Raw genomic sequence first — 43,135 nt, 5'->3', positions numbered from 1 at the left:
CGCAGGAAAAATAACTCAAGGTAAGGCGCTCGATTGAGCAATAGCTGGCTATTGGGATTGAGAGCAACACAGCCTTGAGCTATTTTAACTAGTACAAGTGAGCAATAACTTAATGGGATTGGTATAACATAACAACACCGTCAATGTGAGCCAATGATATGCTAAAACACTCAATGCTATTATTTTTAAACCAGTCACCGATTGATTACGGGTTTAAAGTAAAAGAAAATAAGCCCAGCTCACCAACAACAGTAACCAAGGTAAAGCCGATAGTGCTCTAGCGCTATTGGCTGAGCTTTCTGGTTCAATGCTTTCGGCAGCTCTTGTCTCTATTGATTCATTCGCTTTCGCGGCGACTGTTTTTTTACGTTGCTTGTCGCGCTCGCGGCCTTTCACTTTTTGCTGCTTCTTATATTCACTGATGCCTTTTTCAATACCTTGAGCAATCAATTTGGTTTGCTCTTTGGTTTGCGCTTTTTTTTGTGTGCCTTTAGCAACACGTAACGCTTCATTTTGTACTTCGTTGGAAACTTTTGTCGTCACTTGAGCTGTCAAAGTTAAACTCCCTTAATTATTTTTAATCATTATATAATGATTGTATAATGCCATTATTAACACAATACTTTAACCAGAAAGCGTATTAGTTTATGGCTGCTGCGGTAAACTATCGGCAACTGATTTAATTAATACCCATAATATAGAGATAAGCATGAGCGATTCACTTAGCACCGCAAAAAACCAAATTACACAAATGTTATCAATGCAAGATGCGATGAATTCACGGGTTAGCGAAACCTGGCGAGATAACAATTATGAATGGTATCGTGCCATTTGGGTTGAATGTGCAGAAATGCTAGATCACCATGGCTGGAAGTGGTGGAAACACCAAGAAATTGACGTTGCACAAGTACAATTAGAGCTGGTTGATATTTTTCATTTTGGCTTAAGTTTACGCTTAATGACTGGCGATTCCATTGAAGATATTAGCCAAACCTTAGCCACTGAATTAAGCCAAAATAGTGGTGAGCAGGATTTTAAAGTTGCTCTAGAAACGCTGGCATCAAAAGCCGTTAGCCACAAAGCCTTTGATGCCTTAGCGTTAGCTGACTGCATGCGCTTAATGTCGATGGATTTAAACGAGCTCTTTCGTCAATATGTGGGTAAAAACACCTTGAATTTTTTCCGTCAAGACCACGGTTACAAAGAAGGTAGCTACATCAAAATTTGGCATGGTGGTGAAGATAACGAAGTGTTAGCAAATTTAGTTAAGACTCTCGACACCAGCGCTGATGACTTCCAACAACAACTTTATGTCGCATTGGAAGCTAAGTACCCAAAATAGCACAAGCAAATAAATAAAAATAAAACACTATAAATCAGTATCTTGAATGGACTTACAGCTGTAATAAATTTTATTAATTCACTGTTGAGTAGATAACACCATCTCTGGCTCATTTTTTGCTTTATCTACTTAACTAAGATAAACGTCAAAAAATTGAACTGCCGGAGATGTATATGGAACTCATTCTATTTACCATGATCAGCCTAATTGTTATTGTTGGTGTGCTTGCTAGCCGCTTAAACGATAATAGCTTTCCCTTTCCTTTCGATCGTAAAACTGCCCTGTTCACTCCCGCAGAAAAAAACTTTCAAAATCTTGTCGAGCAAGCAATGGGCTCAAGGTATCGCATTATTAATCGCGTTAAACTTGCCGATATTGTTAGCATTCGCAATGGTGTCTCAAATCGAGCCGGCCAAACCGCGACAAACAATGCTAATAGCAAGTATTTAGATTTTGTTATTTGTGAACGCGATAGCATGAAATTACTCGGTGTAATTGATCTAGTTGACACCCAAGGTAGGGGTTACAAGATTAAAAAAGACTGGTTTGTTAGCGGCGCACTTGAGGCAGCAGCCATTCCACATATTCGTATAAAAGTTAAAGCCAATTACACTATCGATGAAATTCGTGCCTGTATTAATAGCCGGATATTAGGTAATAATGCACCGACACTAACACCAAAGGTGAAAGGTCGGATTATTCCTGCGCCTTTAGTGAAGGCTCGTCCAAAATCAGCTGGTGCCTTCACCTCTTCAGCCGCACAAGCCATGTTAGCAAAAGATACCCCAGCTATGACTAGACAGATTTCTTCAGCTCAAGTAGCGGCATTACCTCACTAAGTTTATTTATTTTCATTGGTATTGCTTGCTAAGTAAGCTGTAAAGCAGACTTTATTGTCTGCTTTTTTGTTGATATATATGCCTAACACTTCAAGAGATAGTTTCAGCACTTAGCTAGGAAATGAGCTAAGAAATGAGCTAAGAAATGAGCTAAGAAATGAGCTAAGAAATTAGCTCAAGGCACAATACTTGATCAGGGCTGTGCTCTTATCAAATATTGTTCAAAGATTTTATGCGCAAGTCGCGCTATAATCCGCCCATAAACCTTGGCGAAATGTGTTCGCTAAAATTTTTACAGGATCAAAGTTAATGAAAGCAGGCATTATCGGCGCAATGGAGCCAGAAGTAGCAATTTTAAAAGCAAAGTTAGTCAATTGCCAAGCATCTACACATGCTGGATACACCTTTTATCAAGGGCAATTAAATGGCTCTGACGTGGTTATTGTGCAATCAGGCATTGGCAAGGTAGCTGCCGCTTTAGCAACCGCAATACTTATTGATAAATTTCAGCCCGATTATATAGTTAATACCGGCTCTGCCGGCGGCTTTGACCAAGCACTTAAAGTCGGCGATATTGTCATTAGCTCAGCAGTGCGTTACCACGATGTTGACGTGACCGCTTTTGGCTATGAAATAGGCCAATTACCGGCTAACCCGCCAGCGTATATTCCTCACCCTGAACTTGTGGCCGCGGCAAAAGTGGGTATAAGCTCACTGGATAATGTGCAAACCTTGATTGGCTTAATCACCACAGGTGATACCTTTATGACTAAAGATGACGACATTGCCAAGGCTAGAGCAAATTTCCCCACTATGGCTGCGGTGGAGATGGAAGGAGCCGCTATTGCACATACCTGTCATCAGTTTAATATTCCTTTTGTGATTATTCGCTCAATGTCAGACATTGCAGGCAAAGAGTCGCCAACCTCATTTGAAGCTTACCTAGAAACCGCATCAGTTAACTCTTCTAAGTTAGTGATTAGCATGTTGGCAGCACTACAAGGTAAAACACTACACTAATGACAAACCTGAGTAATATCCTAACCAGCCCAGAGCTTTATTCTGCTGTTCTCACGCTGTTATTGATAATAGCGTTAAAAGCACTAATTAGTCAGTTTGTTACTCAGCAACCGTTAGCTTTTTTCAATTTTTACTGTCAGCGCCTAGCTGATAAAGTCAATCAACAAAGTGGTCGTCCACGCCAACAACATATTTCAGGCTTAATCGCTATTCTGCTGACTTTAGTACCATTGCTCACGATTTTATGGCTATTTGAAGTCTTCATTGAAATACCTTGGCTTTGGCAAGCGCTATTACTTTACTTTGCACTGGACAGCTTTGGGTTGACTAAAACTTGCAAAGGGGTGGCACGGGAGTTAGTTGCCAATAACCATTACCAAGCGAAACAAAAAATAGCGCCGTATTTATTACGCGATACTAGGCAGTTATCAGCATTGGGGATTAGTAAAGCCTGTATTGAAATGCAGGTGTTGCGCAGCTCACAATTGCTGGTTTGCGTCGGTTTTTATTATCTGCTTTTTGGTCCATTGGCGGCATTAACTTTTCGTTTATTACTGGAAATGCATTACGCTTGGAATATAAAACTTGCTCGTTTTGTACACTTTGGCGCCGCGGTAAATTATATTGTTAAATTACTGCAATGGTTACCGTCACGCTTATTTTCCTTACTGCTTTTACTTGGCACGGTTGGCCAAAACACCTTACTGTATTGGCGTTTAATCCGCAGCAAATTTTTCCAAACTAACAACGCTATATTATTGCATGTACTGGCCTTAGGTTTAGAAATAAAGTTGAGTGGTGTCGCTAGCTATAATGGTGATAAAGTCCGCAAAGCCAGCTTTAATGATCATGCTAGGCAACCACAAGCCACTGATATTATTCACGCCAGCAAACGGATAACTTATGCACTATACCTGTTTATTTTATTGCTGATGCTGATGGCAATAGTTTCTTATTCTGTTGCCGGTCACGGTAAGTAAGTCTTTAAATTTCAAACCTAATATGATGTTATACTAATTACATTAAGTTATTGCTCACTTGTACTAGTTAAAATAGCTCAAGGCTGTGTTGCTCTTACTCCCAATAGCCAGCTATTGCTCAATCAAGCGCCTTACCTTGAATTATTTTTCCTGCGCACAACAAGATCACAAACTTAATGGAACTGGTATTATTCAAGCTCAGGTTATAAAATAATAATCGGGTAACACGTTATTCACTGTGTTAAATAACGATTAAAAGCCTTTGCTACCACTGCAATTTTGCTAAACTAGCAAGTCTAAAACGCAAGTAACCTTAAAGCAGACCACCTTAAAACAATTAACCTTAAAACACGTCAGCGTAAACACAAGGCTAGTTTTTACTACATCATAAGGATTTATTATGAAATTTCTTACCACAACATTAGCGATTTTATTGAGCGCATTCTCGCTTTTTACTTTCGCAGAGCAAACAAGCACTATTTCACAGCAAGCATTGTTAACCTTAATGGCAACGCCTGCGAATAAAACAGTGATCTTGGATGTGCGTACGGCTGAAGAATTTTCCAAAGGCCATATTGAAGGCGCAATCAATATTAGTCATACAAAAATTAACGCAAATCTTAATAAAATTATCGCCTTCAAAGACCAAACCGTAGTGGTGCATTGTAAATCAGGACGTCGGGCGCTAAGTGCTGAAAATGACTTACGCGCTGCCGGCTTTAGCAGTCTTCTCCACCTTGAAGGTGACATGAATGCTTGGCAAGCTGCAGATTTACCTCTAATAAAATAAGCAAATAAGTACTAAACCAAATGTCAGAATTACTCTATCGGCTTGATCTGTTTGGCGTTATCGTTTTTGCCTTCTCAGGGGCATTAATGGCCGGACGCTATAAACTTGACCCCTTCGGTGTGGTGGTGTTGTCTGCGGTTACCGCTATTGGCGGCGGCACCATTCGCGATGTAATTTTACAAACACCCGTATTTTGGGTCAAAAATCCGATTTATCTTTATGTGATTTTGGCTACTGCGGTACTGACCATTCTTATTATTCGTTGCCCAAAACGTATTCCGAAACGACTTTTATTGGTTTCAGACGCATTTGGTTTAGCCTTATTTGCCGTATTGGGTACTGAAAAAGCACTTAGCCTAGGTGCAGCGGTTCCTGTCGCCGTTGTTATGGGCACAATGACAGGCGTTGCTGGCGGTATGATACGCGACGTGCTGTGTAATGTAATTCCAATGATTTTAAGAAAAGAAATTTATGCCACTGCCGCTATTTTAGGGGGCACATTATATACCTTATTGCTACATTTTGGCTTACCCGAGCATATCGCTATTATTGGCTCAATATTGGGTGCATTGTCGTTACGTTTAGCCGCTATTTATTGGCGCGTAACCTTGCCTGCCTTTCATATAGATGATCAAGAAGAGAACAAAAAATAGCGCTGACAATTAACAATGAACTAGGTTAAAAGCTAACGTAGTTCACCTAAAAAACTACTCACTCTGCATTACATCTTGGCTAAATCTTGGTTAGGTCTTGGTTAGCTCTAAGTTGGAGCTAACTCTGGAAAAGATTACTAATAGATTACTAATAGGTTACTAATAGGTTACTAATAAATTATAGCGAATGAACCTTGTCACCTAACGACCTTAAGCATTGCCTCCACTTGTTAGCCGCTTAGGGTCTAGTAATGCAATAAGCTCTGTTTCACTAATATCGGTTAGCTCTAGCGCTACATCCAACACCGTTCTTTGTCCCTGATAAGCTTTTTTAGCAATCTCAGCGCTTTTGTCATAACCAATCAAATGAGTTAATGCGGTGGCCAATATCGGGTTTCTTGCTAAGTTTTGATTAATTATTGTCTGGTTAACTTGCATGCCTTTAATCGCTTTATCAGCCAGTGCGGTGCTGCTTGAACTCAATAACTGAATACTTTGTAGCAAAGTGTGGCCGATTAAAGGCAACATAGTGTTGAGTTGAAAATTGCCCGATTGTCCTGCCAAGGTAATAGTTGTGTCATTACCAATCACCTGAGTACAGGCCATCAGTACCGCTTCGGGGATCACCGGATTAACTTTGCCCGGCATAATGCTACTACCTTTTTGTAGTTCAGGTAACTGTAATTCATTTAAACCATTTAATGGCCCACTACTCAGCCAACGAATATCATTACTGACTTTACTTAAACTAACCGCTGAGGTTTTGAGTATACCACTGACCTGCACTGCCGTATCTTGGGCACTTATAGCTCGAAAATAATTATCCGCAGCAGTAAATGTTAGGCCCGTTCTTTCGCTTAATACCCGAGTGACGATCGCAGCAAACTCTGGATGTGTGTTAACACCTGTGCCGATAGCCGTGCCACCAATAGCCAGTTTATATAAGCTAGGTAAACTGTTTTTCAGCTGCTCGTGTGCATAACTTATTTGGCTACTCCAGCCACTTATTTCCTGAGCGAAACTCAGTGGCATAGCATCCATTAAATGGGTTCTACCGGTTTTAATTGTGCTGCGATGTTCACTTGCTTTTGCATCCAAAGTATCAATTAAGTGCTGGAGTGAGGGTAACAATTCCTCAGAGATCAGCTTTGCTGCACTTAAATGGATACAGGACGGGATCACGTCATTCGAGCTTTGCCCCATATTCACGTCATCGTTTGGATGCAGGTTAATACTCTGCTGACTATTTCGCTTAACTAACGAGGCAATAACTTCATTAACGTTCATGTTGGTACTGGTGCCAGAGCCAGTTTGAAACACGTCAACTGGAAACTGATTAACGTGAAAGCCATCAGCAACTTCTTGGGCTGCCAATTGAATAGCAACAGATTTATCAGCATCAAGTAAGCCTAATTCTTGATTAGCTTGTGCACAGGCGCTTTTTAATGTCGCTATTGCCCAGAGAAATGCTCGCGGCATTTTGAGTTCGCTAATGGTAAAATTGGTCAATGCTTTGGCTGTTTCGCTGCCATATAATATATCGGTTATCTCGCTACTCTTAGACATTTCATTGTCGTCTGTTTTTTGCATTGCGTTATCCTTAGTTGCTACTCACTGAAGTTTACAGCCGCTAGATGTTAAATTAATCTCTAGCCGCGAGACATATTTATACCAATCTGATTAATTATCTGATCATTTCATTTGGCTAAGACAAGCCACTACGGCGTTATTTATTTACTCATTATCGCGGCATGGATGCCGCTTATTAGACAATGCAGACGCCTATTGTCCTGAACAACGAGTGATTAAAATAAATGCCTTATATTGGGTTGTTTTTCTTGCCTATAAAGTAGACCACCTAATTAATGAAATTAGTATTAGTCCTCACACAATTTTTGCTAACACACAGCATACATAGCTAATAAGTGCATTAGCTATGTATGCTGCTTTACACTTTTCATATCAGCGCTAATCAGCTGCTGCGCGAGATTAAAGTGCATAGCTGTTTCTATGCTTTATAAACAAACATCTTATCGATAATCATAGCCATAAATCTGTGAGAATATATTTAATCTGGCTACTTATTGAACATAAGTTTCTTTTGAACCTCTGCTAGATACTCAGCATCATTTAATTTGTCTGGGTTATATTCTGGGCAGGCATTTATCTGCTCAAAACTAAGGTTACAGGTAACCGTTTTTTCTGCCCAGTTCAAGACATCTAATTGCTTTGGAGAGATCAGTACTTTTTTACCGCCGGGCAACCAATCACGGGTATCAACGACGAGATAACGCAGGGACCAATTATAAGTGTCACAAATAAAGTCTTTGATATAACCTTTTTTGCCATCTAAAGCATCTATGCCGTAATGTGTGATCTCATTGGTTGAACGCAGATGATTAGTAGTTTTAGCATCATCACTTTCACTACTATCTTTTGGCAATGTATTTTGATTAACCAAAGCCATTGGATACGCGTATTCACCCCAAGCACCCGGTCCAACCCAATAGTAACCATAGGCATAATAATCAAAATAGCTCTCTTCAAACTCACGAGAAACAGTCTGGAGTACATCAATTTGAGGGCTGTTTTTGACCTTATCTTTTGATATAGACACGTTAAGTTGCTGCTCTTCAACATTGTATTCAAGCAGTGAGATAGGGCTTATCAAGGTTTTCTCACTTAAAGGCACCCAAGGTTGAATATCAACCACCATAAATCTTATCGTCCAATGTCTATCATCAAAATAAACATCTGTTACCTGGCCAATTTCACCATCTACTGCATGAATAGTACTTCCGTTTAATTCTTCCAATTTAACTAACATCACTTTCTCCATCTTTGTTCATTGGGTTTAGCGATTAATTTTCATCAAAGTATTAGAATTATCGCTCTTATATGTCAATCATGATTTAAAAAATCTCAGTACAAAATGCAGACATAATACATAAGGTAGCTATACATCAACAGCCGTAAAAGGCCGTAAAATTAGTTAGATAACGAACTATAACTATAGTTCAAAAAAGTTAATAACTAGCTCATTAAAACATAATTATTTATAAATACAATGACAAAGCATATTTTTACGTGTTATTTGTCGCTATGAATATAATTAGAATACTAACTAAAATGAAGTTTGGCTTTTATAGTGTTAATTTCATCAGGCAAAGCTAATAAGGAGACAGAAATGTTGAGAGGCAATAGTGAGTCAGCTTAAAGTGATAAATTTACACTAAGATTTACACTAAGTTTGCTGTACATTGTGGGCACTTAGACGCTTTAATATTGATAACCGAATAACAAAATTGGCAATTTTTTGTTACTTTACCTACCTGCTTCAACTCTGCGTCTTTTATACGATTGATCGCCTTAACTAAGATAAAGGCAAACCAAGACACTATGCTAAAACTGAAGACACTATTAATAAACAAACCGTAACTGAGGGTTACGGCGCCGTCTTTATTCGCAAGCGCTAAGGTAAGGTATGGGCCACCCTGTGCGCCGTTTTTTAGCACAAGGAACAAATCGGCCATATCAACACCGCTGGTAAGTAAACCGATAGCAGGTGCAATAACATTAGTCACCAAGCTGCTCGCAATCGTAGCAAAAGCGCCGCCTACAACAATACCAATCGCCATATCTAAAACATTGCCTTTCAAAGCAAATGCTTTATATTCTGCAAATATTTTCTTCATATTGTCTCAGTTTTAATAATTAACTGTAATCATATTAATAGCTAACTGTTAAATATTTACTTAATCGGTTTTTTCTTCGGTATAGCAAAGTTTGCGTAAATGGTCGTTGCTGTGCCCACAATAAGAGACAACATAGCAGCACCGAACATTGCATCATTTTTAGCTTCAAAGGCCAAAAGGTATAAGCCTAACGCGACAAAGAATAGACCAAGGGAAATAAAAACTTTTGGGTGTAACGTTATCAGCCGAGATGATAATGCATATTTTGCTACTTTCGTTTTAGTATGAGCAGCCGTTTTTCGTTTATGTTTATTTTTATTTGTCGGCATCACCAACTCCTTAGGTAATATCCCACCAAGGGGAAAATTTTTAACAATATAAATCAATAAGGTCACATGAAGGAATTATTCGCTGTGCTGTTATTAATATCATCACACAATACTAATCTGATTTGTGCTGAAAAAATAGTGCCTTTAACAAGCTAAATATAGTGGGATAAATATCAGTGGCTAAATGGAAACGAAGTAGAAGCAGAATTCGACTTTTTATCCTTTTAAAGAATTTATAAGCGTAAATTACATCAGTCGATAATAGCTGATAAATTGTTACCTATAAGGTGAGGTGTTGATTGCGAGCTTAAAATCCATCAGAATTTTAAATAATCACTTATTATTTGTATCTAATACCAGTTCCATTAAGTTTGTGATCTTGTTGTGCGCAGGAAAAATAACTCAAGGTAAGGCGCTCGATTGAGCAGTAGCTGGCTATTGGGATTGAGAGCAACACAGCCTTGAGCTATTTTAACTAGTACAAGTGAGCAATAACTTAATGGGATTGGTATTATACCAATTTGATTAATTAAGTGGTCTACTTTTTCATGAGGAAAAATGAAGAAATACAAGACATAAAATTTAGTCAGTAGTTATTCACCTTATAAATTTTATAACGCTGTAGTTTTTTATTTTAACCATTAAAAATGAGTCGATAATTAATCAATTTGGTATAAGGGACCCTATAAAAAAATCTAAGCAATCAATACACTAATAGTGTTTAACTTGATGACTCATGCTCTTATACCTGGGGCCACATGACATTATTGACTATACAAAGAAGAGTGTGGGGCTTGAAAACAGTTAAATAGGTGTCGGCTATGCGACACCTATTCTTATGGGTCTTACGGGTTATGCTTTTTTAATCGCTCGTAACATCCAAGCTGTTTTTTCATGTATACGCATACGATCAGAAACTAGCGAGGCTGTTGATTCATCATCAGCACCTTGCGCTATTTTTAATACTTTGCGGCAAGTTTTGATCACTTGTTCGTGACCTTTAGTTAGCAATTCAACCATCTCGGCTGAACTTGGCACGCCATCGACTTCTTTAACAGAACTAAGTTTTGCAAACTCTTTATAGGTACCAGGTGCTGGCACATCAAGTGTTCTAATACGTTCAGCAATATCATCAACAGCAGTTGCCAACTCGGTGTAATGCTCTTCAAACATTAAATGTAATTCACGAAATTGTAACCCTGTTACATTCCAGTGAAAATTATGTGTTTGTAAATATAGCGTGTAAGAGTCTGCTAAAAGCTGCTTTAAACCATCTGAAATTTCTGTTCTATTTTCTTTATTTATACCAATATCTATATCTGTCATTTTATTTCCTCATGTTTAACATTGTGAAAATCATGCTTACACCAACTAAGCGGCGTAAGATAGCTGGCTATAATTGCTAAAAACGGCCGCTAGCCAACTGTTTAGCGTCCGCTTGAGTAAATTACATCGTGTAGTTCATACGGCTTGGTCTAGCTTATTCACGAAATCTTCAACAGCTTTTTTAGCCTCTGATAAAGCAAAACCATTTTTGCAGTCCAAATGGGCAAAACCACGGTATTGTATACCTAAATATTCAAATGTATCTGTAAAAGAATTAATAAAAGAACGGTCTATCGCTTCGCTGCTTGAAGTCGACACGACACAACATAACCTACTTTACGGCTTAATTCACGCGCTTGCTCTTTTAACACTTGTACAGACAAAAAATTAGATATTCTATCAATGAATATTTTCATTTAAGCACTTATAGCAAACCAATATACCGGTGAGGCAAAAACTATATTCCGATATTTCAATAGCATATCCATAAGGGGTAAAAAGTCGTCACTACTATTTTATGCTCATAATCAAAGGGTGAAATATTCTTTAAAGCTAAATCTACAACCTCAATACCTAATTGACCAGCAATTAGATCAATTAATTTTCCTGTGTTGCCATCCCGTCTCGCGCTAGCAATTACTGCAATAGTTTTATTCATGCTCCAACCTGCTTAACAATATAGACAGAATAACGACTCACCAGGCTAACTTATACCAATCCCATTAAGTTATTGCTCACTTGTACTAGTTAAAATAGCTCAAGGCTGTGTTGCTCTCAATCCCAATAGCCAGCTATTGCTCAATCGAGCGCCTTACCTTGAGTTATTTTTCCTGCGCACAACAAGATCACAAACTTAATGGAACTGGTATTACAGCAGAGTAGATTAGTTAAAAGCTAGTGCTGTAATTAGTCGATTAAACAATTAAAATACGCTGTTAGCGGCAATAAAGATAACATAATTTTTATTGCTTTATATACCGCATCAAGCATTCGCCTTAAACGCCAACATCGATGGCAACATCAATGGCAACATCAATGGCAACAAGTTAGCTTAAGGCTAAACACTTATCTTCAGTCCAACAATTATGGTGGGCAAAAACTTTGCTAGCGAGTAAGTTTTCAGGGTAAATAAACCAGAGACGAGTACAATATTAAGACAATGATAATAAGCGATGACCATTAAATTAATGCATTTTCCTGGCGTTAGTCAACAAGAAAGCTGACTACTTTAACTGGTTTGCTAATAGCAGTCGGGGCTTGATATTTATCAATTAACTGTCGATGTCTGAGTTAATTTCAGTTGCTTTTTCAACTTCGCAAAAAGCAATAAAACCATTACAATACGATAATTTAAAATCGTAATACAGGCTATTTAATTGAAACTCAGTAAAAGATTACAGCATATTGAGCAAATGGTAACAGCGGATTATAGCCACATTTGGGATTGCTGCTGTGATCACGGCTTTTTGGGGGCAAGCTTGTTGTCTCGACAAGCAGCCAAGAATATACATTTTGTTGATATAGTACCTGAGCTCATAACAACAATAGAAAGTAAGCTCCAACAGTTTTACCCACATTCGTTGTCAGATTGGAAAACACATTGTCTTGATGTCGCCAAGTTACCTTTACAACAATATCAGGGTAAACACCTCGTCATCATTGCTGGCATTGGCGGTGACTTAATGATCAAATTCATCAATGACCTTTACCAAAAACATCACAAAATGAACATTGATTTTCTGCTCTGCCCAGTTAATCAACAATTTGCACTACGTGAAAAATTAATCGCACTGAAGTTCGGTTTAAAAAACGAAATATTAGTTGAGGATAATCGCCGCTACTATGAAATAATTTTGGTTTCATCGACAAGCGATGCTAATAGAACAATTAGCCCTGTAGGACATGATATTTGGCAATCAGTTACCGCTGAACAAGCAAGTGTCGTTAAACAGTATTTAGACAAAACGCTCAAACACTACAACCGAGTTCAACAAGGCAGCGCCAAGCACCTTGATTACATCATTAGTGCTTATAATAGCAAAGTCTAACGCTCTGCTATTTCGGTGTTTTACAAACTTCAGTAAAGCGAAAAATAACAGTGATTTTTTGTTAAAATCAGTAGTAATACCAATCCCATTAAGTTATTGCTCACTTGTACTAGTTAAAATAGCTCAAGGCTGTGTTGCTCTCACTCCCAATAGCCAGCTATTGCTCAATCGAGCGCCTTACCTTGAGTTATTTTTCCTGTGCACAACAAGATCACAAACTTAATGGAACTGGTATAAAATCAAACCTGTTGAATAGTTCAGGTATCTGCTTTATTCTTCTGATACTCTCATTTTAATTAATAGTATAAAAATTGTTCAACGTTGATCGTACGCATTTTTGAAAAACTTAGTGTGGGGGGCTTTAATGGCGAGTAAATTTACTAACAAAGAAAACAATGCAGGTAGGGCGTCAAATAAAGAAAATTTTCTGACCTTTTTTCGAGGCACTTACTCCGCTTGGCTTATATTTCTATTAAGCCTCTTTATTACGCTTATTGCTTGGTCGATCACTAACAAATCTCATCAACGCCATACTGAAGATTTATTCACATTTGAGGTCGCCCAAACCCTTCAAGCTATCAAACAGCGTATGCAAGGGTATGAGCAAGTTTTGCGTGGTGGTGTAGGATTATTTCAATCAAGTATTCATGTTAATCGTCATGAATTTCATAATTATGTAACTAATTTACGAGTTGATAAACATTGGCCTGGCATTCAAGGTATTGGTTATGCCGTTATGTTGAAGCCAGAAGAAAAACACGCCTTCGTCAATGCACTGAGGCTAAAAGGTTTTAATGAGTTTAAGGTTTTTCCAGCAGGAGTGCGTGAACAATACAGTAGCATTCTCTACCTTGAGCCATTTACAGCTAGAAATCAGCGCGCCTTTGGATACGATATGTACTCAGAAGAGTCTCGTCGTATCGCCATGGACATTGCTCGCGACAATGGCAATATCGCATTTTCCGCTAAGGTTAAACTGGTTCAGGAAAGTGGTAATGATTTGCAGAATGGCTTTCTCATCTATCTCCCTTTATATCGAAATGGAGCAGCGATTGAAAGCATAGCTCAGCGTCAAAAAGAACTCATTGGCTATGTATACAGTCCATTTCGCATGGACAATCTGATTAAAGGCATTCTGTTAAGTGATAAAAATCGCCAACTAAGTTTTTCAATATATGACGGAAATTCACAAGCGGTAGAGGATCTACTTTACAGCAAAAAAAATAATCTAGATTCTTTATCTGATGCTGATATAAAAGCATTTACACCTCGTTTCTCTGTCGTTAAAATCATTGAATTTCCAGGCCAAAATTGGACCATACACTTTCAAAGCACCTACCTTTTTGAAAACATAGTTAAAAATAACTTAGCTAAATTAATTGGTTTTACTGGCACGACTTTATCACTGCTTTTACTGTTTATACTGCTCAATATTGCCAGTAGCAGTAAAAAAGCGTGCGCAGCAAACGCGGAAGCACAAATATTAATCGATCGATTAAAAGCAGGCGCTTCAGCTGGCATTGTCGGTATTTGGGATTGGGATGTTAAAAGTAACATTTTGAATTGGGACTCTGTCATGTACGGATTATATGATATGGATGAGTCAAATGTTGAAGATTTACAAAAAGTATGGTTTTCCAGAATACACATAGACGACCGAAGCTATGTTGACGGTGAAATACAGGCGGCCCTTAGAAATGAGCGAGAATATTGCCTCGAATTTCGTGTTTTGTGGCCAGACAACTCGGTGCATTATATTAAAGCGGTATCAAAAACCTCTTTTAACAAGGCAGGTAAGGCAATTCGGATTGTTGGCGTAAATTATGACATTACCGAGCAAAAAAAACTGCAAATACGCCTTGATAAGCAAGCCTCGTATGATCAATTAACCCAGCTTCCTAATCGTCGTTTAATCAATGATAGATTAAAGCAAGCGATAGCCTTTACTGATCGTAATAAACAAAGCATGGCTATTCTTTTTATTGATTTAGATGACTTTAAACAAGTCAATGATAGTCACGGACACCATGTTGGTGATTGCCTGTTAATAGCAGTATCTGAACGTATTCAATCTTGTTTACGCGCTACCGACACCGTTGGACGTTTAGGTGGGGATGAATTTATTGTGATCCTCCCAACTATTTATCAGCACGCAGCCGATGTTGCGAATAAAATACGAATAACTTTGGAAGATCCTTTTATCATGGATAATGATGAGGTCCTAAATATTTCCTCAAGTATTGGTGTGGCCATTTATCCTCAGCATGCAACAGAGCAAGCTATGTTGATGGACTGCGCCGATAAGGCAATGTATGAAGCAAAAAAAAGAGGACGTAATAAAGTGATGATTTTTGGATATTTTTAATTTTATTACGTGAAAAAATAGCAACTTTTTCTTTGTTGCGCTAAAGAAATAACGAAAAGACTGCTTACGCCTCCACTTGGAAAAAACAATTCAACACGGTGCAATAGCAGCACGCTACCTTGATTAATATAGTGCCAGCCAGTTAACACAGCTCAAACTTATGCAGCCTATTAATTTACTTATATGCAAGTGCTGTTAATGAGTGTCTTTTGTTGCTGAATTTCACTAGCATTTTTGTCTTTTACTGCGATCGCTAAATCTATTTTAGCTGCAGTACATTGATCAGATAGCGCTTTATCATTAGGTAAGTTTGATCTTTTTGTTGCTGAGTAATACCAATCCCATTAAGTTATTGCTCACTTGTACTAGTTAAAATAGCTCAAGGCTGTATTGCTCTCTGTCTTCAGGGTTTCTATCTGCTCGGTACGGGGGTGGTTGAGTTGCGCCGCATGCTGTTAAGAAAACGAGCAGAAATAATGGCATTAATTTATTGAACATTGTTTAATACTCCTTGCGCAAATAGCGCTATATCCTTGTGCTTACAGCACGGTATTATGGATAAGTTTGAGTAAACTCAGCATCATATTGCTTATTTAACTGATATTAATATCTCATAATATCAGTTATTTAAAAACTGTTAATAGACACGTTTTTATCAACAGTGATATATCAACGAAATCTTTGGAGCGAACCACTATCTTAACTCAAGTTAACTCAAGTTAACTCAAGTTAACTCAACTTGAGTTAACTTAGCTTAAGTCATTAAGCCTCAATACCCCAACCATCGTTAAAGCCTTTGAATTTTGTTGCTAGCAACTCAAATTCAGCTTCTTGCGCAACAATCGCGTCATAACTTGGTGTCATGGTTACTGTGCAGTTTAAATCCCACACATTGGGTAACTCGTCAGGTGCTAGCGTTACAATCATGTCTGGCGCTTTTTCAGCTAAATGCTCGATCATAGCTTGCGCTTGTATTTCTTTTTCAAATAACTGGAAAAATACTACTGGGTGCATTTCATTTAAGTTAATGCCAGCAGCTTGCATTTCAGTTAATACTTGGCCGGTTTCATCGTCGGGGAAGGTCATATCAGATACAATTTATTAAAAACAATACGTTATTATATACCCAAAGCCATTCAAGATGCTTGTTTGGCTGACAATTAAAAGCTCTTTAGCCAAGACAATTATTTTTAGCGCTGGTGATATACCTGTTGCGCTATCAAAAATAATTAACGCCGCTTAAATAGCCTTTCAAGCGACAGGTGAGATGATAATTAACACTAATTGAGCGTATTCATTAGCGTGCAAATATTTTGCTGACAAGCGAGTTGGCTTTGCGGATTTACCGTTGGGCAAGTCTCCATATTAATGCGCTGTGTGGCTATTTTTTTAAGTTGTGAGGCTCCTATAACATTACTGGCTAACTTGCAGTCGACATTTTTGAATTTAACAGTAACGACTTGGCACTGTGCTAACGTGATACAAGTTAAGTTATTGATCAATGTGTTTTCAAAGTTATTCATAATGTTAGCGTCAGTTTCTGGCTTGGCAACATTGGTAATACTTTTACGTAAAAGCGGTTTTTTCTGCTGTAGCTGAGTCTGTTGCGCCAACGCGTGTTTAGCTGGCATGGTGGCTTTTTCATTTTCCGACAGGAAATAACCTAAGCCAAGCAGAATGACCATAAAACAGGTCAGGGTAAATAATGTAATAACTAGCCACTTAATCGTCATGTAAGCTGCTCCTTTAAGTTAACAATTTGGCTTATATTTTTGCCACAAGGATAATCGCGCAACATGCTATCAACCGCTTGACTAATTTTTTTCTGTATTTCACGGCTATTATCTTGAGGTTTAAAACCTAACGGATAGATACTGCGCCAGACCGAACGTTGATTTTTTGGGTCGATAATATCGATAATCAAACTACCGGGGTCTAGCTTTTTTTCTAACTCTAGGCGGCTGTTTTTGCCTGCTCTTAAGCAATAACCGCAATATTTTACCTGTTGATCATATTTTTTCAGTTCGGCAAAATTATTATCAAGCAGGTGATAAGCAATAAGTATATCGGCCTCGGTAAAAATTTTATAACGAAAGCCATTCTCGTTAAAGCCCTGCTCAATCGCCAGTTCAATGGTATTGCGGATAGTGTCGTTAAGATTTTGTAAATCACCAAAGGCGGAATTACGATCATAAGTGCTATAGCTTTCAACGACAGAAAAATCAAAGCCATCACGAAATGACGTGGTAGCACTGTTCATAGATGAACAAGCAACAAGGTTGATTATTAACGCCAAGCAGCTAAGTAATCTAATATTTGTCATATAAGCTTCAAACAATAAATAATCCCCCTAGATTACCAAGCTGTTTGTAAATTACAACTTTTCCTATGATATCAGTAACTTTTTCAGCTCGACATACATAGATACATTAATCTCCTAAAGCCATGTTCTTACAGAAATATAAGTCATTTAAATAATACATAGCAATTCAAAATGGCTAGCAACGACCATATGATCTTGACCGTACCTACAGGGATGTAGGTACTTGGGTTACGTTGGGAGCCAACAAACTGACCGTACTTCGACGTATATGGATGCACTAATGCCATGGAGCCATGAATAGCTAAGAACGACTAAGAACAGCCATGCACCCGCGATATACCGTACATCCTGTACATAAAAAACCAGTAACCACTACTGGTTTTTTAACAACAGACTAATTTGATAGCATTTACTTAACAGTAACCTGAGCAAATTTACGTTTACCGACTTGGTATATTGCTGTTGAGCCTGCACTGATCATCAGCTTATTATCGACAATTTTCTCGCCTGCAATTTTCGCCGCACCTTGCTTTATCATCCGCATAGCTTCAGAGGTACTAGTCACTAAACCGGCTGCTTTTAACAAGTTAGTAATAGCAATTTCACCATGTTCGGCAATCACATCTATCGCTGATATGTCGTCAGGCACGGCACCTTTTTGAAAGCGGTTAATAAATTCTTGATGAGCCGCTTCCGCCGCTGCCTTGTCATGAAAGCGCTCAATTAACTCTTTGGCTAAGTCAATTTTTATATCTCGAGGGTTTGAGCCTGCGGCAATATTTTCTTTATAGCCATTAATCACCTCAATCGCTTTAAAGCTAAGCAGCTCATAGTAGCGCCACATCAAATCATCAGAAATCGACATGATTTTACCAAACATATCATTCGGTGCGTCAGTAATGCCAATATAGTTATTCAATGACTTAGACATTTTTTGCACGCCGTCTAAGCCTTCAAGTAATGGCATCATAAGCACAGTTTGCGGACGTTGCCCTTCTGACTTTTGCAGTTCGCGGCCCATTAATAAATTAAATTTCTGGTCAGTACCACCTAATTCAATATCAGCCTCTAACGCAACTGAATCCCAACCTTGCACTAACGGATACATAAACTCATGAATGGCAATAGCTTGGCCACCGTTATAACGCTTTTTAAAGTCATCGCGCTCCATCATACGCGCAACGGTTTGCCGTGAAGCCAGTTTTAACATACCTGCAGCGCCAAGTTTTTCCATCCACGTAGAGTTAAATGCAACCGTGGTTTTTGCCGGGTCTAGAATTTTAAATACTTGTTCTTTATAGGTTTCAGCGTTTGCTAAAACATCTTCTTTGGTTAACGCCTTGCGCGTAACATTTTTACCCGTTGGATCACCAATCATGCCAGTAAAGTCGCCAATTAAAAAAATAACTTCATGACCTAACTGCTGAAACTGTCGTAACTTATTGATCAATACGGTATGACCCAAATGTAAATCTGGTGCTGTTGGATCAAAACCAGCCTTAATTTTTAACGGTTTTCCTAGCTTTAACTTGGCTAACAATTCATCTTCTAGCAGAATTTCTTCCGCACCGCGTTTTATTTCTGCAAACGCATGGCTTACATCTGACATTACTAGGCTCCAACAGGGGAATATAACCCGTTCCACTTTAAGGAACAGGTATATAACAAATAGATTAATTAATTGTCGAATTCTACTGTAATTTTAACTGTGGTGAAAACCCTATCATTGTTTAGCATGATATTATTTTGTTATAGTAAACGACAGTTGTCGTATTAAAATTTCACTCATAGGCCTTATCTTTTTGAAAAATATAAAAAACTTATATTTTGCCCTACCAAAACAGCATCAAATAATTATTACTGCATGCGCTGTTGTAGTGTTATTTTTATTAATAGTGCCGTTAAAGAGCAGTAATCAAGCTACGTCGAGTACTGATAGCGAATTTAAAGTCGGTCAGCGCTATCAAATCGCCATGCCCGAGCAGACAAGTCATGTTGATCCGCCTGCCACTATTCAGTTACCCGTTCAACCCATCGACGCGTTAACCATTACACAAGAACCCATCAGAGATCTGCCCAGCAATATTGAAGAAGACGCAGCACAATTGCAGTGGCAATCAGTCAAGGTAAGAAATGGCGATTCGCTAGCAAAAATATTTAAACGTAATAATTTAAATGCTACCACAACTTATAAAGTGATCACCGCCGAAGGTGAAGGCAGTAAGTTACTCAAAAAGCTCAGTGTTGACGATATCATGCGCATAGGTAAAGACAATGAAGGTAACTTAGTCTCACTTGAGTATCCGTTATCAAAAAATGAGACCTTGTTCGTTAATTTACAGAATAAGCAATATCACGCTTATAAGGAGAGCAAAAGTGTTGAAATTCGTGAGGCTATTGCACATGGCGTGATTAAAGCCAATTTTTGGCTTGCTGCCGCCTCTGCCGGCCTAAATGATGGGCAGATTATTAGCTTAGCGAATGTATTTGGCTGGGATATTGATTTTGCTTTGGACATTCGTGAAGGCGATAGCTTTAATGTTGTTTATGAAAACCAATATGTTGAAGGTGAGTTTATCGGCACTGGCAACATAGTGGCGGCAGAGTTTGTTAACCAAGGTGAGTCTTTTAAAGCTATTCGCTACACTAATGGTAAGTATTACTCGGCAGAAGGCAGAAGCATGCGTAAAGCATTTTTGCGTGCGCCAGTAAGCTTTAAATATATTAGCTCTAATTTTAAACGCAAACGTTTTCATCCCGTACAAAAACGTTGGAAAGCCCATCGTGGAACAGACTATGCTGCTAAAACAGGTACACCCGTTGTTGCCGCAGGTGACGGTAAAGTCGTGCGAGCGACTTACGACAAGTATAATGGCCACCACGTATTTCTGCAGCATGGCAACGGCATTGAAACCAAATATATTCACTTTTCAAAACGGGCCGTCAATAAAGGCGAGCGAGTCAAGCAAGGACAGGTCATCGGTTATGTTGGCTCTACCGGCTTAGCTGCGGGCCCACATTTGCATTATGAGTTTTTACTTAACGGTGTACATCGTAATCCTAGAACAGTTAAGCTGCCAGACGCTGAGCCTATCAGTAGTAAGTATAGACAAGCATTTGATGTGATAGCAAAACAGCGGTTGGCAGAGCTGATGGGTTCACGACGCATAATGCTCAGCATGCAGCCAAACGCAGAATAATATGAGCAAAAAAATGCATTATATTGGCCTGATGTCAGGCACTAGCGCTGATGGCATTGATCTCGCGCTTGTCGAATTTGATGGTCAGCAACCGCAACGAGCCCATGGGGCAAATTTGCTTGCAAGCTATTATCAAGCTTACGATGACGACACCCAGCAAAAAATAATGACTTTATATAACGCTAGCGCTAATGAAATTGATCGAGCTGGTAGCCTCAATATCGAGTTAGCTCAGCAATTTTCTCAAGCCATTATAAAATTTCTTCAGCAAGAAAAGCTATCTGCAACAGATATTACTGCCATAGGTTGTCATGGGCAAACCATTCGACATCGCCCAGTGAAAAACCCCCAAATAACAACACCTTTTACTCTGCAAATAGGCTGCTTGCAAACCTTAGCATTGTTGACCGACATTCGTGTTGTTGGTGATTTTAGAACCAAAGATATCGCCTTAGGTGGCCAAGGAGCACCATTGGTGCCTGCTTTTCACCAAGCTATTTTTGGCTCAACTGAAAAAGATGTTTTTGTGGTTAATATTGGTGGCATTGCTAATATTACCTTTCTGCCCAAGAATGCCCCACATAAAACTACCGGGTTTGATACCGGCCCAGGCAATGCGTTAATGGATTATTGGTTTGAACAGCACCAATCAGGCCGCTATGACGCTAAAGGCCAATGGGCCAATTCAGGTCAAGTTTGTCATAAATTACTACAAGCTATGTTAAACGACCCCTACTTCTCACAAGCTGCCCCTAAAAGCACTGGGCGAGAGTATTTTAATGCCCAATGGTTGGCAAAATTTACCAACCAAAGCACATTAAAACCCGCCGACATTCAAGCGACATTGACGGCGTTAACAGCCGAAACAATCGCTCAAGAAATTAGTCAACTAAGTGCGAAGTCTGACGTGTACCTTTGCGGTGGTGGCATTGAAAACAACTACCTAATTTCATTATTAAATCAAAAGCTTAACAATCATTTAATTGTAAACACCCAGACAAAAAACATCAATAGTGATTCATTAGAGGCCATGGCATTTGCCTGGTTAGCTTTAGCATTTGATCAAAATATTTTTGGTAACATTCCTGCGGTAACAGGGGCTAGCAGGCCAGCTGTTTTAGGTGTTAGTGTTAAACCTTAGAAATGACTAGATATGAGTATTTTTCTCTTTATAATAAACCTTTATTGTCGAAAAAAAGCACATTAACTGTATAATATTTGAACTACTTTGATAGTGAACACTCTAAGTAATAAATAGTAACGCTTGCTGAATCGAATACACAGTTCGATATTCGACAACTAACGAGGAGGAAGTAATGGAATTTCAAGACATACATATTGGTATGAAATGCGGTAGCAAAAAAGGTAGCGGTACAGTAACTTGGATTGATGGTTCAACCCGCACTATTTATATGGCAAATACCGCTCACAACAACAGCTTTGCCGTTGGCTTTGAAGAGATTATTGAAGATCCTCAAGCGCACAACAAAGAAGATACCTACTACTAAGTTTTTTATTAAACTTACCTAGTAATAAATTAGCTCCTACGGGAGCTTTTTTCTTGACTGTGTTACATTGGTAACAGCAGTCTACTGCTATAATTTATTGTTACCGTATATCATTATACAATGATCTATAAACTGAATTTTTCGGTATAACTACATTATAAAACTAATATAAAAACTAATATATCTAAGTGAGAAATAGCTTATTTAGATAAGAGTTAACTCAAGGAACAATGATGAATATTCTTATTACCGGCGGTAGCGGCCTTATAGGGCAAGCACTTATCCAGCACCTGAATGCCGAACGCATTATTGTTTTAACCCGTAATCCTGAAAAAACCGCTAAAATACTACCTGATAATATTGAATTTATCAGTACACTTGACGCAATTAACTTTAATGAACTCGATGTGGTTATTAATTTAGCCGGTGAAGCCATTGTTGACAAAAGATGGTCAAGCGCACAAAAAGAGACGATTTGCCAAAGTCGCTGGAAAATAACCCAAAGCCTAGTTGAAAAAATACAGGTAGCAACTAATCCACCGCATAGTTTAATTTCCGGCAGTGCTATCGGCTTTTATGGCCGTCAAGGCGCGTTAGCGATAGATGAGAGCTACCAAGAGATACATGATGAATTTAGTCATCAAGTTTGCCAAAAGTGGGAAGCAATAGCCCAAGGTGCTCAATCAGACAAAACCCGTGTTTGTATTATAAGAACCGGTGTTGTCTTAGCTGAAAACGGTGGTGCATTACAAAAAATGTTACTGCCATTCAAATTGGGCCTTGGTGGCCCTATTGCCAGTGGTAAGCAATTCATGTCATGGATACACATTGATGACATGGTTGCTGTTTTATTAGCGGCAGTCTACCAAACTTCACTCTCTGGTATTATCAATGCTACAGCGCCTATGCCGGTTAATAATCAAGAGTTTTCAGAAACCTTAAGTGCCGTACTCAAGCGCCCGTGTCTGTTTCGAGTACCCGCTTTTGTATTACGTACATTAATGGGCGAGTCAGCCGATTTAGTCTTATATGGCCAAAACGTTTTACCAAAAAAGCTACTCAATAATAACTTTAAGTTTCAATACCCTTCATTAGAGGTGGCGCTGCAACAACTCTTAGTTAAGTCGTAAATGACCTGAACTGACCTTTAGCTCAACAGTAGAGTTTCTCAGAGTGGTAAGTGCCTTGATACTCTTATCTTGAAACTCTCACCTTATCACTCTCACCTTATCACTCTTATATTGGTACTCTTACCTTGGTACTCTCGCCTTGGTATTTTTGCCAGCAGTATTCTCACCAGTGATGTTCTATCTGGTGACATTTTTGTTCAAGACATTTTCGCTAGCAATACTTTTACTAGTCATATTGTGGGCGGTAATGTCATTGCTACAATTACCTCGCGACTATCAAGTGTGGCGTTATTTAAACTGATGCACTATGTACATTATGCAGCTGGTTTTAATTAATATTGATTAACGCTAAACAGATTATTTAATTGATCAATATATTGATTCGCATCAATAAACTTGTAAGTTCAACTTGAAAAATCAGCACATTTTTACTATCTTGATAGTAGATAACACCAATTTTATTAATTAAGTGGTCTATTTTATACACAAAAAAACGACCAAATATAAGGTATTTATTTAATAATACCAGTTCCATTAAGTTTGTGATCTTGTTGTGCGCAGGAAAAATAACTCAAGGTAAGGCGCTCGATTGAGCAATAGCTGGCTATTGGGAGTGAGAGCAACACAGCCTTGAGCTATTTTAACTAGTACAAGTGAGCAATAACTTAATGGGATTGGTATTATACCAGGTCCATTAAATTTGTGATCTTGTTGTGCGCAGGAAAAATAACTCAAGGTAAGGCGCTCGATTGAGCAATAGCTGGCTATTGGGAGTGAGAGCAACACAGCCTTGAGCTATTTTAACTAGTACAAATGAGCAATAACTTAATGGGATTGGTATAACTCGTTGTTCAGGACAATAGGCTCCCGCATTATCTAATAAGCGGCATCTATGCAGCGATAATGAGTAGTGGGTCGTTTTAACCAGGTAAAATGATCAGATAATTAGTGAGATTGCTATAAATCAATGGAACCAGGATTAATGCATAGCGCTTGATATAAAACCTCAATATCAAAAGTTATGACATAAACAGGGATTACTTTCAGGAGAATAAAATGAAAAAACCTTTATACCTCGTTGCTGTTGATGGCAGCAAGTGGAGTTTACGAGCAATCGACCGTGCGGTTGATTTAGCCAGTAAAACCGATGCTAAGGTGATGTTGTTAATGGTAAAAGATTACTCATATTTACAACCTGTATTACTTGAAGGCACCTCGCCAGTAATATTAGATCAAACAGCTGAAGAAACTGATACCAGAACTAAGGTGCTAATACCTTTAGTGGAAAAGTATCACAAGATAAATGTTGAGATCACCGCCGAACTGATTTGGGGCGATCCTGCCACCGTAATTCAAAAAAAAATTAAAGCACTACACGTAAATATGCTATTTGTTGGCCGCCGAGGACGATCTCGTATTGTTGACCTACTACTAGGCAGTGTTGCTAATAAATTGGCTCATCATGTCGGCGTACCTATTGTGCTAGTGCCTTAGTTAACCGGTTAAACAACAACTTTTATAAGATATTGATTTAAAAATTAAAAAAGGTGAGCATTAGCTCACCTTTTTTGTATTCTAAAATATACTTTAGTATTTTAGATTAACACTTTTAAATTAAACATGATCTAGAACGGTATATCGTCATCAAAATCAATAGTTGGTTCTTGTGGATTCACTTTAGGTGCATTCTGTTGGAAGCCACCTTGTTGCTGTTGAAAACCACCTGATTGTTGTTGTGGTGGTGACTGCTGCTGTGATGATTGCTGTTGAGCAGGTTGCTGTTGAAAGCCACCACTTTGCTGTGCCGGCTTATTATAAGCTTGCTGAGCTGGGGCTTGCTGGTTAAAACCGCCACTTTGCTGTGGTGCTGCAGCTTGTTGTTGAAAACCACCTGATTGTTGAGAATCTTGTTGGTTAAAGCCGCCGGCATTAGCACCGCTACCACCACGAGAATCTAGCATTTGCAGAGTACCGTTAAAGCCTTGAACAACAATTTCAGTGGTATATTGGTCTTGGCCTTGTTGGTTTTGCCACTTACGTGTTTGCAAAGCGCCTTCAATATAGACTTTAGAACCTTTCTTTAAATATTCACCGGCGATTTCAGCTAGCTTGCCAAACATCACTACACGGTGCCATTCAGTTTTTTCTTTTTGTTCACCCGTTTGCTTGTCTTTCCAACTTTCAGAAGTTGCAATAGTAAGGTTAGCAACCCCGCCACCATTAGGCATGAAACGTACTTCAGGGTCTTTACCTAAGTTACCTAAAATTATTACTTTATTGACACCAGCCATGAACAAAATCCTATATTTGCAGTAAAGTATTACTTTACTAATTTAGTACTTTCCAAACGTCAGCTCGCTCAGAATATTTATTTTTAATAACAATACTTAGATTCTAACACTACGAGTAAAAAATTACGCTAGCTTTGCGCTATTTTTGTTAAATATTTTATTGCCAATTACCTAATGACGCCCCGCCAGAAGCTAAGTTTTTTTTACCGTTAAACAGGTATCAGATAATACTTTTAAAGCATATTGATTTTCATCATAAAAATACTCTATAACCGCAGTATTTGAGGCCTATGCTATTTTGCATTGTCGTAATTCACGACTTGTGCCGTACAATAAAGTAATAGTCTCGCTAAAATAAACGCCCGCTCAAATTTTGTCTCGTTGTCTATTTTTTATAAAAATCAAACTAAGGTTAATAAAAATAAATACCGACATAAAAACAATTTTTAGTGCTGATCATACAAAAAGGTGCTCATTCATCATACTGATTGTTGCTGCTAATATTTTTTGTGACTTTTTAGTTTGATGATCGAAATGCACCATTACCGCAGTACCCGATGCGCATTTTTTATCTTGCTGCCAGGCTTCTTGATAAACGTCAAACGAACTATTACCAATACGGCTAATGTAGGTTTTTAATTCAACGTCAGTGCCATATTGCAGCTCAGCATGAAACTCAACCGTCGTTTTAGCTAAAATTAATTTCCAATCCGTGAGGTCTAAATCAGGTGAGAACCATTTAAAAACCGGGTCGCGCGCGCCCTCAAACCATTGTGCAACCACGGTATTATTAATGTGACCCAGCCCATCCGTTTCACAAAATCTTGGTCTTATACATTCTTTAATCATAATGACTCTCTACATCGCTTTATTATTTAAATAATTAACTATATTAATTGCTGTTATCGACACCTGCACAGATTGATATCACTGCATCCGGTGACCATCATTTACCAAGCGTTATGCTAATGGAAAAAACGCTTATTAATGAAACTTATTGAACATTCTACAGAGATTTTTTGGCAAGGTAATTAAATTAACGGCAGTTTGTTGTATGCTAAAGTCAGATTAATCATAAGTAAGCAATCATGACAGATTTTATTGAAGTATACCCTAACGCACTTAGCCCAGAATTTTGTCAAAAATTTATACTAGATTTTGATAATAGCCCACACCAAGTACCGGGCAGAACTGGCAATGGTGTCGATACCACTAAAAAGCTTAGCCACGATATTCACCTCAGCCAACATGCAGAGTTTCAACCCGCGTTGCAAACAATCTTACAGGCATGTAGTGAACATGTTACTGATTATATTGGTAAATATTTTTTTAGCTTAATTGGCGGTATATCACTAACCGTTCAGCATCCTAAAACCAAACAGCCGGTGGTATTGACGGTTGATAACTTTGAAGAAGTGGGTAAGCCTAATTTATTTAACTTGATAAAGTATTTGTTCAACTTAGCCCCAGTTAACGCCCAACGTTATGAGCAAGGTAAGGGGAATTATGGCTATTGGCACTCAGAAATATTTCCACAACCCGGCGAGAATAAAGCGCTACATCGGGTATTACTATTTTTAATTTATTTAAATGATGTTGAAGAAGGTGGTGAAACTGACTTTTATTACCAGCATAAAAGCATTAAGCCTAAGGCAGGTAGCATGGTTATTGCGCCATGTGGCTTTACCCATACTCACCGAGGAAATATTCCTATTTCATCGAGTAAATACGTCTTAACCTCTTGGGTGAGCTTTAATCCAGCCAAGCAGATTTATACCCCAAATCAGTAAAATAACGCCCGCTATTAGGCTAATACCATGATTGCTTTGTTAAAGAAGAATGATTGCGGGACTTATCTTCGGCAAAAGTTAAAGCAATACGCTCTTAAAAATCCAGCATCTCAGCCGGCTGAATTTCAGCGCTTATTACTATCTGTGTTGATCACTTTTACTATAGTCAGCAGTATCAAAGTTAGGTAAATTCAAACAATAAAAAAGCATAATGTTAACATTATGCTTTTTAGTCGCTGAGCTGATAAAATAATTAACCGAATAAAAAGCTCACGTTTAAAGAAAACGTTTTAGTAAGCGATCTATTTGCGTCATACGCAATTTTTTCAGTAGCTTACGAGGTTTATCAGGATAATTTTGCACAGGTTCAATGTCGCTTGGTTTATCTATTTTTTTTGTGTGTTGGCTAATACGTTGGAATTCTGCGGCAAATTTAGCTAATAATTGACCTTTTTCATCATCAAGTAAAATAGCATTTTCTAAATCTAGTGCCCACGCTCTTGGGTTTAGATTACTACCGGTTAACAAATGATAACGTTCATCAACCACTAAGCCTTTCAAATGAAAACTGTTATTATCGTGTTGCCATAGCCTTAATGATAACGTGCCATTGTTCAGGTATTTTTGACGTCGTGATAAGAAAGTTGCTAATAAGCGCTCATAAATATAGGGCACCACTTCAACCGTTGAAAATGTGCTTTCATCAGCATTATAAAAATCATTCGCTTTTTTATCACCGACAATAAAGCTGACTTTCACACCACGCTTTAATGCGGCATCTAAATCTCTTAATAACGGTTTAGGTAAATTAAAATAAGGGGTGAAAATAACTAAAGAGTCACGACTGCTGCGTACTAATTCTCTAATAACGCGATTAAGTTGATTGCCTCTACTACCACAACCAACAAACATAGACGCCTGAATATCAAAAGCTTTATAGCCATGTTGCTCCACGCTAAATGGACGATATTTTGACGACTTTAATAATCGAGTTAAACGCAGAATATTGCGTTTGATTATTTTGCTGTCTGGCAACTCGCCACCGTTTAAACGTGGTGCCAAATTTGAGTCAATAAGGTAATGTTGCAGGTATTGGCAAAAATTATCCGCTAGCGCCTGGCTATCTAAACGATAGTAGCGATCGAGACGATAACGCTCCGCTTGCTGCAAGTAAACATCGTTAATACTGGCGCCGGTGTAAAGCAGCACGTTATCGATCACCATACCCTTTAAATGTAGAACGCCAAGTAATTCCTTGCGTTTAACCGGCACACCGTAAATATTAATCGATACTTGATGTTGCTGTTCAAGGGTTAAATAGAGATCACGATTTCCACCAGACTCTTTTTCACCAATCAAACCGCGTTGTGCGCGATGAAAATCAACAAACAAACAAATATCTAATGATGGGGTCTGCTGTTTTGCTTGATACAAAGCAGCCAGTACTTCTCTACCGGCTGCATCGTCTTGAATATAAAGCGCAGAAATGTAAATACGCGACTTGGCTTGGGCAATTTCAGCCAATAGCATCTGCTTAAAGTCAGCAGCGCAGTGAGCAATGTCTATATCGGTGTTTGCGATCCCAACGGTAGAATTAACGATGACCATATTAGCGGTTGCCCGCTGGAGTAGTAGCTAAATTAAGTGTTTTATTATGATTCATTCAATCTAAGTATTATTTTTCAAAGTAAACTACCCTGATTGTACCGCAAGATCTTCCACGAGTTGAGACATATTAATACCCGTATGTGCAAGGAGTTGACTTAATGGCGGTAAATTGTCGATATTTGCAGCAATATCGAGTACGTTTGATGTTCACAACCACACTATCAAGAAGTGGGTTGTGAACATAGAGCAAGACTATATTTTATTACCTAAGCTGAGCGATTAATCTTAGTTATACCAATCCCATTAAGTTATTGCTCACTTGTACTAGTTAAAATAGCTCAAGGCTGTGTTGCTCTCAATCCCAATAGCCAGCTATTGCTCAATCGAGCGCCTTACCTTGAATTATTTTTCCTGCGCACAACAAGATCACAAACTTAATGGAACTGGTATTACACGTGCATTAATCGCTTGAAAAAGCTCCTATACTTAGATTTTAGCGGCCAATTCTGCCGCTTGTCTAATCGCCTGCTTTGCATCAAGTTCAGCGGCAATGTTTGCTCCACCAATTAAATGTGCCGTAACACCTTGCGCTTGTAGTTGTTGGTAAAGGCCACGCTCAGATTTTTGTCCTGCACAAATAATAATATTGTCTACGATTAATGTTTGCTGCTCACCATTAATAGCAATAACTAAGCCTTCGTCATTGATCTCTTGATAAGTGACACCCGCTAACATTTTCACACCGTTTTTTTGCAAGGTAGAACGATGGATCCAACCGCTGGTTTTACCTAAACCTCCGCCCACTTTACTGGTTTTACGTTGCAGTAAATAAATTTCACGAGCGGGGGCTGCTTGAACAGGTTTGCCTGATAAACCACCATTTTCTTGATACGCTTTATCGACACCCCAGCTTTTTAACCATTTATCAGGGTTTGTGGTTAGCGACTCTTCTTCTACTAAAAATTCAGCCACATCAAAACCAATACCACCGGCACCAATAATAGCAACGCGCTTACCTATCGGCTCTTTGTCGCGTAGTACTTGAATATAAGATTTAACTTTTTCATGCTCAATCCCTTTAATATCAAGCGCTCTGGGGACAATGCCGGTTGCTAACACTATTTCGTCAAAACCTGCCGCGACTAACTGTTCTGCACTTTGCTCTTGGTTTAAATGCAGCCCAATGCCTAACAATTCAATTTGCTTGTTAAAATAACGTAAGGTCTCAAAAAACTCTTCTTTACCTGGAATTTGCTTGGCATAATTAAACTGGCCGCCAATTTCACTACTACGGTCAAATATTTCCACACTATGACCACGTTGAGCGGCATAAACACTGAAGGCTAAACCTGCAGGCCCTGAGCCAACAACAGCAATTTTTTTCTTGGTAGTCGTTTTTTCAAAGGTTAATTCAGTTTCATAACAAGCCGTTGGATTAACTAAACATGACGCTCGTTGCTGATTAAATACATGGTCTAAACACGCTTGGTTACAACCAATACAGGTATTAATTTCATCACTTTTATTGGCGGCGGCTTTAGCGACAAAATTTTCATCAGCTAAAAATGGTCGCGCCATCGACACCATATCCGCTTGGCCTGTCGACAATATTTTTTCTGCCACTTCAGGGGTGTTAATACGGTTTGTGGTAATTAACGGTACGCTGACCTCTTTTTTCATCCGCTCGGTGATCCACGTAAATGCGGCGCGCGGCACTGAGGTTGTAATAGTCGGAATACGCGCTTCATGCCAACCAATACCGGTGTTAATTAAGGTCGCACCTGCTGTCTCAACCGCTTTAGCCATAGTAACAACATCTTGCCAACTATTGCCGCCGTCAACTAAATCAAGCATAGATAAACGAAATATAATAATAAAGTCATCGCCAACGCTTGCTCGTACAGCACGAATAGTTTCAATGGCTAAGCGCATTCTGTTTTCAATGCTGCCACCCCATTCATCGGTGCGTTTATTGACTTTTACACAACTAAATTGATTAATTAGGTAACCTTCAGAGCCCATAATTTCAACACCATCATAACCTGCTCTTTTTGCTAACTTTGCTGAGTAAGCAAAATCTTTAATGGTGCCTTTGATTTGGCGCACTGACATAGCTTTTGGGGTGAATGGGTTAATCGGTGACTTTACTTTACTGGCTGAAACACTAAACGGATGATATGAATATCTGCCGGCATGCAATAACTGCAAACAGATTTTTGTTGGGTATTTATGTACGGCTGTGGTAATTTTTTTGTGCTTGCCCACGTGCCAAAATCTGCTTAACTCGCAACCAAAGGGGGTTAAACGACCTCGGGTATTTGGACTAATACCACCCGTAACAATTAAGCCAACACCACCTTTTGCTCGTGCTTGATAAAATGCTGCAAGTTTTTCAAAACCGCCCTTTTCTTCTTCAAGGCCAGTGTGCATCGAACCCATTAATGTTCGGTTGGCTAAGGAGGTAAAGCCTAAATCTAATGGCGCTAATAAATGTGGAAAGGCAGCATTATCATTCATATTAAGTCACTTTTTTGGTTGTCATATTAATACCAATCTCACTAATTATCTAATCATTTATACTTGTTAAAACAACCCACTACTGCGTTATCTATTTAATAATGAGAACAACTAGTTATTAAATAAATGCCTTATATTTGGCCGTTTTTCCTGCGTATAAAAGTAGACCATCTAATTAATGAAATTGGTATAAGTTAAATCTAAGGCTAGTTGATGTTTTTTTTCAAACCAGCGAGTGTGTAAAATATCTGCTACTAAGGTAAAACTCAAGCTTTATTTTGACACCTGTCAGATAGCTATTATTGCTGACTGAATTCACTGTGATAAAAAGTGCAGGTTTACTTTCGATATAATCTGAGTATGCTGCGCTATAAATATTATTATGCTGCGCTTTAACTAATAAGGAGGCGTACTATTAACATCGACAAAAACATCATCATTAGCCAAATTACTGAACAACTGCAACAAGAATTAGCTTTGGCATTAGTGGCGGCAAATAATGCCCACAAAGCCGCTACCGACGATCAATCAGTGGCAGAAACACAATACGACACTTTGGCAATAGAGCAAAGTTACTTAGCAGAAGGTCAGTCCAGACGGGTGGACGAAATTCGCTATGCCATTCATCGCTTACAAAATATCCCTACCGCCACATTGCAGCAAAAGCAGCAGATAAACATTGGCTCAGTTGTGCAGTTAGAAAAAGATATTGCTCAACAACAGTGGTTTTTTCTTGCCCCCGTTGCTGGCGGTTATCGTTGTAAGTTAGCAATGCAAGACTCAACCATTAATATCGTGGTTATTACGCCAGAGGCACCTTTAGGGGCTGCCATGATGGGGAAAGTGCTTGATGATGAAATAAATATAAAAATAGCGCAAAAGCACATTGCTGATTTCATCACCATGATAAGTTAACGTCTTTAGTTTGGCTGAGTAACGGTAGAAACTCACTATTCATTAAGCAATGCTTTGATACTAGCAAGATCAGCGGTTTTATCATCCACTTTCAAATAAGCCACCGCCTCGTCATGCATGATAGTAATTTCAATTACGCCCGGCATTTCACTAAGTTGTTGTGCTATATCACGCGCTTTTTCATCACTAATAATATTGGTTGAAAAACTATAAGCCTTGGATTTTTTCAACGGTTTCATCCCCAAGCTTAATACCAACCAAAGCAGTGCAAATAAGCCAGTGACTAAAAATATAGTTTGCTCACCAAATTCGCCGGCAATAAAGCCGCCAAGAATACCGCCAGCAAAGGCGCCTAAAAACTGGCTACTAGAATAAATACCCATGACACTGCCTTTTACGCCTGCAGGTGCAATGCGCGACAATATTGATGGCATGGTCGCCTCTAAATAGTTAAAGGCGGTAAAAAACATCATCACCAATACTACTAATGTGGTCATGCTAATGGGCAGGTACCAAAGTAACAATAAGGCTAGCGCTAATAAGGCTACCGCGGCGCTGAACATTTGTGTCTCTTTTTGTTTTTTCAATCCAATGATCATAAATGGCACCATCAGAAAAAACGAGCCGATTAAGGTGGGTAAATAAAGCTGCCAATGTTGTTCAAGTGCTAAACCATTCTCAACAAATTGCTTTGGTAGGGTCACAAAACACGCTGTTAACGCCATATGTAGAATGAATACCCCCCAATTTAAACGTGACAATTGTCCATCACGAATCAAGCGGCCAAGTTGTGATGGCAGTGCAACATTATCACCTTTAGGGGCGGTATTAATTGAATTAGGGACAATAAATTGAATGGTCAACATGGCAAATACCGTTAATATCGCGATAAACCAGAACAAACCACTTAAGCCAAACGCTTGCGCGACTATTGGGCCAGTAATCATCGCAACGGTAAATGAAAGTCCAATAAACATACCAATGGTCGCCATGACTTTTGGCCGCTGTTCTTCACGGCTTAAGTCTGCCGCTAATGCCAGTATGGCACTGGCTATCGCGCCCATACCTTGCAATGCACGGCCCAGTACCACGCCATAAATAGTGTCTGACATGGCCGCAACAACACTACCCAGAAGAAATATCAACAAGCCGGCTAAAATAACGGGTTTTCGACCAAATTTATCCGATAAAATCCCCATGGGAATTTGTAATAAGGCCTGTGTTAAACCATAGGCTCCGATTGCTAAGCCAAGCCAAATAGGGCTATAGCCAATAAGTTCTTCACCATAAATGGCAAAAACAGGCAAGATCATAAACAAGCCCAGCATCCGTAAACCGAATACTGATGCCAACGATATCGCGGCCTTCTTCTCAATACTATTTAAACCAGATGCACTCATGAAGGTTTTAACTCTTAATTTATAGGGGGAGATATAGCTATACCCTTGCTCGACTTGCTGAAATCTGCCTATTGAAGTGGAGCGGGTATATAAACGATTATATCTTAACACGGGTTTTGAATGAAAAAAAACAGAGATTTTAGCTGAATTTGGATTAAAAAACTGTGCGATAATATTCGATTCTAACTTTATGTTCAGGTAAAACAAGCTTTAGGGTAATTTACTGTCAAAACAGCTTTGCTCGGGTGCTATTTTGTCGTTAATCGTTACTTTAAATCATAGCGTAAGGTAATTTGCAATCAGTCTGATCTTTGCATACAGGTATTTCGTATCACAGTCCTCGGGCGTTAAACTGGTCACCATATCATTATGAAGAAAATTGAAGTCAGGGGTGCACGCACTCATAACTTGAAAAATATTAATGTAGATATTCCTCGCGACAAATTAATTGTTATTACCGGTCTTTCCGGCTCAGGTAAATCATCCTTAGCCTTTGATACCTTGTACGCAGAAGGACAAAGACGTTATGTAGAATCACTTTCTGCTTATGCGCGCCAATTTTTATCTTTAATGGAAAAGCCTGATGTCGATCACATTGAAGGTTTATCTCCAGCCATTTCAATTGAACAGAAGTCGACTTCGCACAACCCGCGTTCAACCGTCGGTACCATCACCGAAATATATGATTATTTACGCCTGCTATATGCCCGCGTTGGTGAGCCTCGTTGCCCAACACACCACCAACCGCTAGCTGCACAAACCATTTCACAAATGGTTGATCGGGTATTAGCGCTTGAAGAAGGCACTAAAGTAATGGTGTTAGCGCCCGTGTTACAAGACCGTAAAGGTGAGCATGTTAAATTATTAGATAACCTTGCCGCACAAGGTTATATCCGTGCTCGAATAGATGGCGAAATTTGTGATTTATCCGATCCGCCGACCTTAGAGTTACAGAAAAAACATACAATTGAGGTGGTCGTTGACCGTCTTAAAGTGCGTGAAGATATTCAATTGCGTCTAGCTGAATCTTTTGAAACCGCGCTTTCACTGACCTCAGGTACAGTGAAAATTGGCTTTATGGATGAGCCTAAAAGAGAGGAGTTGGTGTTTTCAGCTAATTTTGCCTGCGCAAAATGTGGTTATAGCATGCAAGAGTTAGAACCACGTTTGTTCTCTTTCAACAACCCCGCAGGCGCATGTCAAACCTGTGATGGTTTAGGCAATCAACAGTTTTTTGACCAAAGTCGTGTTATTGCTAATCCAGCGTTAAGCTTAGCTGGTGGCGCTATTCGTGGTTGGGATAAGCGTAACTTCTATTATTATCAAATGTTGCAAGCCTTGGCTGAGCATTATAAATTTCCCTTAGATTTAGCATTCAATGAGTTAGATGAAAAAACTCAACAACTCATTTTAACCGGCAGCGGCAAACAGAAAATTGAATTTAAATACATGAATGACCGTGGTGACATTGTGATTCGCAAACACCCGTTTGAAGGTATTTTAAATAACATGGACCGGCGTTACCGCGAAACAGAATCTAACGCGGTTCGTGAAGAATTAGCTAAATATCTTAATAGCCAAAGTTGCCCAGACTGCAACGGCAGTCGACTACGCTTAGAAGCACGTAATGTTTTTGTTGGTAATACGCCATTAACTGATGTGGCTGAATATGCCATTGCTGATGCCTTAGCGTTCTTCCGAGGTCTAGAGTTAACCGGGCAAAAGGGACAAATTGCTGAAAAAATTCTTAAAGAAGTCTGTGATCGCTTAGGCTTTTTGGTGAATGTTGGCTTAAATTACCTTAATTTGTCACGCGCCGCAGGCACTTTATCAGGCGGTGAGGCCCAACGCATTCGTTTAGCGAGCCAGATAGGTGCAGGTTTAGTCGGGGTGATGTACGTGTTAGATGAGCCGTCAATTGGTTTGCATCAACGTGATAATGAACGTTTGTTAGAAACCCTTATCCACTTACGGGATTTAGGCAATACCGTTATCGTGGTGGAGCATGACGAAGACGCTATTCGCGCCGCTGACTATGTCATTGATATTGGTCCTGGTGCTGGTGTTCATGGCGGTCATATTATTGCTGAAGGTAATGTTGATGATATTTTAGCTTGTGAAGACTCACTTACCGGCAGATACCTATCAGGTAAAGAACGCATTGAAATACCCAAGGTTAGAGTACCTTTTGACAAAAATAACGTGCTTGAACTTAAAGGCGCAACAGGCAATAACTTAAAAAATGTTGATGTTGTTATTCCTAATGGCTTAATGACTTGTATTACTGGCGTTTCAGGCTCAGGTAAATCAACACTAATTAACGATACCTTATACAAACTTGCTCACATTGAATTAAATGGCGCCACCACACAAGAACCCGCACCACATAAAGAGATTATCGGTTTACATTTACTTGATAAAGTAATCGATATTGACCAAAGCCCGATTGGCAGAACGCCGCGCTCTAATCCCGCCACTTATACCGGTATGTTTACCGCTATTCGTGATATTTTCGCCGCAACACAAGAGTCACGATCACGGGGGTATAAAGCGGGTCGCTTTAGCTTTAATGTTAAAGGTGGCCGCTGTGAAGCTTGTCAGGGTGACGGTTTAATTAAAGTTGAAATGCATTTTTTACCCGATGTTTATGTGCCTTGTGACGTGTGTAAATGTAAACGTTATAACCGTGAAACCTTAGAAGTCAAATACAAAGGCAAAAGCATTCATGAAGTGCTTGATATGACCATTGAAGATGCTTGTGAGTTTTTCTCACCGATCCCAGCCATAAAACGTAAGTTACAAACCCTAATGGATGTTGGTCTTACTTATATAAAACTGGGTCAGTCAGCCACCACACTTTCGGGTGGTGAAGCGCAGCGGGTAAAATTGTCAAAAGAGTTATCAAAGCGCGATACCGGTAAAACACTTTATATTTTAGATGAACCGACCACCGGCTTGCATTTTCACGATATTAAACAGTTATTGCAGGTTATTCATCGTTTACGTGACCATGGCAATACCATTGTAGTGATTGAGCATAACTTAGATGTGATAAAAACCGCAGATTGGGTAATAGACTTAGGTCCAGAAGGAGGTTCAGGTGGTGGTGAAATATTAGTCACTGGCACGCCAGAGCAAGTTGCTCAACATAAAAGCTCTCACACCGCGAGATTTTTAAAACCTTTACTAGCGAAAGAAAAAGCGGCTAAAAAGTCACGCGCTAAATAAAGCATGACATAAGTATCAATGATGATATTTTTCCTAAAGGCTTGTTTTTATCACAAGCCTTTTTTTGTGCCTAGTATCTTAGCGCGGTTATGTTTAAGATAAATGAGCAAGCTGACACAAATAACACTAATAACTAAAGTAGTAAGCCAAATGACTAATGAAAATAACAATACGGTAGCCTGGCAAAACCCAATGATTTATTTACTGGCCTTCTCTAGTGGCTTTTGCATTATGGGCATTGAACTATTAGGTGGCAGAATTTTAGCGCCATTTTTTGGCAGTAGTGTCCATATTTGGGGCAGTATCATCACAGTATTTATGCTGAGTTTATCTTTTGGCTATTTAGCTGGTGGTAAGTTATCAACCAAAGCGGCTTCTTTAAAGCGCTACGGATTAATTTTTATCTGTGCGGGTATCGCTGTTTTACCGGTAGCATTTTCTGCACAATCGATAATGGAAGCTATATTTCTTGCCATTGAAGATACTCGTTATGGTTCATTATTAGCGTCAATGGCCTTGTTTTTCGTACCAACTGTGATATTAGGCATGATCTCACCTTACTCGGTACGCCTGTTAGTCACTGATAAAAACAAAAGCGGCCAAGTGGCTGGCTTTCTCTACTTTGTCTCAACGCTCGGCAGTGCTTTGGGCACCATTATAACTTCATTTTATTTAGTGTTATGGTTTGAGGTTAACGACATTATTATGGCCTTTAGTACCACGCTTATGGTGCTGGGATTGATTGCCATGATCTTCCATCGCGTCAATCAGTCCAAAAGCTGCCTCAATAGCCATGCTATTAATCAACAAGGAGCAGCAAATGAATAAATTAGTGACTACTCTCCTAATCGTCATAATCAGCAATGTCCTGATTAGCTCGGCCTTAAGTACACAAGCGATGGGCAAAACTATTCACAGTGAACGTTCGTTATATCGCAACATATTAGTCGAAGAATATAGCGGTTTACGTTGCTTAAAATTCAATGTTAGAAGTGCTAAAACTCAACAAAGTTGTATGTTGGTCGACCATCCGCAACGCTTAGTTTTTAACTATACAAAAATGTTATTTTCAAGCTTATTAATTAACCCTAACCCTGAGCGTATTTTAATTATTGGTTTAGGCGGCGGTACGATGTCGAATGTCTTACACCAAATTTATCCAAAAGCGAGCATTACTAACGTGGAAATAGATCCGGCAGTTATTAAAGTAGCACGAAACTATTTTGGCTTTTTTGAAAATGAAGACATTACCGCAGTAGCACAAGATGGGCGCATTTTTGTTAAACGTGCAGCGATCACAAAACAAAAATACGATTGGATAATTCTTGACGCTTTTAACGGTGACTACATACCCGAACACTTAATGACGCAAGAATTCTTACAAGAAGCTAAAAGCTTACTGAGCGACAATGGTGTGTTAGCGGCAAATACCTTTTCAGTCAGTGAATTATACGATTATGAATCAGCGACTTATAAAGCTGTATTTGGTGACTTTTTCAATGTTAAAAATAACAACAACAATAATCGCATCATATTAGCCAGTGCTAAGCGCTTACCTAAAGCTGATATTATCGCCCAGCGCGCTAAATCATTAAAAGCAAAGTTATCCCCATTTAACGTCAACATTATCGAGATTAACCGCAAAATGATCTCAACAGCAACAGTACAAGATTGGCCGCAAGCATCACCACTATTAACCGATCAGTATTCGCCAGCAAACTTATTAAACTTAAAATAGGTGGATTAGATAAAGACAAGCATCGTTAAAAATCAAAGCTTAGCAGGTTCGCCTATGCCCAGCTTAAATTCATGCATATATTCAAGTAACGCTTGGTGCTCAGCAGATGAGGATTGACTAAGCGCAGCTGTTACGCCTTGTTGATCTGCTATTGAACGATGCTGACCCAGCTTGGCTTTTGCGTCAATAACATCGATTGAAATTTTAAAACCTACAATGCCTTTGCTTAATTTTTCTTGATAATCTGCAGTAACCACATCGCGCTTAACTAACAACTCAGGCTCATGTTTGAGCATAAGCATTTCAATCGCTTGGATTGTCTCATTTCCACTGAGTATTTCAGCACAGCCTTTGATATGTACTGCGGCATAATTCCATGTCGGTACTGCAGGTTTATTGTCATACCAAGTTGGAGAAATATAGCCATGAGGACCATTAAATATCACCAAGTGTTGCTGCAATGCATCGTGTTGAAACTCACGCCAATGTGGATTATTACGAGCAAAGTGCCCGATTAAACAGCGATTACTAGCATCTAACATTAACGGTAGATGACTCGACTGCAATGACGGTGAAACGATTGTTGCAAAGCTATGCTTCTCAATAAAGGCAAAAATATCCGATTGTTCAACTAAGCGCCATTTTTCTGGAACGTGCATAGTATTTACTCTCCTTGTTCGATAAGATCATTAACTTTTCTTTTTTAAACTTAAACGCTTTTTGCCTGATGATGTTGCTGTTGGTTTTTTCACATCTATACGGGTTAGTTTTCGCGCAGCAGCATGTGCTTTCGACTCGATGGTTTTACTGGCATGTTTAATATCTGTTATGTCGACTTTTTCAACCGCATCAATAACGTCTACCTGAGTAACGTCATCATCATTAATTTCTGCTTCAGTAAAGTCATCTCCCAGTGCGGTTTTGCGAGAACCCGCCACTGCTGTGTTTATCTCCGCCATTTCGCTTACTGTTAAGTCGCGCCACTCTCCCGAACGTAAATTGCCCAGTTCAACATTCATAATGCGCGAACGTTGTAGCTCAGTCACTTCATAATCAAGATATTCACACATACGGCGAATTTGTCGATTCAAGCCTTGGGTGAGAATAATACGAAAAACAAATTTACTCTCATGTTTAACAACACAGGGTTTGGTAATAGTGCCTAAAATAGGCACACCTTTTGACATCCGTTCAACAAAGCGTTCACTGATCGGCTTGTCCACTTTGACGATATATTCTTTATCGTGGGCATTTTCGGCCCGTAATATTTTATTAACAATATCACCGTCACTGGTCAGAAATATCAGCCCTTCTGAGGGTTTATCTAATCTGCCGATAGGAAATATGCGTTTAGTATGGCCAATAGCATCAATAATATTGCCTTTTACTTGCCGCTCAGTGGTACAAGTAATGCCCATTGGCTTGTTATAAGCAATATAAACTCGGTCGGTATGATTACTTGCGCTGGCTTTAATCTCATTACCATCAATACAAACGATATCACCGGACACAACTTTGGTGCCAAGCTCTGGTACTTTGCCATTAATGGTCACACGACTTTTCTCGATCAATTTATCGGCAAATCGACGCGAACAATAGCCCGAGTCACTAATATATTTGTTTAAACGTTTTTCGTAACTTGACACTGGCTATCCTAAATAAGATCAGTAAATGCTAAATTTAATGCATAGTATTTTACCTAAATTTTGTCACACTGTAGAGTAATGTTATTCAAAGCAGTTAAAAACTCTGCAAACCAAGCTATAAACAAGGGAATAAATATGAAAATAATCGCCTTTGGCGCGAGTTCAAGTCGCCAGTCAATCAACAAGCAACTTGCCACGTATGCTGCTAACTTAGCTGCTGAAATTCAAGCAAATATTGATGCTGAAGTACTGGATTTAAACGCCTTTGAATTACCACTTTTTAGCCAAGATAAGGAAGCGGAATTAGGCCAACCTGAAGCAGCAAAAATATTCTTTGATAAACTCGGTGAAAGTGATGCCATTATCATTTCATTTGCTGAGCATAACGGTAGTTACACTGCCGCCTATAAAAATTTATTTGATTGGACCTCACGGATTAATCAAAAAGTTTTTCAAAGTAAGCCTATGTTATTACTTGCTACATCACCAGGGCCGGGGGGCGCAAGTAGTGTCTTAGCGGCGGCAACCGCTTCAGCACCCTACTTTGCTGGCGAAGTTAAAGCGTCATTATCTGTGCCCAACTTTTTTGAACACTTTGATATGAAAAATAACAGGTTAACTAACGATGAGTTACATCAGCAATTGCTCAACGCCATAAAACTTTTAATCACATAACATCGAGTAAAGACCTAAACACTACATGCAGGGTTTAGGTCTTATCACTAGCGTTAATATTACCCTTCACCTTAATATTAACCATAACATTGGGTTGTTTGGGCTTATACCAATTTGATTGTGCCAGCTCTATTACCGACAGAAAAAGAACTACACACAGAGCCTGTCAATATGATGATTAATACCAAGTTGATTAATTACCTGCTCATTTTTAATGGTTAAAATGAATAACTACAGCGTTATAAGTGGATGAGTGGGTAAGTAAATCAAGTACTTCATCTTGCTCATACAATGCACCAAAACATCTGGTAAAGGCGGTAATTTGCTCAGTGCTTGGGAAGGTAAAATAATGACCTTGCTCAGCTTGAGCAATCGTGTTGAGTTCACCACCACGTTCAAGGGTATTAATCGTTTGCTCAATTAATTGGCAACCCCCGACATACAAAGACAAGACATGCCAAAGATAAGACTTATCCTGTTGTACTGACAATGTTGAATTAGCAATAATACGGCCAATATCTATTGTGCTGTCATCGATAAAGTGCAGGCTTGTCGCCAACTGCTTATCGCCATTAAACAGCGCCCAAAACGTTGCCATAACACCGCGATAGTCTGGCAATAAGCCAGAATGTAAATTAATCACACCGTGTGTTGACAGCGCAATAATTGGCGGTTTTAAAATTACCCCATAACGAATAGAAATAATTAAATCGGCTGAACATGCCTGAATTTTTGCCACGCCCTCAGCTGAATTTATCTGATTTAAGGTTTCTATCTCAATAGCGTATTGCTGAGTGATTTCAGCATAGCTTTTAAAATTCACTGATTGTTCTATACTCGACTGCACTTGCTCAAGCGCCCGATAAACGCCATATTGCTCAAATTCGGCTAACGCTTGTAAGGCTTGTGGCCGTGTGCTGTTGCCACCGACTTTACTGGATAAAAACAGCTTAATATTATGCGCCTGTAATGAGGGCAACAATAAATTTAACGCCAAGTTACTGGCAATGTCATTATTGAGTAATAAAACAATGTTCATGGTGATAATTCCTGTTTTGTTGCATAAAATGGCTTGATTGAACTGTTAAATGACACAATAAATACCCAAATACATTTTTTTCACAAAATAAACCCATTATTTTATACCGTTAACTGTTTCATCATATAATATCTGCAACCGGTTTTAGGGTAACCTTGCTGCGTCCATTGCACTTGATAACCGTGTTTTTCATAAAATGGCATGGCTTGAAAATTAAGCGTATCGAGTAAAGCTTTATTACAACCTCTAGCTAACGCCGCCTGCTCCATTTGATATAATATTTTGCTACCCACTTGTTGGCCTCTAAGAGCATCTGATACCCACAAGGTGTTGATCATTAACCAATCACCAAAGGTTCGTCCCGCGGCGCCAGCAATAACATCACTTTTGTCATCAGTTAACTTCACCGCAATGGCTTTACGTTCACTAACTTCCCAATGCGCCCAGTTAAATTCAGCAATTTTTTTATCTAAAAAAGCGATTAACGCGGCTTCAGGGTTTTCAATAATTTCAATGTTCACGCTTAATTCCTCTAATTCCTATAATTCCTCTAATTCCTCTAATTCCTATAAATTATATCAATTACTTTGTAACAGAGTTTTCTTCAAGGCTAGTATTATACCAATCCCATTAAGTTATTGCTCACTTGTACTAGTTAAAATAGCTCAAGGCTGTGTTGCTCTCAATCCCAATAGCCAGCTATTGCTCAATCGAGCGCCTTACCTTGAGTTATTTTTCCT

The 43,135-nt window shown here is 39.0% G+C and carries 42 protein-coding genes; 19 read left to right on the top strand and 23 right to left on the bottom strand.

Annotated elements, in window-relative coordinates; translation table 11 throughout:
- Positions 1-213: 213 nt before the first annotated feature.
- Positions 214-543: a DUF2956 family protein gene (locus ESZ39_RS11620; RefSeq protein ID WP_146880068.1), complete on the bottom strand. Its 330-nt coding sequence runs from the start codon at positions 541-543 to the stop codon at positions 214-216.
- 166 nt (positions 544-709) lie between these two features.
- On the opposite strand from ESZ39_RS11620, the gene ESZ39_RS11615 reads away from it, so the two are divergent.
- From ESZ39_RS11615 to ESZ39_RS11590, 6 genes are all read left to right on the top strand, one after another.
- Positions 710-1,342 (top strand): dUTP diphosphatase, encoded by a 633-nt coding sequence (locus tag ESZ39_RS11615; RefSeq protein ID WP_146880065.1) that lies wholly within the window; start codon positions 710-712, stop codon positions 1,340-1,342.
- Positions 1,343-1,515: 173 nt separating this feature from the next.
- Positions 1,516-2,181 carry a DUF2726 domain-containing protein gene (locus ESZ39_RS11610; protein WP_146880064.1) on the top strand — a complete coding sequence of 222 codons (666 nt, stop codon included), beginning with the start codon at positions 1,516-1,518 and terminating at the stop codon, positions 2,179-2,181.
- A gap of 309 nt (positions 2,182-2,490) precedes the next feature.
- Complete coding sequence (mtnN, locus tag ESZ39_RS11605) at positions 2,491-3,201, top strand: 5'-methylthioadenosine/S-adenosylhomocysteine nucleosidase (protein ID WP_146880063.1); 711 nt, start codon at positions 2,491-2,493, stop codon at positions 3,199-3,201.
- Positions 3,201-4,181 (top strand): cobalamin biosynthesis protein, encoded by a 981-nt coding sequence (locus ESZ39_RS11600; protein ID WP_146880062.1) that lies wholly within the window; start codon positions 3,201-3,203, stop codon positions 4,179-4,181. The genes mtnN and ESZ39_RS11600 overlap by 1 nt, the downstream gene beginning before the upstream one ends.
- A gap of 400 nt (positions 4,182-4,581) precedes the next feature.
- Positions 4,582-4,971, top strand: a complete 390-nt coding sequence (locus ESZ39_RS11595) for a rhodanese-like domain-containing protein (protein ID WP_146880061.1) — start codon at positions 4,582-4,584, stop codon at positions 4,969-4,971.
- 20 nt (positions 4,972-4,991) lie between these two features.
- Entirely contained in the window at positions 4,992-5,624 is a 633-nt protein-coding gene (locus tag ESZ39_RS11590) for a trimeric intracellular cation channel family protein (protein WP_146880060.1), read from the top strand.
- Between the two features lie 210 nt (positions 5,625-5,834).
- Here the strand turns inward: ESZ39_RS11590 and ESZ39_RS11585 are convergent, their stop codons facing one another.
- The 8 genes from ESZ39_RS11585 to ESZ39_RS18070 form a co-directional block, all read right to left on the bottom strand.
- Positions 5,835-7,214 carry a class II fumarate hydratase gene (locus ESZ39_RS11585; protein ID WP_146880059.1) on the bottom strand — a complete coding sequence of 460 codons (1,380 nt, stop codon included), beginning with the start codon at positions 7,212-7,214 and terminating at the stop codon, positions 5,835-5,837.
- 487 nt (positions 7,215-7,701) lie between these two features.
- A complete protein-coding gene (locus ESZ39_RS11580) occupies positions 7,702-8,451 on the bottom strand; it encodes a PRC-barrel domain containing protein (protein WP_146880058.1) in 750 nt (249 codons plus the stop codon).
- A gap of 412 nt (positions 8,452-8,863) precedes the next feature.
- Positions 8,864-9,319, bottom strand: coding sequence for a large conductance mechanosensitive channel protein MscL (gene mscL, locus ESZ39_RS11575; RefSeq protein WP_146880057.1), 456 nt, complete (start codon positions 9,317-9,319; stop codon positions 8,864-8,866).
- Between the two features lie 56 nt (positions 9,320-9,375).
- Complete coding sequence (locus tag ESZ39_RS11570; RefSeq protein WP_146880056.1) at positions 9,376-9,648, bottom strand: hypothetical protein; 273 nt, start codon at positions 9,646-9,648, stop codon at positions 9,376-9,378.
- An 852-nt stretch (positions 9,649-10,500) separates the two neighbouring features.
- Entirely contained in the window at positions 10,501-10,974 is a 474-nt protein-coding gene (locus ESZ39_RS11565) for a Dps family protein (RefSeq protein ID WP_146880055.1), read from the bottom strand.
- A gap of 135 nt (positions 10,975-11,109) precedes the next feature.
- Entirely contained in the window at positions 11,110-11,292 is a 183-nt protein-coding gene (locus ESZ39_RS18075) for a hypothetical protein (RefSeq protein WP_223270361.1), read from the bottom strand.
- Positions 11,265-11,390 carry a hypothetical protein gene (locus ESZ39_RS18250; RefSeq protein WP_262984492.1) on the bottom strand — a complete coding sequence of 42 codons (126 nt, stop codon included), beginning with the start codon at positions 11,388-11,390 and terminating at the stop codon, positions 11,265-11,267. The genes ESZ39_RS18075 and ESZ39_RS18250 overlap by 28 nt, the downstream gene beginning before the upstream one ends.
- Positions 11,391-11,446: 56 nt before the next feature.
- Positions 11,447-11,632: a hypothetical protein gene (locus ESZ39_RS18070; RefSeq protein ID WP_223270360.1), complete on the bottom strand. Its 186-nt coding sequence runs from the start codon at positions 11,630-11,632 to the stop codon at positions 11,447-11,449.
- A gap of 718 nt (positions 11,633-12,350) precedes the next feature.
- Between ESZ39_RS18070 and ESZ39_RS11555 the strand changes: the two genes are divergently transcribed.
- Together ESZ39_RS11555 and ESZ39_RS11550 are read left to right on the top strand one after the other, a co-directional pair.
- Entirely contained in the window at positions 12,351-13,022 is a 672-nt protein-coding gene (locus ESZ39_RS11555; protein ID WP_146880054.1) for a tRNA (adenine(22)-N(1))-methyltransferase, read from the top strand.
- A gap of 364 nt (positions 13,023-13,386) precedes the next feature.
- Entirely contained in the window at positions 13,387-15,387 is a 2,001-nt protein-coding gene (locus ESZ39_RS11550) for a GGDEF domain-containing protein (protein WP_146880053.1), read from the top strand.
- A 369-nt stretch (positions 15,388-15,756) separates the two neighbouring features.
- Here the strand turns inward: ESZ39_RS11550 and ESZ39_RS18320 are convergent, their stop codons facing one another.
- The 5 genes from ESZ39_RS18320 to tyrS all read right to left on the bottom strand — a co-directional run bounded on the left by ESZ39_RS18320 (position 15,757) and on the right by tyrS (position 19,319).
- Positions 15,757-15,885, bottom strand: a complete 129-nt coding sequence (locus ESZ39_RS18320) for a hypothetical protein (RefSeq protein ID WP_317615712.1) — start codon at positions 15,883-15,885, stop codon at positions 15,757-15,759.
- 264 nt (positions 15,886-16,149) lie between these two features.
- Positions 16,150-16,473 carry a ribonuclease E inhibitor RraB gene (locus tag ESZ39_RS11540; protein ID WP_146880052.1) on the bottom strand — a complete coding sequence of 108 codons (324 nt, stop codon included), beginning with the start codon at positions 16,471-16,473 and terminating at the stop codon, positions 16,150-16,152.
- Between the two features lie 194 nt (positions 16,474-16,667).
- A complete protein-coding gene (locus tag ESZ39_RS11535; protein WP_146880051.1) occupies positions 16,668-17,120 on the bottom strand; it encodes a hypothetical protein in 453 nt (150 codons plus the stop codon).
- On the bottom strand, positions 17,117-17,710 hold the full coding sequence (locus ESZ39_RS11530; RefSeq protein WP_146880050.1) for a DUF4136 domain-containing protein: 594 nt from the start codon (positions 17,708-17,710) through the stop codon (positions 17,117-17,119). The genes ESZ39_RS11535 and ESZ39_RS11530 overlap by 4 nt, the downstream gene beginning before the upstream one ends.
- Positions 17,711-18,119: 409 nt before the next feature.
- Complete coding sequence (tyrS, locus tag ESZ39_RS11525; RefSeq protein ID WP_146880049.1) at positions 18,120-19,319, bottom strand: tyrosine--tRNA ligase; 1,200 nt, start codon at positions 19,317-19,319, stop codon at positions 18,120-18,122.
- 193 nt (positions 19,320-19,512) lie between these two features.
- Here tyrS and ESZ39_RS11520 point away from each other — a divergent pair, with 193 nt between their 5' ends.
- The 5 genes from ESZ39_RS11520 (at position 19,513) to ESZ39_RS11500 (ending at position 25,042) form a co-directional block, all read left to right on the top strand.
- Positions 19,513-20,910 carry an OapA family protein gene (locus ESZ39_RS11520; protein WP_223270359.1) on the top strand — a complete coding sequence of 466 codons (1,398 nt, stop codon included), beginning with the start codon at positions 19,513-19,515 and terminating at the stop codon, positions 20,908-20,910.
- A gap of 1 nt (position 20,911) precedes the next feature.
- Positions 20,912-22,051 carry an anhydro-N-acetylmuramic acid kinase gene (locus ESZ39_RS11515; protein WP_146880047.1) on the top strand — a complete coding sequence of 380 codons (1,140 nt, stop codon included), beginning with the start codon at positions 20,912-20,914 and terminating at the stop codon, positions 22,049-22,051.
- Between the two features lie 175 nt (positions 22,052-22,226).
- A complete protein-coding gene (locus ESZ39_RS11510; protein ID WP_146880046.1) occupies positions 22,227-22,418 on the top strand; it encodes a hypothetical protein in 192 nt (63 codons plus the stop codon).
- A 230-nt stretch (positions 22,419-22,648) separates the two neighbouring features.
- Complete coding sequence (locus ESZ39_RS11505) at positions 22,649-23,548, top strand: TIGR01777 family oxidoreductase (RefSeq protein WP_317615711.1); 900 nt, start codon at positions 22,649-22,651, stop codon at positions 23,546-23,548.
- A 1,056-nt stretch (positions 23,549-24,604) separates the two neighbouring features.
- The gene (locus ESZ39_RS11500) at positions 24,605-25,042 is read left to right on the top strand and encodes a universal stress protein (RefSeq protein ID WP_146880045.1); all 438 of its coding nucleotides are present in this window, start codon (positions 24,605-24,607) and stop codon (positions 25,040-25,042) included.
- Between the two features lie 131 nt (positions 25,043-25,173).
- Here the strand turns inward: ESZ39_RS11500 and ssb are convergent, their stop codons facing one another.
- Together ssb and ESZ39_RS11490 are read right to left on the bottom strand one after the other, a co-directional pair.
- Positions 25,174-25,839, bottom strand: a complete 666-nt coding sequence (ssb, locus tag ESZ39_RS11495; protein WP_191321772.1) for a single-stranded DNA-binding protein — start codon at positions 25,837-25,839, stop codon at positions 25,174-25,176.
- Positions 25,840-26,295: 456 nt separating this feature from the next.
- Positions 26,296-26,688: an acyl-CoA thioesterase gene (locus ESZ39_RS11490; protein ID WP_146880043.1), complete on the bottom strand. Its 393-nt coding sequence runs from the start codon at positions 26,686-26,688 to the stop codon at positions 26,296-26,298.
- Positions 26,689-26,927: 239 nt separating this feature from the next.
- Between ESZ39_RS11490 and ESZ39_RS11485 the strand changes: the two genes are divergently transcribed.
- Positions 26,928-27,629, top strand: coding sequence for a 2OG-Fe(II) oxygenase (locus tag ESZ39_RS11485; RefSeq protein WP_146880042.1), 702 nt, complete (start codon positions 26,928-26,930; stop codon positions 27,627-27,629).
- 276 nt (positions 27,630-27,905) lie between these two features.
- Here the strand turns inward: ESZ39_RS11485 and pssA are convergent, their stop codons facing one another.
- Positions 27,906-29,237, bottom strand: a complete 1,332-nt coding sequence (gene pssA / locus ESZ39_RS11480; RefSeq protein ID WP_146880041.1) for a CDP-diacylglycerol--serine O-phosphatidyltransferase — start codon at positions 29,235-29,237, stop codon at positions 27,906-27,908.
- A gap of 486 nt (positions 29,238-29,723) precedes the next feature.
- On the bottom strand, positions 29,724-31,754 hold the full coding sequence (locus ESZ39_RS11475) for an NADPH-dependent 2,4-dienoyl-CoA reductase (RefSeq protein WP_146880040.1): 2,031 nt from the start codon (positions 31,752-31,754) through the stop codon (positions 29,724-29,726).
- Between the two features lie 486 nt (positions 31,755-32,240).
- Here ESZ39_RS11475 and ESZ39_RS11470 point away from each other — a divergent pair, with 486 nt between their 5' ends.
- Positions 32,241-32,669, top strand: a complete 429-nt coding sequence (locus ESZ39_RS11470; protein ID WP_223270363.1) for a hypothetical protein — start codon at positions 32,241-32,243, stop codon at positions 32,667-32,669.
- A gap of 35 nt (positions 32,670-32,704) precedes the next feature.
- Here the strand turns inward: ESZ39_RS11470 and ESZ39_RS11465 are convergent, their stop codons facing one another.
- Positions 32,705-34,069, bottom strand: a complete 1,365-nt coding sequence (locus ESZ39_RS11465; protein WP_146880038.1) for an MFS transporter — start codon at positions 34,067-34,069, stop codon at positions 32,705-32,707.
- 369 nt (positions 34,070-34,438) lie between these two features.
- Between ESZ39_RS11465 and uvrA the strand changes: the two genes are divergently transcribed.
- The 3 genes from uvrA to ESZ39_RS11450 all read left to right on the top strand — a co-directional run bounded on the left by uvrA (position 34,439) and on the right by ESZ39_RS11450 (position 39,035).
- On the top strand, positions 34,439-37,297 hold the full coding sequence (gene uvrA, locus ESZ39_RS11460) for an excinuclease ABC subunit UvrA (RefSeq protein WP_146880037.1): 2,859 nt from the start codon (positions 34,439-34,441) through the stop codon (positions 37,295-37,297).
- Positions 37,298-37,447: 150 nt separating this feature from the next.
- Positions 37,448-38,125, top strand: coding sequence for a fused MFS/spermidine synthase (locus ESZ39_RS11455; RefSeq protein WP_191321771.1), 678 nt, complete (start codon positions 37,448-37,450; stop codon positions 38,123-38,125).
- Positions 38,118-39,035 carry a spermidine synthase gene (locus tag ESZ39_RS11450; RefSeq protein ID WP_146880036.1) on the top strand — a complete coding sequence of 306 codons (918 nt, stop codon included), beginning with the start codon at positions 38,118-38,120 and terminating at the stop codon, positions 39,033-39,035. The genes ESZ39_RS11455 and ESZ39_RS11450 overlap by 8 nt, the downstream gene beginning before the upstream one ends.
- Positions 39,036-39,067: 32 nt before the next feature.
- Here the strand turns inward: ESZ39_RS11450 and ESZ39_RS11445 are convergent, their stop codons facing one another.
- The gene (locus ESZ39_RS11445; protein WP_146880035.1) at positions 39,068-39,694 is read right to left on the bottom strand and encodes an FMN-binding negative transcriptional regulator; all 627 of its coding nucleotides are present in this window, start codon (positions 39,692-39,694) and stop codon (positions 39,068-39,070) included.
- Between the two features lie 30 nt (positions 39,695-39,724).
- Positions 39,725-40,681 carry a 23S rRNA pseudouridine(2604) synthase RluF gene (gene rluF, locus ESZ39_RS11440; protein ID WP_146880034.1) on the bottom strand — a complete coding sequence of 319 codons (957 nt, stop codon included), beginning with the start codon at positions 40,679-40,681 and terminating at the stop codon, positions 39,725-39,727.
- 135 nt (positions 40,682-40,816) lie between these two features.
- Here rluF and ESZ39_RS11435 point away from each other — a divergent pair, with 135 nt between their 5' ends.
- Positions 40,817-41,356 carry an NADPH-dependent FMN reductase gene (locus ESZ39_RS11435; protein ID WP_146880033.1) on the top strand — a complete coding sequence of 180 codons (540 nt, stop codon included), beginning with the start codon at positions 40,817-40,819 and terminating at the stop codon, positions 41,354-41,356.
- A gap of 211 nt (positions 41,357-41,567) precedes the next feature.
- Here the strand turns inward: ESZ39_RS11435 and ESZ39_RS11430 are convergent, their stop codons facing one another.
- Both ESZ39_RS11430 and ESZ39_RS11425 read right to left on the bottom strand, forming a co-directional pair.
- Positions 41,568-42,395, bottom strand: a complete 828-nt coding sequence (locus ESZ39_RS11430; protein WP_146880032.1) for a formyl transferase — start codon at positions 42,393-42,395, stop codon at positions 41,568-41,570.
- Positions 42,396-42,496: 101 nt separating this feature from the next.
- On the bottom strand, positions 42,497-42,916 hold the full coding sequence (locus tag ESZ39_RS11425) for a GNAT family N-acetyltransferase (protein WP_146880031.1): 420 nt from the start codon (positions 42,914-42,916) through the stop codon (positions 42,497-42,499).
- Positions 42,917-43,135 lie beyond the last annotated feature (219 nt).

This window comes from Colwellia sp. C1TZA3, from assembly GCF_007954265.1.
Taxonomy (GTDB): Bacteria; Pseudomonadota; Gammaproteobacteria; order Enterobacterales; family Alteromonadaceae; genus Cognaticolwellia.
Note: the sequence above shows the minus strand (reverse complement) of the source record. Positions and strands in the feature narration are given on the sequence as shown.

Bases quoted from the DNA above. Each gene is read 5' to 3' on its own strand.
- ESZ39_RS18320 (WP_317615712.1), bottom strand. From the start codon at position 15,885: ATGTTCAATAAATTAATGCCATTATTTCTGCTCGTTTTCTTAACAGCA.
- ESZ39_RS11600 (WP_146880062.1), top strand. From the start codon at position 3,201: ATGACAAACCTGAGTAATATCCTAACCAGCCCAGAGCTTTATTCTGCT.
- ESZ39_RS11445 (WP_146880035.1), bottom strand. From the start codon at position 39,694: ATGCACGTTCCAGAAAAATGGCGCTTAGTTGAACAATCGGATATTTTT.
- ssb (WP_191321772.1), bottom strand. From the start codon at position 25,839: ATGGCTGGTGTCAATAAAGTAATAATTTTAGGTAACTTAGGTAAAGAC.
- ESZ39_RS11465 (WP_146880038.1), bottom strand. From the start codon at position 34,069: ATGAGTGCATCTGGTTTAAATAGTATTGAGAAGAAGGCCGCGATATCG.
- tyrS (WP_146880049.1), bottom strand. From the start codon at position 19,319: ATGTCAGATGTAAGCCATGCGTTTGCAGAAATAAAACGCGGTGCGGAA.
- ESZ39_RS11580 (WP_146880058.1), bottom strand. From the start codon at position 8,451: ATGTTAGTTAAATTGGAAGAATTAAACGGAAGTACTATTCATGCAGTA.
- ESZ39_RS11490 (WP_146880043.1), bottom strand. From the start codon at position 26,688: ATGATTAAAGAATGTATAAGACCAAGATTTTGTGAAACGGATGGGCTG.
- mtnN (WP_146880063.1), top strand. From the start codon at position 2,491: ATGAAAGCAGGCATTATCGGCGCAATGGAGCCAGAAGTAGCAATTTTA.
- ESZ39_RS11550 (WP_146880053.1), top strand. From the start codon at position 13,387: ATGGCGAGTAAATTTACTAACAAAGAAAACAATGCAGGTAGGGCGTCA.
- ESZ39_RS11435 (WP_146880033.1), top strand. From the start codon at position 40,817: ATGAAAATAATCGCCTTTGGCGCGAGTTCAAGTCGCCAGTCAATCAAC.
- pssA (WP_146880041.1), bottom strand. From the start codon at position 29,237: ATGGTCATCGTTAATTCTACCGTTGGGATCGCAAACACCGATATAGAC.
- ESZ39_RS11485 (WP_146880042.1), top strand. From the start codon at position 26,928: ATGACAGATTTTATTGAAGTATACCCTAACGCACTTAGCCCAGAATTT.
- ESZ39_RS11430 (WP_146880032.1), bottom strand. From the start codon at position 42,395: ATGAACATTGTTTTATTACTCAATAATGACATTGCCAGTAACTTGGCG.
- ESZ39_RS11565 (WP_146880055.1), bottom strand. From the start codon at position 10,974: ATGACAGATATAGATATTGGTATAAATAAAGAAAATAGAACAGAAATT.
- ESZ39_RS11540 (WP_146880052.1), bottom strand. From the start codon at position 16,473: ATGACCTTCCCCGACGATGAAACCGGCCAAGTATTAACTGAAATGCAA.
- ESZ39_RS11515 (WP_146880047.1), top strand. From the start codon at position 20,912: ATGAGCAAAAAAATGCATTATATTGGCCTGATGTCAGGCACTAGCGCT.
- ESZ39_RS11610 (WP_146880064.1), top strand. From the start codon at position 1,516: ATGGAACTCATTCTATTTACCATGATCAGCCTAATTGTTATTGTTGGT.
- ESZ39_RS11510 (WP_146880046.1), top strand. From the start codon at position 22,227: ATGGAATTTCAAGACATACATATTGGTATGAAATGCGGTAGCAAAAAA.
- ESZ39_RS11570 (WP_146880056.1), bottom strand. From the start codon at position 9,648: ATGCCGACAAATAAAAATAAACATAAACGAAAAACGGCTGCTCATACT.
- ESZ39_RS11530 (WP_146880050.1), bottom strand. From the start codon at position 17,710: ATGACAAATATTAGATTACTTAGCTGCTTGGCGTTAATAATCAACCTT.
- ESZ39_RS18250 (WP_262984492.1), bottom strand. From the start codon at position 11,390: ATGAAAATATTCATTGATAGAATATCTAATTTTTTGTCTGTACAAGTG.
- ESZ39_RS11505 (WP_317615711.1), top strand. From the start codon at position 22,649: ATGATGAATATTCTTATTACCGGCGGTAGCGGCCTTATAGGGCAAGCA.
- ESZ39_RS11590 (WP_146880060.1), top strand. From the start codon at position 4,992: ATGTCAGAATTACTCTATCGGCTTGATCTGTTTGGCGTTATCGTTTTT.
- ESZ39_RS11455 (WP_191321771.1), top strand. From the start codon at position 37,448: ATGACTAATGAAAATAACAATACGGTAGCCTGGCAAAACCCAATGATT.
- uvrA (WP_146880037.1), top strand. From the start codon at position 34,439: ATGAAGAAAATTGAAGTCAGGGGTGCACGCACTCATAACTTGAAAAAT.
- mscL (WP_146880057.1), bottom strand. From the start codon at position 9,319: ATGAAGAAAATATTTGCAGAATATAAAGCATTTGCTTTGAAAGGCAAT.
- ESZ39_RS11595 (WP_146880061.1), top strand. From the start codon at position 4,582: ATGAAATTTCTTACCACAACATTAGCGATTTTATTGAGCGCATTCTCG.
- ESZ39_RS11450 (WP_146880036.1), top strand. From the start codon at position 38,118: ATGAATAAATTAGTGACTACTCTCCTAATCGTCATAATCAGCAATGTC.
- ESZ39_RS11615 (WP_146880065.1), top strand. From the start codon at position 710: ATGAGCGATTCACTTAGCACCGCAAAAAACCAAATTACACAAATGTTA.
- ESZ39_RS11475 (WP_146880040.1), bottom strand. From the start codon at position 31,754: ATGAATGATAATGCTGCCTTTCCACATTTATTAGCGCCATTAGATTTA.
- ESZ39_RS18070 (WP_223270360.1), bottom strand. From the start codon at position 11,632: ATGAATAAAACTATTGCAGTAATTGCTAGCGCGAGACGGGATGGCAAC.
- ESZ39_RS11535 (WP_146880051.1), bottom strand. From the start codon at position 17,120: ATGACGATTAAGTGGCTAGTTATTACATTATTTACCCTGACCTGTTTT.
- ESZ39_RS11500 (WP_146880045.1), top strand. From the start codon at position 24,605: ATGAAAAAACCTTTATACCTCGTTGCTGTTGATGGCAGCAAGTGGAGT.
- ESZ39_RS11585 (WP_146880059.1), bottom strand. From the start codon at position 7,214: ATGCAAAAAACAGACGACAATGAAATGTCTAAGAGTAGCGAGATAACC.